44 protein-coding genes (1 of these 44 only partly in view) are annotated in these 48,093 nt (G+C 68.6%); 28 read left to right on the forward strand and 16 right to left on the reverse strand.

Going from position 1 to position 48,093, the window contains the following annotated elements; translation table 11 throughout:
- Window positions 1–267, reverse strand: partial view of a LysR family transcriptional regulator gene (locus WFQ67_RS20130; protein ID WP_213625200.1) — the 5' portion only. The gene continues 624 nt to the left of window position 1, outside the view; only the first 267 of its 891 coding nucleotides appear in the window; its start codon is at window positions 265–267; the stop codon falls past the left edge of the window.
- 128 nt (window positions 268–395) lie between these two features.
- On the opposite strand from WFQ67_RS20130, the gene WFQ67_RS20135 reads away from it, so the two are divergent.
- On the forward strand, window positions 396–1,802 hold the full coding sequence (locus tag WFQ67_RS20135; protein ID WP_337057996.1) for an MFS transporter: 1,407 nt from the start codon (window positions 396–398) through the stop codon (window positions 1,800–1,802).
- A 12-nt stretch (window positions 1,803–1,814) separates the two neighbouring features.
- On the opposite strand, the gene WFQ67_RS20140 is transcribed toward WFQ67_RS20135, so the two are convergent.
- A complete protein-coding gene (locus tag WFQ67_RS20140; protein WP_337057997.1) occupies window positions 1,815–2,432 on the reverse strand; it encodes a TetR/AcrR family transcriptional regulator in 618 nt (205 codons plus the stop codon).
- Window positions 2,433–2,527: 95 nt separating this feature from the next.
- Here WFQ67_RS20140 and WFQ67_RS20145 point away from each other — a divergent pair, with 95 nt between their 5' ends.
- Together WFQ67_RS20145 and WFQ67_RS20150 are read left to right on the forward strand one after the other, a co-directional pair.
- The gene (locus WFQ67_RS20145) at window positions 2,528–3,145 is read left to right on the forward strand and encodes an NAD(P)H-dependent oxidoreductase (protein WP_337057998.1); all 618 of its coding nucleotides are present in this window, start codon (window positions 2,528–2,530) and stop codon (window positions 3,143–3,145) included.
- 342 nt (window positions 3,146–3,487) lie between these two features.
- Entirely contained in the window at window positions 3,488–4,933 is a 1,446-nt protein-coding gene (locus WFQ67_RS20150; RefSeq protein WP_337057999.1) for a SulP family inorganic anion transporter, read from the forward strand.
- 197 nt (window positions 4,934–5,130) lie between these two features.
- Here the strand turns inward: WFQ67_RS20150 and WFQ67_RS20155 are convergent, their stop codons facing one another.
- Together WFQ67_RS20155 and WFQ67_RS20160 are read right to left on the reverse strand one after the other, a co-directional pair.
- Window positions 5,131–6,183: an NAD(P)-dependent alcohol dehydrogenase gene (locus WFQ67_RS20155; RefSeq protein ID WP_173177348.1), complete on the reverse strand. Its 1,053-nt coding sequence runs from the start codon at window positions 6,181–6,183 to the stop codon at window positions 5,131–5,133.
- A 24-nt stretch (window positions 6,184–6,207) separates the two neighbouring features.
- The gene (locus WFQ67_RS20160; protein WP_280527433.1) at window positions 6,208–6,330 is read right to left on the reverse strand and encodes a hypothetical protein; all 123 of its coding nucleotides are present in this window, start codon (window positions 6,328–6,330) and stop codon (window positions 6,208–6,210) included.
- A 906-nt stretch (window positions 6,331–7,236) separates the two neighbouring features.
- On the opposite strand from WFQ67_RS20160, the gene WFQ67_RS20165 reads away from it, so the two are divergent.
- Window positions 7,237–8,493: an OprD family porin gene (locus WFQ67_RS20165; protein WP_337058000.1), complete on the forward strand. Its 1,257-nt coding sequence runs from the start codon at window positions 7,237–7,239 to the stop codon at window positions 8,491–8,493.
- 574 nt (window positions 8,494–9,067) lie between these two features.
- Here the strand turns inward: WFQ67_RS20165 and WFQ67_RS20170 are convergent.
- The 3 genes from WFQ67_RS20170 to WFQ67_RS20180 all read right to left on the reverse strand — a co-directional run bounded on the left by WFQ67_RS20170 (window position 9,068) and on the right by WFQ67_RS20180 (window position 11,485).
- Window positions 9,068–10,261 carry a GGDEF domain-containing protein gene (locus WFQ67_RS20170; protein WP_337058001.1) on the reverse strand — a complete coding sequence of 398 codons (1,194 nt, stop codon included), beginning with the start codon at window positions 10,259–10,261 and terminating at the stop codon, window positions 9,068–9,070.
- Between the two features lie 120 nt (window positions 10,262–10,381).
- Window positions 10,382–11,293: a DUF2855 family protein gene (locus WFQ67_RS20175; protein ID WP_337058002.1), complete on the reverse strand. Its 912-nt coding sequence runs from the start codon at window positions 11,291–11,293 to the stop codon at window positions 10,382–10,384.
- A gap of 15 nt (window positions 11,294–11,308) precedes the next feature.
- Window positions 11,309–11,485, reverse strand: a complete 177-nt coding sequence (locus WFQ67_RS20180; RefSeq protein WP_337058003.1) for a hypothetical protein — start codon at window positions 11,483–11,485, stop codon at window positions 11,309–11,311.
- Between the two features lie 195 nt (window positions 11,486–11,680).
- Here WFQ67_RS20180 and WFQ67_RS20185 point away from each other — a divergent pair, with 195 nt between their 5' ends.
- Both WFQ67_RS20185 and WFQ67_RS20190 read left to right on the forward strand, forming a co-directional pair.
- Window positions 11,681–12,412 carry a carbon-nitrogen hydrolase family protein gene (locus WFQ67_RS20185; protein ID WP_337058004.1) on the forward strand — a complete coding sequence of 244 codons (732 nt, stop codon included), beginning with the start codon at window positions 11,681–11,683 and terminating at the stop codon, window positions 12,410–12,412.
- Window positions 12,413–12,463: 51 nt separating this feature from the next.
- A complete protein-coding gene (locus WFQ67_RS20190; RefSeq protein ID WP_337058005.1) occupies window positions 12,464–13,114 on the forward strand; it encodes a tetratricopeptide repeat protein in 651 nt (216 codons plus the stop codon).
- Between the two features lie 82 nt (window positions 13,115–13,196).
- On the opposite strand, the gene WFQ67_RS20195 is transcribed toward WFQ67_RS20190, so the two are convergent.
- Entirely contained in the window at window positions 13,197–13,547 is a 351-nt protein-coding gene (locus WFQ67_RS20195; protein WP_337058006.1) for a hypothetical protein, read from the reverse strand.
- A gap of 58 nt (window positions 13,548–13,605) precedes the next feature.
- On the reverse strand, window positions 13,606–14,826 hold the full coding sequence (locus tag WFQ67_RS20200; protein WP_213625211.1) for a sugar transporter: 1,221 nt from the start codon (window positions 14,824–14,826) through the stop codon (window positions 13,606–13,608).
- Between the two features lie 698 nt (window positions 14,827–15,524).
- On the opposite strand from WFQ67_RS20200, the gene ppnN reads away from it, so the two are divergent.
- The gene (ppnN, locus tag WFQ67_RS20205) at window positions 15,525–16,922 is read left to right on the forward strand and encodes a nucleotide 5'-monophosphate nucleosidase PpnN (protein WP_213625212.1); all 1,398 of its coding nucleotides are present in this window, start codon (window positions 15,525–15,527) and stop codon (window positions 16,920–16,922) included.
- 114 nt (window positions 16,923–17,036) lie between these two features.
- Here the strand turns inward: ppnN and WFQ67_RS20210 are convergent, their stop codons facing one another.
- Entirely contained in the window at window positions 17,037–17,975 is a 939-nt protein-coding gene (locus WFQ67_RS20210) for a class I SAM-dependent methyltransferase (protein WP_337058007.1), read from the reverse strand.
- A gap of 140 nt (window positions 17,976–18,115) precedes the next feature.
- Here WFQ67_RS20210 and WFQ67_RS20215 point away from each other — a divergent pair, with 140 nt between their 5' ends.
- The 4 genes from WFQ67_RS20215 (at window position 18,116) to WFQ67_RS20230 (ending at window position 23,015) form a co-directional block, all read left to right on the forward strand.
- On the forward strand, window positions 18,116–19,654 hold the full coding sequence (locus WFQ67_RS20215) for a sensor domain-containing diguanylate cyclase (RefSeq protein WP_337058008.1): 1,539 nt from the start codon (window positions 18,116–18,118) through the stop codon (window positions 19,652–19,654).
- A gap of 186 nt (window positions 19,655–19,840) precedes the next feature.
- Window positions 19,841–21,466 (forward strand): methyl-accepting chemotaxis protein, encoded by a 1,626-nt coding sequence (locus tag WFQ67_RS20220; protein WP_337058009.1) that lies wholly within the window; start codon window positions 19,841–19,843, stop codon window positions 21,464–21,466.
- Between the two features lie 133 nt (window positions 21,467–21,599).
- Window positions 21,600–22,511: a LysR family transcriptional regulator gene (locus WFQ67_RS20225; RefSeq protein WP_213625216.1), complete on the forward strand. Its 912-nt coding sequence runs from the start codon at window positions 21,600–21,602 to the stop codon at window positions 22,509–22,511.
- 108 nt (window positions 22,512–22,619) lie between these two features.
- Window positions 22,620–23,015, forward strand: coding sequence for an AraC family transcriptional regulator (locus WFQ67_RS20230; RefSeq protein WP_337058010.1), 396 nt, complete (start codon window positions 22,620–22,622; stop codon window positions 23,013–23,015).
- A gap of 665 nt (window positions 23,016–23,680) precedes the next feature.
- Here the strand turns inward: WFQ67_RS20230 and WFQ67_RS20235 are convergent.
- Entirely contained in the window at window positions 23,681–25,177 is a 1,497-nt protein-coding gene (locus WFQ67_RS20235; RefSeq protein WP_337058011.1) for an ATP-binding protein, read from the reverse strand.
- Window positions 25,178–25,359: 182 nt separating this feature from the next.
- Window positions 25,360–26,310 (reverse strand): GlxA family transcriptional regulator, encoded by a 951-nt coding sequence (locus WFQ67_RS20240; protein WP_213625219.1) that lies wholly within the window; start codon window positions 26,308–26,310, stop codon window positions 25,360–25,362.
- A gap of 242 nt (window positions 26,311–26,552) precedes the next feature.
- Here WFQ67_RS20240 and WFQ67_RS20245 point away from each other — a divergent pair, with 242 nt between their 5' ends.
- Both WFQ67_RS20245 and WFQ67_RS20250 read left to right on the forward strand, forming a co-directional pair.
- Window positions 26,553–27,305, forward strand: a complete 753-nt coding sequence (locus WFQ67_RS20245; RefSeq protein ID WP_213630610.1) for a TerC family protein — start codon at window positions 26,553–26,555, stop codon at window positions 27,303–27,305.
- 822 nt (window positions 27,306–28,127) lie between these two features.
- A complete protein-coding gene (locus tag WFQ67_RS20250) occupies window positions 28,128–28,415 on the forward strand; it encodes a hypothetical protein (RefSeq protein WP_173177385.1) in 288 nt (95 codons plus the stop codon).
- Window positions 28,416–28,455: 40 nt separating this feature from the next.
- On the opposite strand, the gene WFQ67_RS20255 is transcribed toward WFQ67_RS20250, so the two are convergent.
- Complete coding sequence (locus tag WFQ67_RS20255; RefSeq protein WP_213625220.1) at window positions 28,456–30,222, reverse strand: putative bifunctional diguanylate cyclase/phosphodiesterase; 1,767 nt, start codon at window positions 30,220–30,222, stop codon at window positions 28,456–28,458.
- Between the two features lie 291 nt (window positions 30,223–30,513).
- On the opposite strand from WFQ67_RS20255, the gene gbpA reads away from it, so the two are divergent.
- The 13 genes from gbpA (at window position 30,514) to WFQ67_RS20320 (ending at window position 42,358) form a co-directional block, all read left to right on the forward strand.
- Window positions 30,514–32,055 (forward strand): N-acetylglucosamine-binding protein GbpA, encoded by a 1,542-nt coding sequence (gbpA, locus tag WFQ67_RS20260; RefSeq protein ID WP_337058012.1) that lies wholly within the window; start codon window positions 30,514–30,516, stop codon window positions 32,053–32,055.
- Window positions 32,056–32,160: 105 nt separating this feature from the next.
- On the forward strand, window positions 32,161–32,682 hold the full coding sequence (locus WFQ67_RS20265; RefSeq protein ID WP_337058013.1) for a type II secretion system protein N: 522 nt from the start codon (window positions 32,161–32,163) through the stop codon (window positions 32,680–32,682).
- A complete protein-coding gene (gene gspD, locus WFQ67_RS20270; RefSeq protein ID WP_337058014.1) occupies window positions 32,679–34,577 on the forward strand; it encodes a type II secretion system secretin GspD in 1,899 nt (632 codons plus the stop codon). Before WFQ67_RS20265 ends, gspD begins: the two co-directional genes overlap by 4 nt.
- Entirely contained in the window at window positions 34,574–36,043 is a 1,470-nt protein-coding gene (gene gspE / locus WFQ67_RS20275) for a type II secretion system ATPase GspE (RefSeq protein WP_337058015.1), read from the forward strand. Before gspD ends, gspE begins: the two co-directional genes overlap by 4 nt.
- 2 nt (window positions 36,044–36,045) lie before the next feature.
- On the forward strand, window positions 36,046–37,254 hold the full coding sequence (gspF, locus tag WFQ67_RS20280; protein WP_213625225.1) for a type II secretion system inner membrane protein GspF: 1,209 nt from the start codon (window positions 36,046–36,048) through the stop codon (window positions 37,252–37,254).
- Window positions 37,255–37,269: 15 nt separating this feature from the next.
- Window positions 37,270–37,701, forward strand: a complete 432-nt coding sequence (gene gspG, locus WFQ67_RS20285; RefSeq protein WP_111261278.1) for a type II secretion system major pseudopilin GspG — start codon at window positions 37,270–37,272, stop codon at window positions 37,699–37,701.
- A 150-nt stretch (window positions 37,702–37,851) separates the two neighbouring features.
- Entirely contained in the window at window positions 37,852–38,328 is a 477-nt protein-coding gene (gspH, locus tag WFQ67_RS20290) for a type II secretion system minor pseudopilin GspH (protein WP_213625226.1), read from the forward strand.
- Window positions 38,315–38,683: a type II secretion system minor pseudopilin GspI gene (gene gspI / locus WFQ67_RS20295; RefSeq protein WP_173177401.1), complete on the forward strand. Its 369-nt coding sequence runs from the start codon at window positions 38,315–38,317 to the stop codon at window positions 38,681–38,683. Before gspH ends, gspI begins: the two co-directional genes overlap by 14 nt.
- Window positions 38,680–39,264 carry a type II secretion system minor pseudopilin GspJ gene (gene gspJ / locus WFQ67_RS20300; RefSeq protein ID WP_173177403.1) on the forward strand — a complete coding sequence of 195 codons (585 nt, stop codon included), beginning with the start codon at window positions 38,680–38,682 and terminating at the stop codon, window positions 39,262–39,264. The genes gspI and gspJ overlap by 4 nt, the downstream gene beginning before the upstream one ends.
- On the forward strand, window positions 39,257–40,120 hold the full coding sequence (gene gspK, locus WFQ67_RS20305; RefSeq protein ID WP_337058016.1) for a type II secretion system minor pseudopilin GspK: 864 nt from the start codon (window positions 39,257–39,259) through the stop codon (window positions 40,118–40,120). Before gspJ ends, gspK begins: the two co-directional genes overlap by 8 nt.
- A gap of 12 nt (window positions 40,121–40,132) precedes the next feature.
- Window positions 40,133–41,206, forward strand: coding sequence for a type II secretion system protein GspL (gspL, locus tag WFQ67_RS20310; RefSeq protein ID WP_337058017.1), 1,074 nt, complete (start codon window positions 40,133–40,135; stop codon window positions 41,204–41,206).
- 29 nt (window positions 41,207–41,235) lie between these two features.
- Window positions 41,236–41,700, forward strand: a complete 465-nt coding sequence (gene gspM / locus WFQ67_RS20315) for a type II secretion system protein GspM (RefSeq protein ID WP_337058018.1) — start codon at window positions 41,236–41,238, stop codon at window positions 41,698–41,700.
- Between the two features lie 214 nt (window positions 41,701–41,914).
- Window positions 41,915–42,358, forward strand: coding sequence for an SRPBCC family protein (locus WFQ67_RS20320; protein ID WP_173177422.1), 444 nt, complete (start codon window positions 41,915–41,917; stop codon window positions 42,356–42,358).
- A 12-nt stretch (window positions 42,359–42,370) separates the two neighbouring features.
- Here the strand turns inward: WFQ67_RS20320 and WFQ67_RS20325 are convergent, their stop codons facing one another.
- Together WFQ67_RS20325 and WFQ67_RS20330 are read right to left on the reverse strand one after the other, a co-directional pair.
- Window positions 42,371–43,510, reverse strand: coding sequence for an AAA family ATPase (locus WFQ67_RS20325; RefSeq protein ID WP_337058019.1), 1,140 nt, complete (start codon window positions 43,508–43,510; stop codon window positions 42,371–42,373).
- Window positions 43,507–44,379, reverse strand: coding sequence for an RNA ligase family protein (locus WFQ67_RS20330; RefSeq protein ID WP_213625233.1), 873 nt, complete (start codon window positions 44,377–44,379; stop codon window positions 43,507–43,509). Before WFQ67_RS20330 ends, WFQ67_RS20325 begins: the two co-directional genes overlap by 4 nt.
- Before the next feature lie 298 nt (window positions 44,380–44,677).
- Here WFQ67_RS20330 and WFQ67_RS20335 point away from each other — a divergent pair, with 298 nt between their 5' ends.
- On the forward strand, window positions 44,678–45,478 hold the full coding sequence (locus WFQ67_RS20335) for a PH domain-containing protein (RefSeq protein ID WP_337058020.1): 801 nt from the start codon (window positions 44,678–44,680) through the stop codon (window positions 45,476–45,478).
- Between the two features lie 112 nt (window positions 45,479–45,590).
- On the forward strand, window positions 45,591–47,096 hold the full coding sequence (locus tag WFQ67_RS20340; protein ID WP_337058021.1) for an MFS transporter: 1,506 nt from the start codon (window positions 45,591–45,593) through the stop codon (window positions 47,094–47,096).
- Here WFQ67_RS20340 and WFQ67_RS20345 read toward each other — a convergent pair whose 3' ends face one another.
- Window positions 47,097–47,585 carry a GFA family protein gene (locus WFQ67_RS20345; protein ID WP_337058022.1) on the reverse strand — a complete coding sequence of 163 codons (489 nt, stop codon included), beginning with the start codon at window positions 47,583–47,585 and terminating at the stop codon, window positions 47,097–47,099. It lies immediately after the preceding gene.
- Between the last annotated feature and the right edge of the window lie 508 nt (window positions 47,586–48,093).

Here is a 48,093-nt window from a genome sequence, read left to right on the forward strand (position 1 = left end):
GTCGAGGTGCTCCACGGGGCGCAGCACGCTCTCGACGCCGAGCACCAGCTGGCTGACCTGCTCGCGCAGCTCCAGCGCCCGGGGCGTGGGCACCAGGCCACGGCCGGCGCGGACCAGCAGCGGGTCACCCAGGGTCTCCCGCAGCCGCGCCAGGGCCCGGCTCATGGCCGAGGGGCTGAGGTGCAGGCGCTTGGCCGCACGCGCGACGCTGCCCTCGGCGAGCAGCACGTCCAGGGTGATCAGCAGGTTGAAATCGGGATGGGTCATGGGCGGAAAAACTAGCACGCCGCCGCCGGGATAGGGCGCCCGATGCATGAATAAAGTGCAAATGCTGCGCCTTCCGCCATATCAGCGAGGCGAACACACTGCGGGCGACCTACTACAGGAAGAGCGCCATGCACTCCACCACGGCAACATCCGCCCCCTCCGAACGAACCACCGGCTCGAAATGGGCGCTGGCCAGCCTCGCCCTGGCCACCCTGCTCGCCTCGCTCGGCACCAGCATCGCCAACGTCGGCCTGCCGACCCTTGTCGACGCCTTCGGTGCCCGCTTCCAGGACGTGCAATGGGTGGTGCTCGCCTACCTGCTGGCCATCACCACGCTGAGCGTGGGCGCGGGCCGCCTGGGCGACCTGCTGGGGCGCCGCCGCCTGTTGCTGGCGGGCTTGCTGGTGTTCAGCGGCGCCTCGGCCTTGTGCGGCCTGGCCCCTTCCCTCGGTTGGCTGATCGGCGCCCGCGTGCTGCAGGGCCTGGGCGCCGCCACGATGATGACCCTGGCGATGGCGCTGATCGGCGAAACGGTGCCGCGCGAGAAAACCGGCAGTGCCATGGGCCTGCTCGGCACCCTCTCGGCCATCGGCACCGCGCTGGGGCCGTCACTCGGCGGATTGCTGCTGGCCGGACCCGGCTGGCGGGCGCTGTTCCTGGTCAACCTGCCCCTGGGCCTGCTGGCCTTCGCCCTCGCCTGGCGCCATCTGCCGCGCCAGCCCCGTAACGCCGATGCTGCCGCTCACTTCGACAGCCCCGGCACCCTGCTGCTGGCCCTGACGCTGACGGCCTATGCACTGGCCATGACCCTGGGCAGGGGGCATTTCGGCGCGCTCAACGGCGGCCTGCTGCTGGCCGCGTGCCTGGGCGGGTCGCTGTTCATCCAGTTCGAGAAACGTACCGCTTCACCGCTGCTGCGCCTGGCGATGTTCCGCGACCCGCTGCTGCGCACCGGGCTGGCCACCGGGGCGCTGGTGACCACGGTGCTGATGGCGACGCTGGTGGTCGGGCCCTTCTACCTCGCTGGCGCCTTGCAACTGACGCCGGCCCGGGTGGGGCTGGCCATGGCCTGCGGGCCGCTGGTGACGGCGCTGATGGGCGTTCCCGCCGGGAGCCTGGTAGACCGCCTGGGCGCGGCGCCCATGGTGCGCGTCGGGTTGATGGGCATGGCGCTGGCAATCACGGCCCTGCTGCTGATGCCGCTGAGCCTGGGCGTGCTGGGCTACATCCTGCCGCTGACGGGCCTCACCGCCGGCTATGCACTGTTCCAGGCGGCCAACAACACGGCGGTGATGGCCGGGGTGGAGGCCACGCAACGCGGCGTGGCCTCCGGCCTGCTCAACCTGTCGCGCAACCTGGGGCTGGTCACCGGTGCAGCGGCCCTGGGCGCGGTGTTCGCCTTCGCCACGGCGAGCGACGACATCAGCCGCGCCGCGCCAGAGGCCATCGCCGCCGGCATGCGCGGCACCTTCCTCGTCGCCCTGGGGTTGATCCTCCTCGCCCTGGTGATCGCGCTGGCCGGGCGCCGGCGCTGACCCCGGCCCCGATCAGCGCGTGCTGCGCTGCACCAGGCCGATGAGGGTGGCGAAGAGTTCGTCCTCGGCCTGGGCTGGGGTGATCTCCTCGGCCGCGGCGGCATGGGACAGCGCCTCGGCCGCCCCGAGCATCGCGCGCAACCCGGCGGCGCCGATGGTGCCCTGGCCGATGAAGGGCGTGAGCACGGCGCGGCACTTGTCGAGGAAGATCACCTCGTACTCGCGCTTGATCCGCTCCAGCTCCGGCGAGCCGGCCAGGGCGGCGGCGACGCCGGGGATCTCGCGCCCCTGCTGCAGCACACAGGCGACGTAGGACGAGGCGATGACCCGGGCGATGCCCTCGAGCGTCGGCTCGGCGACGTCCAGCGCGGCATCCATGACTGCGGTCTGGCGCGCGTCGTAATCCTGGTAGAGCACCGCCAGCAGCCCCTGCCGGGTGCCGAAGTGGTCGTAGACCACGGGCTTGGTGACGCCCGCCAGTTCGGCCAGGCGACCCAGGGTCAGCGCATCGCTGCCCTCCTCCCGCACCAGGCGCCAGGCCACGTCCAGCAGCTGTTTCTGACGCTCCTCGCGGGACAGCCGACGGCGCGGCTGCGCGGCGGAGTCCTGTTCCTTCTCATCGCTTGACATGAATAACCTACCAAAAGTAACTTACTAATCGTAACTTACTGAAAGTATATAAGCGCTTTCAGCCACCCCGCAATCGAGCCCCGGGAGGTTCCGCCATGCAAGCCCTGATCGTCGTCGCCCACCATGACCCCGAATCCCTGACCCACGCCATCGCCGCCGAGGTCGCACGGGGCGTGGCCGAATCCGCGCCCGGCAACGGCAGCGAGATCGCCGACCTGTTCCGCGAAGGTTTCGACCCCCGCTTCAACCCCGCCGACCACGCCGTGCACCGCCACCGGGCGACGCCGCCGGCGGATGTGCTCGCCGAGCAGGCACGCATCGACGGCGCCGATGCCCTGGTGCTGGTCTACCCCGTCTACTGGTGGTCGATGCCCGGTTTGCTCAAGGGCTGGATCGACCGCGTGTTCAGCAACGGCTGGGCCTTCGACTTCGTCCTCGACCAGCGCTTCGATAAGAAGCTGCAGCACCTGAAGGTGCATCTGCTGGGCATCGGCGGTGCGGATGCCGGCACCTTCGAACGCCACGGCTACCGGGCGGCGATGAAGGCACAGATCGACCACGGCATCTTCGATTATTGCGGAGCGCAGGTGGTCAGCTCCGAGCTGCTGCTGGAATCGGAAAGCCGCGACCCGACCGAGTACCTGCGGGCAGCACGCCGCCTCGGCCAGTCGCTGTTCGCCCAGGCGCCGGCGGCGCGCCCCGTGGAGGCCTGAGGCTCAAAGGCGGCCCCCACCTGCCGGGGGGACTTGTAGGGGCGACTTCAGTCGCCCAGCAGTCCGCAGGACTGCCCCAACTCCGGGCTTCCATATGGCTCCGCTGGTGGATGAAAAGAGCGTCATCCCCCCTACCCACCGGTCAACTGTGGGAGCGGCTTCAGCCGCGAAGGACTCGCCGCCGGCACCTGGCTGCGAATCGTCGGATGCTCCATCGCGAATGGATTCGCTCCCACGGCATGGGCGGCGGTGTGGAGACCCGGGCCGAGGCAACTGGCCCGGGCGCGGGAGTTTCCGTAGAATCCGCCGCCCTCCTCCTGTCCCGCACTCCCCCGGTAGCCCATGAAAGCAGCCCGCATCCGCGCCGACGTCCTGGCCGGCCTGACGACGTCCTTCGCCCTGGTGCCCGAGTGCATCGCCTTCGCCCTGGTGGCGCACCTCAACCCGCTGATGGGCCTGTATGGCGCGATCATCATCTGCACGCTGACGGCGCTGTTCGGCGGCCGGCCGGGCATGGTGTCCGGGGCCGCCGGCTCCATGGCCGTGGTGATCGTCGCGCTGGTGGTGCAGCACGGCGTGCAGTATCTGCTGGCCACGGTGCTGCTGGGCGGGGTGATCATGATGGCCTTCGGGCTGCTGCGCCTGGGCAAGCTGGTGCGCATGGTGCCGCACCCGGTGATGCTCGGCTTCGTCAATGGCCTGGCGATCGTCATCGCGCTGGCCCAGCTGGAGCATTTCAAGACGGGCGAGGCCTGGCTGTCGGGCAAGCCGCTGGCGACCATGCTCGGCCTGGTGGCGCTGACCATGGCCATCGTCTACCTGCTGCCGCGCCTGACCCGCGCCATACCGCCGGCCCTGGCGGCGATCCTCGGCATCGGCCTGCTGGCCCACTTCACGGGCCTGTCGACGCGCACCCTCGGCGACATGGCGCACATCGCCGGCGGCCTGCCGACGTTCGCCCTGCCCGAGGTGCCGTGGAGCCTGGAGACGCTGCGCATCGTCGCCCCCTATGCATTGCTGATGGCGATGGTCGGCCTGCTGGAAACCCTGCTGACCCTCAACCTCACCGACGAGATCACCGAGAGCCGCGGCTACCCGGACCGCGAGTGCGTGGCACTGGGCGCGGCCAACATGGCCTCGGGCCTGTTCGGCGGCATGGGTGGCTGCGCGATGATCGGCCAGACGGCGATCAACCTCGGCTCGGGCGGCCGTGGCCGGCTCTCCGGCGTGGTGGCCGGCGGCATGATCCTGCTCTTCGTCCTGTTCCTCTCGCCGCTGATCGAGCGCATCCCGCTGGCCGCGCTGGTGGGCGTGATGTTCGTGGTGTCGCAGCAGACCTTCGCCTGGGCCTCGCTGCGGGTGCTGCACAAGGTGCCGGTCAACGACATGCTGGTGATCATCGCGGTGACGGTGATCACCGTGCTCACCGACCTGGCCGCCGCCGTGATGCTGGGCATCGTCATCGCCGCCATCAACTTCGCCTGGCAGCACGCCCGCGAGCTTTATGCCGACAGCCACCTGGAGGCGGACGGCAGCAAGCGCTACCAGGTTCACGGCACGCTGTTCTTCGCCTCCACCACCCCCTTCCTCAATCAGTTCGACCCGGCGGGCGACCCGGCCCAGGTGACCCTGGACTGCCGCCACCTGAGCTTCGTCGATTACTCGGCCATCGCTGCGCTGATGACCCTGCGCGAGCGCTATGGCAAAGCCGGCAAGCACCTGCGCGTCGTGCACCTCTCCGAGCGCTGCAAGCAACTGCTCAAGCGCGCGGGTGTGCAGCACGGGTGAACCCTTCGCGAGCAGAGCTCGCTCCTGCGGTGGAAAGGCGTCTGCCGGGAAGTCGGCGCACGCCCTTGGCACGGATGTAGGAGCGAGCTCTGCTCGCGAAAGTGACCCAAAGCGAAATGAAAATGCCCGGCCACCGTTGATGCGATGGCCGGGCATTTTTCTGTGCCTGGGCCTTGCGGCTCAGGCTGGTGCGTCGGTCAACCCGCCTCGGACAGCGAGGCCATGTCGATCACGAAGCGGTAGCGCACATCGGATTTCTCCATGCGCTCGAAGGCTTCGTTGATCTGGTCCATGCGGATCATTTCGCAGTCCGGGAGGATGTTCTTGCGGGCGCAGAAGTCGAGCATCTCCTGGGTCTCGGCGATGCCGCCGATGGGCGAGCCGGCGAGGCGGCGGCGACCGAGGACGAAGGGGATGGTCAGCTGTTCGTCGATGGGGCCGATCTGCCCGACTATCACCAGGGTGCCGTCGATGTCCAGCAGCGCCATGTAGGGCGAGACGTCATGGCGCGAGGGCACGGTGTCGATGATCAGGTCGAAGCTGGACTGGGCGGCGCTCATGGCCTTCCTGTCGGTGGACACCAGCAGGCGGTCGGCGCCCAGGGCCCTGGCATCGTCGGCCTTGTCGGCGCTGCGGCTGAGCACGGTGACTTCGGCACCGAGGCCGACGGCGAGCTTGACCGCCATGTGGCCGAGACCGCCGAGGCCGATCACGCCCACGCGGCTGCCGGGGCCGACGTTCCAGGTGCGCAGCGGCGAGTAGCTGGTGATGCCGGCGCACAGCAACGGCGCCGCCTTGGCCAGGTCGAGGCCTTCCGGCACGCGCAGGACGAACTCCTCGCGCACCACCAGGTGCTTGGAGTAGCCGCCGAAGGTGACTTCCTTGGTGATGCGGTCACGGCTGTTGTAGGTCTGGGTGTTGCGCTCGCGGCACAGCTGCTCCTCGCCCTTGCGGCACTGGTCGCACTGCATGCAGGAATCCACCATGCAGCCCACCGCCACGTTGTCGCCGACCTTGTAGCGCGTCACCGCCGGGCCCACCTCGATCACCCGGCCGATGATCTCGTGGCCGGGGACGATGGGGTACAGGCTGAAGCCCCAGTCGTTGCGCGCCTGGTGCAGGTCGGAATGGCAGACGCCGCAGTAGAGGATTTCCATCGCCACGTCGTTGGGGCGCAGTTCGCGGCGCTCGAACTTGAAGGGTGCGAGCGGTGCAGCGGCGGTCTGCGCGGCATAACCGATTGTGAACATGAGCAGTACTCCAGGGGTTGAGGATCAGCCGACGCGTCGGCCTTCGATGGGATAGGCGGGATCGGAATAGCCGGGGGTCGAGGCGTGCCCGGTGGCCACCAGGCTTGAGACTTTGAGGGCGCTGCGCCCCAGGTTGTGGTAATCCATGGGAGTCTCCATCCGGACCAGGCTGGAAAGGGTAGATCAGCGGAGGGTGCGATCAATGCGATGGGGCCCGGAATCGGGCCAGGAGCGAAGATTAAGCGTCGTCGGGGCCTGTCCGGTAGTCGACTACTCCGGCGTGATTGCCCATTCCTGCTATTCGTCGAAAGCCCTGTAAGGTGCATTCCAGAGCGCTCCCCGCCTTGCCTGATACTGCTAGGGGCACCCTGGGCATTCGCCGTGTCGATGATGGGGCATCAGCCCGGCGGGGTATCCGCTGCAATCTGGCGCGACGCTGCCCCAGGCACCTAGGGTGGAGTCGATCCGCCCTGCCCCGCCAGGCAGCGAAAAACCTGGCCATGCGGTTAGCTTGTGCGGCGCCCTGCCGCATGCCGGAACGCCGATCCGCAATCGGGAAGCCGCCGTTTATATGGGCCGTATACCGGACACTTATTGCGCGCCAAGAGGCACTTTTGCAATTGCCCGATACTGCGCTCTTTAAACTTCCAGACGCAGGCAATCACAGTTTGGACTGTATAAATCGCGAACAAAAAAAAGCCGCTTCAAGAGAAGCGGCAAATAAACCAAAGGATGATGAACTGGAGCAAGGCGCCACTCCGACAACCTGCTGGAGCTGCACCCTGGGGAATTCATCGGCGCCAGAATACTCGCCGCGTACAATCGCAAATTATTAATTTCATTGATAATAATCATCAGCTCCAACAGTTACGAATTGCTTGCGCGCGCGTGTTAACTGTCGCCCGACTACCTGTTCCGCGAACATTCGAATTCATAATGAGTTCGCACGGTCGTCAGCGGGAAACTACAGTTCCCGCACGGACGTCAATGGACCAAGTGGTTTCTTCCTGCCGACTCCAAGCACTCCAAAAAAACCAATATCTGGGAGCATCCATGCATAACCGAAACTATATAGCCGCCGCCTGCACGCTGCTGTCCCTGGGTATCGCCCAGGCCCATGCCAGCGAGCAATCCGACGCCAAGGGCTTCGTCGAGGACGCCAGCCTGAAGGTCCTGCTGCGCAACGCCTATTTCAACCGTGACTACAAGGACAAGACCAACGACGCCAAGGTCTGGGGCCAGGGCTTCATCGGTACCTTCGAGTCCGGCTTCACCCAGGGCACCGTCGGCTTCGGCGTGGACGCCTACGGCCTGCTGGGCATCAAGCTCGACAGCGGCCGTGGTCGCAACTACAGCGCCTTCTTCGACACCGACAGCGACGGCCACCCGGTGGATGACCTCTCCGAGGCGGGCGGCGTGATCAAGCTGCGCGTTTCCAACACCGTGCTCAAGTACGGCAACCAGTTCCCGTCCCTGCCCGTGCTCGCCTATGACGACAGCCGCCTGCTGCCGCAGGCCTTCACCGGCACCCTGGTGACCAGCAAGGAAATCGAAGGCCTGGAACTGAACGTCGGCCGCTTCACCGCCGACAGCCCCATGGGCGACCCGGCGCGCGACCCCAATCGCCTGAAGAGCATCGACGTGATCGGCGGCAGCTACGTGATCAACGATGCGCTGTCGGTGGCCCTGTACCACTCCGATGTCGAAGACACCTTCAAGAAGTACTACGGCAACGTGAACTACACGATTCCGTTCAACGCGGAACAGGCCCTGAACGTCGACTTCAACATCTATCGCACCGACTACGACGACAACTCCGATGCCGCGCTGGACTTCGGCGGTGACGGCGACAACGACAAGAACACCCTGTGGAGCCTGGCCGCCAAGTACAGCGTCGGTGCCCACGCGTTCATCATCGCCCACCAGCGCAACACCGGTGATGCCGGCTATGCGTACGACTACGGCGACGGCGGCAGCACCATCTACGTGGCCAACTCCTACTACTCCGACTTCAACCTGAAGAACGAGCGCTCCTGGCAGGCGAGCTACGAGCTGGACTTCGCCACCTATGGCGTGCCCGGCCTGAGCTACAAGGTCGCCTACGTGCGCGGCAGCAACATCGAGGCCGGCGGCGAGAGCGACGGCACCGAGCGCGAGCTGTTCAACCAGTTCAAGTACGTGGTGCAGGACGGCCCGGCCAAGGACCTGTCGTTCAAGCTGCGCAACTCCATCTACCGTGCCGACAACAACGTGGGCCCGGACCTGAACGAAGTCCGCGCCTTCGTCGAGTACCCGATCAGCATCCTCTGATCGCCAGCACGCGCGCCGGGCAACCCGGCGCGCGCCCCCTCGCCCAGGCACTCCCTGCAGGAGCGGCTTCAGCCGCGAAAGACCCGCCGCCAGCACAAGGCTGCGAGTGGCCGGATATTTCCTCGCGAATGAATTCGCTCCCACAGAATCCAGCAAGCGCTTCGCGAGCAGAGCTCGCTCCTACGTGGCGTGCGTTGGCGCCACGCCGTAGGTTGGCGCCGAGCGCAGCGAGGCCCAACACAACAATGTTCGGCCGTGGCAGGTGCTCCTTGTGGGAGCGGCTTCAGCCGCGAAAGCCTCTCCGCCAGCACAAGGCTACGAGTGGCCGGATATTCCCTCGCGAATGAATTCGCTCCCACGAGATGGGCAGGGACCTGTAGGGGCGACTTCAGTCGCCAAGCAGGCCGCAGGACTGCCCCAGCTCCGAGTATCCATGCGACTCCGCTGGTGGATGAAAAGAGCGCCATCCACCCTACACACCGGTTGGTACCGTGGGTTCGAATTGGGCACGGCGCCGTAGGTTGGCGCCGAGCGCAGCGAGGCTTAACGCAGCGATGTAGCGACCGCCTGAGCCTCAGCAGAGCGTCATGGCCGCCAGGCAGGCACGGTTGCGGCCTTCCTGCTTGGCCCGGTAGAGCAGCTTGTCACAGCGCTCCACCAGGTCGTGGGCACGTTGCAGGCCCGCGCCACTGGAGAGCGAGGCGCCCAGGCTGATGGTGTGGTGGCGCACGCCATCCGGGCGATTGAGGTGCTCCATGTCCAGCCCCGCCACCTGCACCCGCAGGCGCTCGGTGATGGTTTCCAGCTCGGCCTGGCTGCTGACCTGCAGCAGGACGACGAACTCCTCCCCGCCGTAGCGGAAGACCTTCGCCTGGCCGTCGCGCAGGGTGTGCACCAGGCTGTCGACGACCTCGCGCAGGCAGCGGTCGCCGGCCAGGTGGCCGTAGTGGTCGTTGTACGGCTTGAAGTAGTCGATGTCCGCCAGCAGCAGCGCGAAGGGCCGGCCGTGCAGACTCATCTGCTGCCAATACTCCTCCAGCACGCGATCGAAGGCACGACGGTTGCCGACTCCGGTGAGCGCGTCGGTGCTGGCCAGCTCGTGCAGGCGGCCGTTGAGTGTGGCCAGCTCGGCGCGTTGGCGGCGCGCTTCCTCATCGGCGAGAAAGGCCTGGCGCACGCCACGGATGGTGGTCCAGCTGATGAACAGGCTGAAGATCGCCACCGGCAGGTAGACCAGGGTGAAGATCAGCAGCGCCTTGGTGTCACCCGGGTGGATCAGCGCGACGTTGTAGAGGATCACCCCGGAGATCACCAGCGAGCAGGCCAGGATGCCCTTGAACGAATAGCGCACCCCCAGGTTGCCCAGCACGATGAACACCACCGAGGCATAGAGGAAGGTCGCGACGTCGGGCGAATCACTGCGCTTGAGCAGCTCGAACCAGGCGACGGTGGAAACGATGTCATGCAGCGGCATGAGCATGTCCATCAACAGCACGCTGCGGCTGTAGCGGAACACCAGGAAGATGTTCAAGAGCCCCACCAGGCTCAGCAGGCCCCGGGTGACCAGCGACTCCATGGCCATGTCCGGGATCAGCAGCGCGTCGGCCAGCACGTAGGAGTCGTAGGCGATCATCGCGATGAAGTTGATCGCCAGCAGAAAGCCCCGGTAGTGCGTGAGCACAAAGGCCTTGTAGGCCGGCTCGAGCACGGCGGGGATGCGCCCGCGCAGGGGCCGGATCGGGACTGTCGGGGTCGCGGGAAGTGTCATGGGGCACTGAGCCTGGGCTGACGCCGGGACGGCGGTCATGGCAGTTGGCCAGTCTAGGGAGGCGCAGGACCGCCGTCTACTGGGGCGAGAATCGTTCCGCCCATGCCCGCACCCCGCCCCTTACTCCAGCAAGGACAGCACCACCCCGACCTGCGGCTCCAGCTGGCCCCGCAACGCCGCCAGGTAACGCTCGCGCACCACCGGGGCGCCGTGGCCGTACTCGAAGATCAGCCACGAGCGGGCGAAGCCGTTGAAGGCCTGCCAGCGCTCGGCGAGCGTGCGGGCGAATGCCGCCGCCCCCCACAGCTGGTGCAGGCGCTTGCCCTCGTTGGGGGCGAAGAAGAACACCGGCTTCGGCCCCGGCAGCCCAACCGGCAGCGCCTGGCGCTGGTCCCAGTGGGAGGCACCGACCTGGCAGCTGTAGCGCAGCCCCGCCTGCAGGTGAGTGTGCAGGCGAGCGAGCAACGGGCTGTTGCCCGCCAGGTCGATGACCATCGACGGTACCTCGCCGGGCAGCGACTCCACCTCGCCATACTCCAGCACCCGGTCATAGCAGCCCAGCCCGGCGGCGAAGGCGCGGTTGGCCGTCGAGGACAGGCCGATCACCTCGTAGTCCTGGCCCCGCTCTCCACGCAGCCGGCTGAGCAGGTAGGCCAGGCTGATGGCGGTCTTCGACGAGGCGCTGGTGATGATCACCTGCTTCGCCCCGAAGGCCTGGTTGCCGGCGACGAACTCGTCGAGCAGGAAGGCCGTGGTGAACAACGGCCGCAAGAGCATCTGCGGGGCCTCGCTGTCGTCGCTGTAGAGCGGGTCGGTGGCGCAGTTCAGGTAATGGTTGTAGATGGCCGGCAGGCCCTGGCGATGGGCGATGACATCGGTGAAACCCTGGGCATCGACCCGCCCAGGCTCCATCACCACATGGCTGGCCATGGGGTAGTAGCCGTAGAAGCGCTCGCCCTGGGCGACGCCTTCGCAGCGCGATCGCAGCACCACCGCGAACCCCCAGACCGGGATCAGCCCATGGCCTTCCACCGTGGGGAAGAAGCGCTAGTAACCCATGGCATCGCCCAGCGCCGCATAGCTGACGTTGTTGGCGGTGAAGGCGAAGCGCTCGACGCCCAGCAGCACCTGCCCCGCGTCCAGCTCGACGGCCAGTTCGCGGCGGTGGGACTGGCAATCATCCAGCTGCGTGCGGTTGATCCGCAGTTCCTGATAGGTGCTCATGGGCGGTTCCTCGTGGGGGTGGGCGACCAGCGGATGGCCAGTCTAGAAAGGCCCCCGGAGCGCGTCCAGCCGCTGCCCCGGATCAATCAGCCGCTGAATGACGTGCACGCGAGGCGGCCGCATGTCCCTGGAAAAACTCTGGTGGCGGCCACGGCCAGCCTCTAGCATGGCTGCTTCATCCGCAGGAGCACTCCCATGAAGCTTTGCGCCGCACAACTCTCGTCGATCACGGGCGACATCGAAGGGAACATCGGCAGGCATGCCGCCTTCATCCGCCAGGCGGTGGCACAGGGCGCGGCGTTGATCGTGTTTCCCGAACTCTCGCTGACCGGCTACGCCCCGTCCCTGGCGCGGGAGCTGGCGACCACGCCGGACGATCCGCGCCTGGATGCTCTGCAATGGCTCAGCGACGAGCACGACCTGGTCATCTGCGCGGGGCTGCCGGTCACCGGGGCGCAACTGCCGCGCATCGGCATGGTGATCTTCCGGCCCCGGCAGGCGCGCAGCCTCTACTGCAAGCAGCGCCTGCACGCCGACGAGCTGCCCTGGTTCAGCCCCGGCGAGGGCCAGGCGCTGATCCACCTGGGCGAGCACCGCCTGGCGCCGGCCATCTGCTACGAATCCATGCTCCCCGAGCACGCCGACGAGGCCGTCGCGGTGGGCGCCGACTGCTACCTGGTCAGCGTCGCCAAGTCCGCTGCCGGCATCGCCGCCGGGCAGCAGCACTACCCCGAAGTGGCTCGCCGCCACGCCATGCCGGTGCTGATGAGCAACTGCATCGGCACGGTGGAAGACTTCGTCACCGCCGGCCAATCCGCCGCCTGGAACCGCCAGGGCGAGTGCCTGGGCACCCTCGTCGATGGGCAGGAAGGCCTGGTGCTGCTGGAGCTGGAACGCGAACGCGTCGAGATCGTTACCGGCCTCTGATGCTCCCGCTGCGGAGCGTGCAACAACCCTCTTTCAAACAAGGGCATTCCCATGTTCATCAGGAAGCTGATGCTTCTCGTCGCCGTTTCACTGTCGCTGCCGCAAACCGCCGTGGCCGGGGAGTACACGCCCATCATCGAGCGCATCGACGCCGAGGTCCGCGCCAATGCGCAATGGTCCCAGGAGGCCGAACAATGCCCGGCCGACCTGATGCCCGGGCACCGGGCACTGGAAATCGACGCCCGTGACTGCAATACCGCCGACCAGCTGGATGGCTGCCTCGCCCGCTGCACCGCCGGGGACGCCTACTCCTGCCTGCGCACGGCCGTAACCCTGCAGCAACTCGGCGGCGACCCCGCCGGCTTCGAACCCCTGTACCAGCGCGCCTGCAAGCTGGGCGCGCCCTCCGGCTGCACCAACCACGCCGCCGGGCTGTACCGCGCCGACATGCAGAACGAGCGCGTGCAAGCCTGTGCCGCCCGCAGCTTCACCAAAGCCTGCGACCAGGACGACCCCTGGGCCTGCACCATGCTCGGCATGTACCTGGCTCGCGGCATCGGCGTGGAGCAGGACCTGCCAAAGGCCCTGGAGGTGCTGAAGAAATCCTGCAAGTACGGCGAGGAAGACCCCGCCTGCAGCAACGCCCTGCAGCTCGGCGCGAGCATCAGGAAGACGCTGGATGAGGCCAGGACGACCGAATGACGCTGTCTTTCGTCTGCCCACAACAGCATGGGTTTCGCTTCGCTCCACGCCATCCTGCGGGGGTGGCGCAGGTAGCTCGCACTCACTCGCTGGGCAGTTGCCGGCCATGCTTGGCGCCGAGCGTGGTGACGTAGTCCACATCCTCCTCGCACAGCTGGTAGCCGGCCATGTAGGCGTCCCGGTCGATGTCCGCGCCTTCGCCGGCGGCGTAGCGGGCCTCGTCATAGGCGGGCAGTTGGTAATGGGCGAGGAACTCGGTGATCAGCGCCTCGCGCCGGGCATCGCCAACGTCATAGCCGCCGTCGTAGAACAGCCGGTCGATGCAGGACGCGGCGCCCTGGTAGCGCGACTGGGCCGCGTCGAGGGTGGCCGCCGACACGAAGGCGGGCAGCAACAAGAGGCCGATCGACAGCAACGAGGAGCGCAGCGCCATGGGGGAGTCCTTTCAGTGAGGGTGATGAAGGCGGCACCCTAGCAGGCGCCGCAGGAACTCACCGTGAAACCGGTCCCCTTCCCTTCAGCGCCTCGGCGAACTTCCAGCAGGCGAACGCCGCCAGCAGCAGGCCGACCACGGCGAGCACCGCACCGGCATTGCCCACCTGGCGCAGGGCGATGTGCTGGCTGACCAGGCTGCCCAGCAGCGCGCCGCCGCCGATACCGACGTTGTACAGGCCGGAGAACAGCGCCATGGCCACGTCCGTGGCATCCGAGGCCAGACGCAGCACGCTGGATTGCTGGGCCAGGCCGAAGCACATGATCGCCATGCCCCAGAGCAGGCTCATGCCCAGCAGCCAGCCATGGTGCTGGGCCAGCGGCAGGAGCAGCAGCAAGCTCGCCGCCAGGATGCCCACCGCCACGAGCAGCAGGCCCCGGGGGAAGCGGTCGCTGTAGCGGCTGAAGAGGATCGAGCCGAAGACACCCGCCCCGCCGGAGAGCAACAGCAGCACGGTGGTCATCTGCCCGCTCATGCCCGCCACGTCGCGGGAGAAGGGCTCGATGTAGCTGTAGGCGGTGAACTGTGCGGTGATCACCAGCACGGTGAGCACGTAGAGCGCCACCAGCGGCGGGCGCTTGAGCAGCATGGGCAGGCTGCGCAGGGAGCCGGAGTTCTGGCTCGGCAGCAGCGGCAGGGTGCGCGCCAGGCACAACGCCGTGAGCACCGCCAGGCCGGCGATGGCCAGGAAGGTGGTGCGCCAGCCCAGGGCCTCGCCCACCACGCGGCCGAGGGGGATGCCCAGGACCATCGCCATGATGGTGCCGGTGGCCAGCAACCCCAGCGCCTTGGCCTGCTTGCCCGGCGGCGCCACGCGCACCGCCAGCGAGGCGGTGATCGACCAGAACACCGCATGGGCGAAGGCGATGCCGATGCGGCTGAGCATCAGCACGCCGAAGCTCCAGGCCACGCTGGACAGCAGGTGGCTGGCGATGAACAGCACGAAGACGAACACCAGCAGCTTGCGCCGCTCGATGTTGCGGGTCAGCAGCATCAGCGGCAGCGAGGCCAGGGTCACCACCCAGGCGTAGAGCGTCAGCATCAGGCCGACCTGGGCGGTGGGCATCTCGAAGCTGCGGCCGATGTCGCTGAGCAGCCCCACCGGGACGAACTCGGTGGTGTTGAAGATGAAGGCGGCCAGGGCCAGGGCGATCACGCTCAGCCAGCTGCCGGCGCGGGGTTCGGGGGATGGGTCGAGAGCGGGACGTTCAGGGCTCAAGGGCTGTTCCGGGGCTGTGGCTGGAGTCGGGACAGGGTCGATGCGCCTCCACCGCGCATGCCAGTGACCACCCGGGAAGCAAGGCAAGGGGCGGACGGCTGCGGCGGGGTTTGTTGTTGGAATGGGAGGGGGTACGGCCTGGAAGCGGCGATTCTACGCCTCCAGCGGCCCTGGCACCACGGCGGATGACCGATGGGTCGCCGGAGTGGACCGGCGAGTGGTGGGAGCGGTTTCAACCGCGATGCCTGGCACGGCATCTTTCGCGAATGAATTCGCTCCCACGGTGAAGTCGCCTGCGGCACGGAGTGGCGAGCAGACCGCGCCATGCCACCGCACGGGCATGACCGTTGTGCAGGGTGGAGGTCGCTCTTTACCTCCACCAGGCGGAGTCGAACCCGGCACGCCGGTGTGCATGGGCGCGCGCTTCGATGGGTTTCGCTTGCGCGCGGAACACCGCCGACCGGCCCTGCGAAAGCCGATGACCACGGAGCAGATCGCATAAAACGCTTGTCAGAGCTCCTGGGTTCCCGCTATTACGCGAATCCACCTTTTTGCGGAGCGCCGGGCGGCCGTGCCGACGGCACACCCCCGACGCGCCACACGACCGCCGGAGCCACGACGCGTTCAGCGCCCGGCGCTCATCACCCCGATGCGGGGGCCGAGCGGCCCGCCCGACATCGCTTTTCATGGAATAGAGAATGCCCCCGAGACACGTAGTCAACGCCGAAGTCAGCCCCAAGGGCAGCCTGGAAACCCTCTCACAGCGCGAAGTGCAGCAACTGAGCGAAGCCGGTTCCGGCAGCATCTACACGCTGTTCCGCCAGTGCGCCCTGGCCATCCTCAACACCGGCGCACAGATCGACAACGCCAAGACCATCCTCGATGCCTACAAGGACTTCGAGGTGCGCATCCACCAGCAGGACCGCGGTGTGCGCCTGGAACTGCTCAACGCCCCGGCCGATGCCTTCGTCGACGGCGAGATGATCGCCAGCACCCGCGAGATGCTCTTCAGCGCCCTGCGCGACATCGTCTACGCGGCCAGCGAACTGGACAGCCTGCGCATCGACCTGGAGAGCTCCCAGGGCATCACCGACTACGTCTTCCACCTGCTGCGCAACGCGCGCACGCTGCGCCCAGGCGTGGAGCCGAAGATCGTCGTGTGCTGGGGCGGCCACTCCATCAGCACCGAGGAATACAAGTACACCAAGCGCGTCGGCCACGAGCTGGGCCTGCGCAGCCTCGACATCTGCACCGGCTGCGGCCCGGGCGTGATGAAGGGCCCGATGAAGGGCGCCACCATCAGCCACGCCAAGCAGCGCATCGTCGGCGGCCGCTACCTGGGCCTGACCGAGCCGGGGATCATCGCCGCCGAGGCGCCCAACCCCATCGTCAACGAACTGGTGATCCTGCCGGACATCGAGAAGCGCCTGGAGGCCTTCGTCCGCGTCGGCCACGGCATCATCATCTTCCCCGGCGGCGTGGGCACGGCGGAGGAGTTCCTCTACCTGCTGGGCATCCTCATGCACCCGGACAACCGCGAGCTGCCCTTCCCCGTCATCCTCACCGGCCCGCGCAGCGCCGAGCCCTACCTGCAGCAGCTGCACGCCTTCGTCGGCGCCACCCTGGGCGAGGATGCGCAGAAGCGCTACCAGATCATCATCAACGACCCGGCCGAAGTGGCGCGGCAGATGGCCCAGGGGCTGAAGGACGTGAAGCGTTTCCGCCGCGAGCGCAACGACGCCTTCCACTTCAACTGGCTGCTGAAGATCGACGAAGGCTTCCAGCGCCCCTTCGACCCGACCCACGAGAACATGGCCGCCCTGCAGCTCAGCCGCTCGCTGCCGCCCCACGAACTGGCCGCCAACCTGCGCCGCGCGTTTTCCGGCATCGTCGCCGGCAACGTCAAGGACAAGGGCATCCGCCTGATCGAGGAACACGGCCCCTACGAGATCCACGGCGATGCGCAAGTGATGCAGCCGCTGGACCGCCTGCTCCAGGCCTTCGTCGAACAGCACCGCATGAAGCTTCCCGGCGGCGCGGCCTACGTGCCCTGCTACCGGGTGGTGGAAAGCTCGCCCACGCGGACGAACGCGTAGCCCGTTCAGGGGTTCCCCGCGTTCGCGGGGATGACGGCTTGCCTGGGGCTTCCCCTCACCTCGTCACCCTCGCGAACGCGGGGGTCCACTTGGCGTCCGGAACGGGGCGGCGGCTCAGCCCTGGACGAACACCAGGGCCTTGAGCCCGCCTTCCGGGTCCACGTCCGCAAATTCCGGCGGATTGGCCAGGCGCTCGCGGAAGCGCAGAGCGGGCGCCTCCTCGGCCATGGTGCGGACGATGAAGTCGGCCCCGGTAGCCGGGTCGTTGACGCAGGCGAGCACCTGGCCGCCCTCGGCCAGCAGCTCAGGCAGGCGGCGGAGGATCTTGCGGTAGTCGCGGTCCAGCTCGAAGCTGCCCTTCTGGAAGGACGGCGGGTCGATGATCACCAGGTCGTACGGCCCGCACTTCTTGACCTTGCCCCAGGACTTGAACAGCTCGTGGCCGAGGAACATGACCCGGCTCGTGTCGTGGCCGTTCAGGCGGTGGTTGTTGCGGCCCCGGCTCAGGGCCGCGCGGGCCATGTCCAGGTTGACCACCGCCTCGGCACCGCCGGCGAGAGCCGCCACGGAAAAACCGCAGGTGTAGGCGAAGAGGTTCAGCACGCGCTTGCCGGCGGCCTGCTCGCGGACCCAGCGGCGCCCGTAACGCATGTCGAGGAACAGGCCGATGTTCTGGTTGCGCATCAGGTCCAGGCGGTAGGCCAGCCCGTCCTCGTGCATGGTCCACTGCTCCACCGCCTCGCCCCAGAGCAGCTCGGTGTCGCTGCCCGGCAGGTAGCGCAACTGCAACAGCAGGCTGCGCACCGGTGCGGCGCGCCAGGCTTCGCTGGCCACCAGTCCGGCGAGCATCGCCTTGAGGTTGTCCAGCGCCCCGGCTTCCGGCTCGCGGAACAGTGCCACCTGGACCACGCCCTCCAGCCAGTCCACCACCAGGTGCTCCAACCCCGGCCAGCGGCGGCCTCGCCCATGGAACAGGCGGCGCGTCTCGGCGGGCAGATCGCCCAGGGCGGCGGTCAGCTGGAGGCGAAGGGTTTCGATGGCGTCGGGGGTCATGGCGGTGCGGGTCCTGGTTCCGGGGCGCGGCATTCTAACCGCAGCGCTGCTAGGCTGCCTGTGTCCCGACTCTGCGGAGGTTTTCTCGCGCCCATGGTCACAACCATGACGTTCCCGTGTCATCGTCGAGCCCGACAAGCATGAACAGGCCGCCTCCCGTGGACAGCAACCAGGGCCATATCCAGGCGCGGCGCCTGGCGTTCGGCTTCACCGCGCTGGTGATACTGGCGATCATCGCCATGGAGACCTGGCAGGTCTGGAAGGCCCACGAGCAGGAATACCGTCGCGCCGAAGTCAACGCCACCAACGTCACCAGCGCCGCCGCCCAGCATGCCCGCGATGCCGTGCGCCAGGCCGACGCGTTGCTGGTCGGGCTGATCGAACGGGTCGAGTGGGATGGCATCGACAAGCTGCAGGTGGATCGCATGCGCAGCCTGATGAAACGCCAGCAGCGCTTCCTGCCCCAGTTGCACGGCCTGTTCATCTACGACAAGGACGGCAACTGGCTGGTGACCGACAAGGACAGCATCCCCGCCGGCGCCAACAACGCCGACCGCGAGTACTTCATCCACCACCGCGAGCGAGCGGACAACGACCTGTACATCGGCAAGGCCATCTACAGCCGCTCGACCGGCGACCTGGTGATCCCCGTCTCGCGACGCATCGACAACCCCGACGGCAGCTTCGGCGGCGTCGCCCTGGCGACCCTGCGGGTGAGCTACTTCGTGCGGTTCTACGAGAGCTTCGATGTCGGCGACGCCGGCATCATCATCCTCGCCCTGCAGGACGGCACGCTGCTGGTACGACGCCCGTTCCTGCCCGACGCCATCGGCGCCAGCCTGGCCAAGGGCCTGGTGTTCAGCGAACTGCTACGCCAGGCCCCGGCCGGCACGGCGATCTTCCATGGCCAGGTGGACGGCATGGAGCGGCTGTTCAGCTACCGCCAGTTGGCCGACTACCCGCTGGTGGTGGAAACCGGCATCTCCACCCGCTCCATCACCGCGCCCTGGCTCGACCAGGTCGCGCGCTCGGCCATGGTGGTGGTGGCGATGATCGTTGGCCTGGTGCTGTTCGCCCAGGCCCTGATCCGCCGCATCGAATCCGGCGCCCTGGCCGAAGAGGAACTGCGCCTGGCCCACGATGCCCTGGAGCAACTGGCGATGGTCGACGGCCTCACCGGGCTGGCCAACCGCCGCCGCCTCGACGCCGTGCTGCCCATAGAGGCGAGCCGTGCCCGCCGCCAGGGCACGCCGCTGGGCATCGTCATGTTCGATATCGATCACTTCAAGCGCTACAACGACCGCTACGGCCACCCCGCCGGCGACCAGTGCATCAAGGCCGTGGCCCAGGTGGTGGCCGCCTTCGCCCGCCGCCCCGGCGACCTGGCGGCCCGCTACGGCGGCGAGGAAATGACCTTGTTGCTGCCCAACAGCAACGAGGCCAACACCCGCGCCATCGCCGAACAGGTGTGCCTCGCCGTGCGCGAACTCGGCATCCGCCACGAAGGCAGCGAGCTGGGCCTGGTGACCCTCAGTGCCGGCATCCATGCCTACGACCCCAGCCCCAACGACGGCACCCCGGACGGCCACCTGCTGCGCGCCGCCGACGAAGCCCTCTACAGCGCGAAGGCCGCCGGCCGCGACCGCGTGCACCCACCGGAAACCCAGCCCGCGGCCTGACCCCGGCCGAGACCGTCGGCCACGTACCATCGTCCAGGGGGCCGGATGCGACCGCCTCAAGGCGCCCCCTTCAGCTTTTCCCGCTCCCCGCCGATAATCATCCAGCCGCTACGCTTGATCCCATGAAGGGCGCGGTTGCCCACCTGGCACCCCAGAACGAACCATAACGAACCGGGAGTCGTCCCCATGCTTCTACGCCGCATGAAGATCGCGCCGCGCGCCATCCTCAGCTTCTCCCTCGTCACCCTGCTGGTGATCCTGCTCGGGCTCTTCGCCCTGCACCAGATGAAAGGCATCCGCGCCTCCACCGTGATGCTCAATGAAGACAGCATGCCCAGCTACGCGGCACTGGGCACGATCAACGAGAAGATGCTGCGCCTGCGCATCGTCTCCTTCCGCATCCTGGTGGACCGCGAGCCCGAGCTGCTGCGCGCCACCAGCCAACGCGAGGCAGAACTCACCAGCCAGCTGCACCAGGCCCAGGAGGTGTACGAGAAGCTGGTGGACGATGGCGAGGAAGCGGCCCAGTACGCCCGATTCAAACGGGTGCTGGCGGACTACTACCGGGTCAACGACAAGCTGATGCAGCTCTCCGAGGCCGGCCAGCTCGAGGAGCTGCGCGCGCTGCTGGGTGGCGAATACAAGAAGCTCTCCGACGAGCTGGGCGTGCAGCTGGAAACCCTGATGAAGATCAACCAGCGCAACGCCGCCGAGACGGAGCAGCACGCCATCGACCAGTACGACAACGCGGTGCTGGTAGTCAGCGCGGTGATGATCCTCGCCGCACTGCTCACCGGCATCCTCGCCCTGGTGCTCACCCGCAGCATCGTCACGCCGCTGGACGAGGCCATGAAGGCCGCCGAGACCGTCGCCACCGGCAACCTCACCGAACGCATCGAGGTCCACGGCAGCGACGAGCCGGCACTGTTGCTCGGCTCCCTGCGCACCATGCAGCAGAGCCTGAAGAGCACCATCGAGCACATCGCCCGCTCCTCCGACCAGCTGGCCTCCGCCGCCGAGGAACTCAACGCGGTGACCGAGGACTCCAGCCGCGGCCTGCACCAGCAGAACCAGGAAATCGAGCAGGCCGCCACCGCCGTCAACCAGATGACCACCGCCGTGGACGAGGTCGCCCGCAACGCCGTAGCCACCTCCGAGGCCTCGCGCGACTCCGACCGCACCGCGCGCGGCGGCCAGGACCAGGTCAACCGCACCGTCGACTCCATCAGCGACCTGGTCCGCGATGTCGGCGAGACCTCCGGCCAGGTCGAGGAACTGGCCGGCAAGGTGCAGGGCATCAGCAAGGTGCTCGACGTGATCCGCGCCATCGCCGAACAGACCAACCTGCTGGCGCTCAACGCCGCCATCGAGGCCGCCCGTGCCGGCGATGCCGGGCGCGGTTTCGCCGTGGTGGCCGACGAGGTGCGCGCCCTCGCCCATCGCACCCAGCAGTCGACCCAGGAAATCGAGCAGATGATCGGCGGCATCCAGCAGGGCACCAACCAGGCGGTCGACGCCATGCAGCACAGCAGCCAGCGCGCCCGCGCCACCCTGGAGATGGCCCGCGCCGCCGGCCAGGCGCTGGACACCATCACCGAAGCCATCAGCCACATCAGCGAACGCAACCTGGTGATCGCCAGCGCGTCCGAGGAACAGGCCCAGGTGGCCCGGGAAGTGGACCGTAACCTGGTCAACATCCGCGACCTGGCCCAGCAGACCGCCGCCGGCGCCCACCAGACCAGCGCCGCGAGCCAGGAACTCTCGCGCCTGGCCGTGGACCTCAATGGCCTGGTCTCGCGCTTTCGCGTATGACTCCCGGCGCCTGCGCGAGCCCATCGCGCAGGCGTTCCATTACCGCGCATGCGTACAAGCCGCCCGCCCGCCGACCTGCAAGGCTGGCGGGCCACAACTGCTCCCCCGCCGCTTCGATTGAGGAATTCCGTGCATGAACCGCAGCGAAATGCGCCGCGTGGACCTGAACATGCTGATCGTCTTCGAGACGCTGATGCACGAGCGCAACCTGACCCGCACCGCCGAGAAACTATTCCTCGGCCAGCCGGCGATCAGCGCCGCCCTGTCGCGCCTGCGCGACTATTTCAATGACCCCCTGTTCGTACGCAGTGGCCGCGCCATGGAGCCCACCACCCGCGCGGTGGAAATCCTCCAGCAGCTGCGCCCGGCGCTGGACGCCATGTCCAACGCCCTGAGCCATGCCCATGAATTCGACCCGGCCACCAGCAACATGGTGTTCCGCATCGGCCTTTCCGACGACGTCGAGTGCGGCCTGCTGCCGCCGCTGCTCAACCACCTGCGCGAGGTGGCGCCGAACATCGTGCTGGTGGTGCGCCGCGCCAACTTCCTGTTGATGCCGAGCCTGCTCGCCTCGGGCGAGATCTCCGTCGGCGTCAGCTACACCACCGAACTGCCGGCCAACGCCAAGTGCCGCACCCTGCGGCGCATCCAGACCATGGTGCTACGCGCCGACAAGCGCCCCGAGCCGCTGACCCTGGACGACTACTGCAGCCGCCCCCACGCGCTGATCTCCTTCTCGGGCGATCTGTGCGGCAACATCGACCAGGACCTGGCGCGCATCGGCCGCTCCCGTCGCGTGGTGCTCGCCGTGCCGCAGTTCAACGGCCTGCGTGCCCTGCTGGCCAACTCCGAGGTGATCGCCACCGTGCCCGACTACGCCGCCAGCGAACTGGTGGCCGGCGGCGGCCTGCGTGCCGAGCCGCCGCCCTTCGAGATCGTCCCCGCCAAACTGACCATGGCCTGGCGCGGTGCCCAGGACAACGACTCCGCCGAGCGCTGGCTGCGCACCCAGATCGTGCGCTTCATGAGCGAAGACGGGCTCTGAAGCGAATTAACAACGTTTAACTCGCCCACCGCCCTGGCCTCCCGAACAATCCGCTGACCTCCCGTGCCCATCCGGCCACGGGATCGAACGCGGATCGGGATGATCGCCATGGCCAGTACTCACCAAGACAGCACCTGCGGATACGACCAGCCCGAGGCCGGCTCCGGCGCCTCGGGCGGCCTCGCCCCCTGGCGCGAGCGCCTGGCCAAGCAGATGATCCTCACCCACCTCGCCGAGGGCATCCCGGTCGCCCGCCTGGCCGAAGCCTGCGCCCTCTCCCGCAGCCACTTCGCCCGCGCCTTCAAATGCACCACCGGCATGACGCCCCAGGACTGGCTGCGCCGGCAACGCCTGGCCCGCGCCAAGGAACTGATCCGCAACTCCGACCTCAGCCTAACCCGCATCAGCCTCGAATGTGGCTTCTACGACCAGGCCCACTTCTCCCGCCTGTTCACCCGCGCCGAAGGCGTCAACCCGATGAGCTGGCGGCTGATCGGCGAGTGACGGGCTTTCCCCGTGGGAGCGGCTTCAGCCGCGAGAGACCCGCAGCAGGCACCCGGCAGCGAGTGGCCAGATGATCTGTCGCGAATGAATTGGCTCTGTCTGCGTTAAGTGTTGCTAGAGGATTTGAGCCTGGCTGATTGCCGAGTTTTGCTGATAGTTCCTGTTTCGCCTTGCCGGGCGAGTTCCTTTTAACAATCGCCTTAAAAGGAACCAAAAGCGCTTGCCCCATCATCCGGCCCGACTGCGTCGGGTGCCCTCACTCCATCGCCGCTCCGGGGGCCGGCGCGAAGGGCCATCCATGGCCAGTCGCGCCTCTCGTGGCATCCATGCCACTCGTCCCCCTGCGCAACGACTCCGTTCGGCCTCCTGGAGGGGCGTTGGCGGCTGCTCCAACTTTCCTCCTCCAACGCATCACGACGTGGTGCGCACGGACTTTCGTAGGATGGGTCGGGCGGCGTTCCGCGAGCGAAGCGAAACCCATGCGGTGGCGGTGGCAGAAACCCTTGGACACCCGGAAAGCACCGCGTTTGAGCGCTTGCTTTAAAACCACAACAGCTAACGCCGACAGAGCCAATGAATTCGCCCCCGCGAGACCATGCAACGGTGCGAGGTTCAGCCCTGCTGCGTTGGGCTTCGTACCTCGTCCCAACCTACGGGCCATGAGTTCAATGGGGCATGCCTTGCACCGGCGCGCCGCGCCAGAGGCTCGGGAGGGGCATCGCCAGGCGCCACTCCAGGGCACGCTGGGGGTGCTCGCCGCCATTGCGCAGCTTGTCCAGCGCGTAGGCCCGGGTAGTTTCCAGCAAGCGGTAGCGCACCTGCCCGTACTCCGGCTCCGCCAGCAACAGGGACTTGGCCACCAGGTGGCTGATGGCCTCGTACAGCCGCGTATCGCTGATGCGCTCGCAGCCGATGACCCGCACGGCGCCGTCGAAGGTGAAGGCCTGCTTGAACAGGGCCAGGCGCTGCAGCACGACGCGCTCCAGCGCAGTCAGCAGGTCATGGCTCCAATCCAGGCTGGCACTCAGGCTCTGGTGCCGGGGCACCGCCGTACGCCGCGCATGGGCGAGCAACTGGAGGTGGATGGGGTTGTCCAGCAGCGCCCCAAGGCCGGCCAACCCCAGGCTGTCCACCTGGGCTGCGGCCAGTTCGATGGCCAGCGGCAGGCCGTCGAGGCGGCGGCAGATCTCGCTCACCAGCGGCACGTCACCCGGGCGCAGGCAGAAGCCATCCTGGCGGGCACGGGCTCGGCTGACGAACAGGCGGATGGCGGCGCAGCCCAGGGCTTCCTCCACGGAGCAGTCGGCCGGCGCGGGCGGCACCGGCAGGCCCGCCAGGCGCTGGACGAACTCGCCTTCGGCCAGCAGCGGCTCCCGGCTGGTGGCCAGGATCGACAGGCGCGGCGCACGGCGCAGCAGCCCTTCGGCCAGCAGCGCCGAGGCATCCAGGAGGTGCTCGCAATTGTCCAGCACCAGCAACGCATGACGGCCACGCAGTTGACGGCCGATGTCGGCGACAGGGTCCGATCCCGGGGGCGGGAGGCCGAGTACCGAGGCCAGGCGGCCGGCCACGCCGTTCGGCCCGCAATCGGCCAGGTCGATGAGGTGCACACCGTCCGCGTAGTGCTCCAGCAGCAACTCGGCGACGCGCAGCGCCACGGTGGTCTTGCCCACGCCCCCGGGGCCGGCCAGGGTGAAGAAGCGCCGCTGCGTCAACTCGCGCACCAGGCCCCCCACCAGCCCATCGCGCCCCTCGATGCGGGTCAGTCGCACCGGCAGGTTGTGCGCCGGCCACGCACCCGGCGCCACAACCGGCGCCACGCCTTCGCAGCTCACTTCGGCGACGAAGCTGTAGCCGCGCTGCGGCACGTTGGCAATGAAGCGGCGTCCGTCACGCCCGTCGCCCAGGGCGCGACGCAAGGCGGCGATATGCACCCGCAGGTTGGTTTCCTCCACCACGGTGGTGGGCCAGACGCGGGCGATGATGCAGTCCTTGCCGACCAGTTGGCCGGCGTTCTCCAGCAGCAGCTGGAGGATGTCCAGGGCGCGGCTGCCCAGGTGCAGCGGACGCTCGCCCTCGAGCAGGAGCCGGCGCTGGACGTGGAACCGGAACGTGCCGAAGCACAGGACGGGGTCATCCGGGAAGATGGTGGGGTTGTTCATGTCGCTGTCGTGCCGACGCCGAATGGCCTCGCCCTGCGAACTGCCTGCAGGGCCCCGATCCGGGCCCGTGCACCCTCCTTACGAGAATGCTTCCCATCATCCCAGCCTGGTGTGAAGGAACAATCGCGGCGAGGGGAACGAGACGGCCAAGGCGGTGCCCAGGACGGACACGCGACGGACTGCTAGCTGAACTGCCGGCGGTACTGCGCGGGGCTGAGCCCGAGCTTCTCGGCGAACAGCACGCGCATGTGCCGCACGCTGCCGAAGCCGCTGCGGTAGGCCACGGTCTTCAAGGGCAGGTCACAGGTTTCCAGCAGGCTGCGGGCACGGTCCAGGCGCGCGCCCTGGAGAAACTCCATGGGCGTCATCTTCACCTCGCGGGCGAACACGCGGGAGAAATGCCGGGGGCTCATCGCCGCCAGGGTGGCCATGCGCTCGACGCTGAAGGGCTCCTCCAGATGCTCCAGCACATGGTTCTGCACCCGGGCGATCGGCGAGTCGTCGCCCACCACGCCGGCCGCCAGCGGGCTGAACTGCGCCTGCCCGCCCTGGCGCTGCATCACCACCAGCAGCACCTTGGCCACATCCAGCGCCAGCTTGCGGCCATGGTCCTCGGCGACCACGCCCAGAGCCAGGTCGATGCCGGCGGTGACGCCACCGGAGGTGAGCAGCTTGCCGTCGCGGATATAGATGTGGTCGGTCTCGATCGCCGCTCCCGGACAGCGCCGTGCCAGGCGCTCGATGTAGTGCCAGTGGGTGGTGACCCGACGGCCATCGAGCAGACCGGCCTCGGCGAGGATGAAGGCACCGGTGCAGATCGAGCCATAGCGCCGCGAAGCCTGCGCCGCGCGATTGAGCCAGGGCACCAGGGCACCGTGGCTGTCGTTGTAGGCACCGGGGCCGCCGGGCACCAGCAGCAGGTCGAATTCGGGCTCCACCTCCTCCACCAGCTGGTCGGCCTGCATCGCCAGGCCATTGGAAGCCCGCACGCTACGTTCTCCGCTGGCAAGGGTGACGATGCGGTAGGCCTGCTCCGGCGGCAGGTAGCGGTTGGCGATGGAAAAGACGTCCATGGGGCCTGCGACATCGAGCATCAGCAGGTCGGGGAACAGGAGGATGGCAACGGTCTTCATGCAGCGGCAGGGGGCGTCCGGCGTTTGGAAACGCGCAGTATGAACAGGCGCCGGGAGGCTGTCTGCGAACAATTTCCGGTGGCGCGAGTACGCAGCCGGAGGCTCCACCCTGCCGCCCGTCGGAAGCAACGACTGATGAACGCTGCCGTGGCCAAGCTGAAAAGACTTGTTGCTATTCCCACATCGCCGCCATTCATCCGAATCTCCAGAATGGCGCCTCCCTGAATCTTCGGATGACCGACGTGGATTATCTCCTGCAACTGGTATCGAGCCCCACCGCCTGGATCGCCCTGGCCACACTGGTGGTGATGGAAGTGGTGCTCGGTATCGACAACCTGATCTTCATCTCGATCCTCACCAACAAGCTGCCCGAGCACCAGCGTACCAAGGCCCGCCGCCTGGGCATCGGCATGGCGCTGATCCTGCGCCTGGGCCTGCTCGGCACGGTGGCCTGGATCGTCCAGCTGGTGCATCCGGTGTTCGAGGTGTTCGACCATGCGTTCTCCTGGAAGGACATGATCCTCATCGCCGGCGGCCTGTTCCTGTTGTGGAAGGCCACCACGGAGATCCGCCATTCCGTGGACCCGGCTCCCGAAGGCGACATGTTCGTCGGCAAGCAGGTCGCCGCCATCGGCTTCAGCTCGGCGATCGTGCAGATACTGCTGCTGGACCTGGTGTTCTCCGTCGACAGCATCATCACCGCCGTGGGCATGACCGAGCACGTGCCGATCATGGTCATCGCCGTGGTCGCCGCCGTCACCGTGATGCTGCTGGCCGCCGACCCGCTGGCGCGCTTCATCAACGACAACCCCACCGTGGTGATGCTGGCCCTGGGCTTTTTGATCATGATCGGCATGACGCTGATCGCCGAAGGCTTCGGCGCCCATGTGCCCAAGGGCTACATCTACGCCGCCATGGCCTTCTCCGCTGCCATCGAAGCGCTAAACATGCTCTCCCGCCGCGCCGCCCGCCGCAAGGCGCAGCGGCAGGCGTGACGCACCGTCCCTCTCTCGCGGGAGAGGGGCGCTGCCAGTTGCCTGCGTCCCCCTTCGCGAGGTCGGTATTCATCCTGTAGGCAAGGACTCATTGGCTCTGTCTGCGTTAAGTGTTGCTGGAAAGCTTCGAGTTGAGTTGATTGCCGAGCTTTGCTGATGTTTCTGGTTTCGCCCCCCCCCGGGCGAGTTTCTTTTGGCAGTCGTCGGGGTGCCGAACCACCCAAAAGAAACCAAAAGGGCTTGCCCCTCCATACGGGTCTGGCTGAAGCCAGACTTCCCTCGCTCCATCATCGTTCCAGGGGCACGCCTCGAAGGGCCATCCCTGGCCCATCGAGGCTCTCGCGACATCCATGTCGCTCAACCCCTGAAACGACGATTGCGCTCGGCCTCCTGAAAGGGGCGTTTGGCCGCTGCTCCAACGCCTTCGCTCAATACACATTGATGTGCGCATCACCACCGGGTGGACGCCGCGGCTGGCGGCTTTCGTAGGATGGTGTAGAGCGAAGCGAAACCCATGCGGTGGGTGTGCCAGGAATCCAGAATCGTCCTGAAATCGCCGTTCTTGAGCCTTTTCGTTGAATCCAAAACAGCTAGCACCGGCACAGCCCATTCATTCGCGATTGCCCCTTTTCGCGGTTGAAACTGCTCCTACGTAACCCGCCCGGTACAAGGCACCCCGGGGATTGACCCCGGGCCGGACGAGGGCCGATGAAAAATCCGCGAACCTGACCTGAACCCTTCATATGAATATGAGATCAACATCGTATCGATGCGCCAGGTGGCGATCGAAGCGCCATATCGTTACGAAGGAGTCGAACTTCGATGAACATTTCCCCCGAACTGGCCCTCAGCCAAGCCCGTGAACGGCTGCAACACATGCGCAACGCCGCGGACGGGCGCACCCTCGCCTACCGTTTCGGCGTAGCCCAGGGCTACATCAACGCCCTGCGCGACTTCGCCGGGCTGGATGCGGAAACCTGGCGTCACCTGCTGGACGAAGCCGAGGCCGTGCGCCACGAGACCGATGCCGCGCTGCACCCGCTGGTTCCCCAGGCCTTCATCCTCGCCCAGGCCGGCCCGGCCAGCGAAGGCCAGCCCGCCCTGTCCTGAACGCCCCGCCCCAGCCTGCCCGGGCCCGTGCCGGCCCGGTTCAGCTGCGGGAGCGGTGCCACGCCTCCAACTGCTCCGGCGACATCGGCCGCGCCACGTAGTAGCCCTGCACCTCGTCGCAGCCCCACCACTGCATCAGGCGGTACAGCTCCTCGGTCTCCACGCCCTCGGCCACCACCCGGTAGCCGAGTTGCCGGGCGAGCTGGATCACCGCACCCACCACCCGCTGGTCGCGCACCTCGGTCTGCACGTTGCGCATGAAGGATTGATCCAGTTTCACTGCGCTTGCCGGCAGGTCGCGCAGGTAGGACCAGTTGCTGTAGCCGGTGCCGAAGTCGTCGATGGCAAGCTCCATGCCCTCCGCACGCAGGCGCAGCAGGTTGCGCCGTACCTCCTCGGGGTTCTTCATCAGCACGCTCTCGGTGAACTCCAGCTCCAGGCCCGCCGGGTCGATCCGGTGGCTGCGTACCAGGGCGATGATGCGGTCAACGAAATCGGCATCGTCCATGTCGCTGGCCGAGACGTTGATCGACACCTTCCAGTCCCAGCCCTGCCGCTGCCATTGGGAAGCCTGCACGATGGCCCGCTCGGCCACCCACAGGCTCAGCGGACGGATCAGCGCGGTGCGCTCGGCCAGGGGGATGAATTCCGCCGGGCTGATGCCGCCCAGTTGCGGATGGCGCCAGCGCAGCAGCCCCTCGACCCCGACCAGGCGCCCGCTGTTCAGCTCGACGCGGGGCTGGTACTCCAGGCGCAACTGGTCCTCGGCATGCACCGCCTTGGACAGCGACGACAACAGCAGGAAGGCACGCTGCTGGGCATGGTCCAGGGCGGCTTCGTAGTAGCGCCAGCGCACCCCGGTCTCGCGGGCGTTGTCGGCCGAGCTCACCAGCAGGCGCAGCCAGTCGCGGTTCTCCATTCCCGGATCAAGGTCGAGGATGCCGGCGCCGAAACGGATCTGCAGCGGGATACCCTCGCACTCGATAGGCGCCGAGAAGACGTCGGCGAGGCCGTGGGAGAGCCTCTCCACGGCATCGCGCCGGGCACCGTGGATGATGAAGCCGAAGCGCGTCGGGCTGATCTTGTACAACTGCTGCCCCTCCGGCAGCGCCTGCTGCAGGCGGGTCTTGATCAGCAGCATCAACGACGCCGAGAAGGGGTAGCCGAGCACCTTGACGATGTCGTTGAGAAAGGCCGGCGCGATCATGTCCGCCGCCACCACGGTGATGCGCTGGCCGGCGCGCAACGCCCCCTCCACGTCCTCTTCCAGGCGCAGGCGGTTGTACAGGCCGGTGGGCGGGTCGATGAAGGTAGCCTCGCGGATGTGGCGCAGGCGCAGCATCGCCAGCTGCGCGAGGGATTCCAGCATCGCCGCGTCGCGCGGCGACAACGGCGGGCGCGGCTCGCTGTCGATGATGCAGAAGCTCCCCAGGGCCAGGCCGTCCTCGGTGAGCAGCGGCATGCTGGCGTAGAAGCGGATGCCCGGCTCGCCGGTGACCAGCGGGTTGTCGCAGAAGCGTTCGTCCTGGCGTGCATCGCAGACCTGGAACAGCGCCTCGGACACTACCGCATGGGCGCAAAAGGCGTCACCCCGGGACGTTTCGCTCACGCCGAGGCCCACCTTGGCGCAGAACCACTGGCGGTTGTCATCGATGATCGAGACCAGCGCGACGGGCACCTCGAAATACGCGGTGGCCAGTTGCACCAGCCTCTCGAAGACCTCGTCCTCCGTGTGCTCCAGGGGCCGCAGCGCGAGGACCTGGCGCTGGCGTTCGGCTTCATTGGTGGGAAGAGGCGTTGCGTCCATATGTCCTCCCGGCAACTGGACATTTGCTCTGACATTCCTCGACGACCTTTGATTCAAGCAGCTCGATCGCCTTCGCGCCCCCCCGGTATCGACTTCGCCACCCCGTCCCCGCGTCGCCGCCCCCGCGCATTCACAAAGCCATTCTCGGACTCGTCCGATGGGACAGGAACCTCCCCGGAGGCATCCTGAATCCGCTCCAGATAGCGCCGCCAACCTGTCGCGGCGGGCCTGCTCGCAACAGGCGGCGGTATCGGAGCGCCCATTTTTCGACCCTCTCAGAAAGGTACTTCGATGAGCATTTCCAAGCGCTCCCTGCGCAAGCTGCCCCTGGCCCTCGCGGTCGGGCTCGCCACCCTGGCATCCCAGCAAGCCTTCTCCCACGGCTACATCGAGAGCCCGAAATCCCGCTCGCTGATGTGCAGCATGAGCGGCGGCAACCTCAACGCCAACTGCGGCTCCATCCAGTGGGAACCGCAGAGCGTGGAATACCGCCCCGACGCGCAGAACCACTTCGGTGGCAAGTGGTGCGGCGGCACCTTCCGTGAATGCGGCCCGGCCGATGGCACCATCGCCGCCGGCGGCCACAACTCCTACAGCCAGCTGAACGAGCAGACCGCCACCCGCTGGCACAAGACCACCATCAAGCCCGGCATGCAGGAATTCCGCTGGAAGTACACCGCCGGCCACGCCACCGCCTACTGGCAGTTCTACATCACCAAGAAGGACTGGAACCCCAACAAGCCGCTGACCCGCGCCTCCTTCGAAGCTGCCCCGCTGCTGCATGAGGACTTCGCCACCAGCGGTCATGCCAAGCCGGTGTCCCAGGGCTCCAGCACCCACCGCCTGAACATCCCCACTGACCGCAGCGGCTACCACGTGATCCTTGCCACCTGGCGCATCGGCGACACCGACGCCACCTTCTACCAGGCCGTCGACGTCAACATCGACAACGAGGGCGCCGGCAACGGTGGCACCACCCCGCCGGCACCGGAATGGAACCAGATCGGCGCCGTGCAGCCCGAGCCCCTGAGCGTCGGCGACACCGTGACCCTGCGTGCCTTCGCCAAGACCGGGCAGCTCAACAGCATTTCGCTGAAGATCGAAAACGCCAACCAGGCCCAGGCCAACAACTGGCCCTTCCTGCTGGCGCAGAAGGTCAACGCCGCCGACCTCGGCTACAAGCTGGGCGAGCTGAACACCACCGGCGACGTCGTGCCCAACTACGGCCGCAACGGCATCCATGTTAAGGCCGACAGCAAGGTGGTACGCGTCGAGGTGCAGAAGGACCAGCCGAGCATTCCGGGCTCCCTGGGCCTGACCGGCCTGCAGGACAGCTACCAGATCAAGGACGGCAAGGCCGACCTGCACTTCAACGCCATCGCCCAGGGCGGCGAGTACCAGGTCAAGGCCACGGTGCTCAACGCCAAGGGCGAGACCGTCGCCCACCAGGAAGCCGCACCGGGTAATACCCCGCACTTCCACATCCCGCTGCTGAAGGCCGAAGCCGGCAAGCATGACCTGGTGGTGGTGGCCACGCCGAAGAAGGGCGAGCTGCTGCAGCAGACCCACAGCTTCAGCCTGATCGCCGAGCCGGGTAACGGTGGCGAGAACCCGGGCGAAGGCGAAAACCCGGGCAATGCCAAGTACGACTTCGTCTTCCCGGACGGCCTGGCCGGCTACAAGGCCGGCACCACCGTGCTGGCCAAGGACGGCAACGTCTACGAGTGCAAGCCCTTCCCCGCCAGCGGCTACTGCAAGCAGTGGACCCCGGGTTCGAGCCAGTTCGAGCCGGGCAAGGGCTCCCACTCCAGCATGGCCTGGGACCGCAAGTAACCCGACCGGGGGCCGGGCCAAGGCCCGAGCCCCCTCCCCAACGAACCGGAACGCCCGACGGCCAGGAGCCGCCGGGCCGTTCCCGTCCCCGACGGAACCGCCGCCATGACGCTCGTCCCCACCCTGCCGCGCGCGCTGCCGCCCCGGGCCCTGCACGCCCTGGCCGCGCTGCTGCTGTGCGCCTGGCTGGCCTGGCTGGGCCTGGCCAGCGGTGACTACCGCCAGGCCCTGCGGACCCAGGCCCAGGCGCAGCCGACCAGGCCGCCGCTGCCGACGGCCCTGCCAGCGCCGCCCCTGGATGCCACCGCCGTCGCCCTGATGTTCGGCGCCATGCCTCCGCAGCCGGACGCTCACGAGGAAGACCCCGGCATGCCCCTGACCCTGCTCGCCAGCCTGCGTGCCGAGCACCCCGACGACTCCCGCGCGCTGATCGCCTCCCCCGGCGGCAGCGCCTTCCACCGCCCCGGCGAACGCCTGCCCGGCGGCGCCTTGCTGCGCAGCGTGGAGACCGACCACGTACTCATCCTGCGCAATGGCCGCGAACAACGCCTGGGCTTCGCCCGCCCCGCCGAAACCCTGCTGGTGCCCATGGTCACGCCAGCGCACTCGCCCGAGACGACGCCATGAATCTCATCCGCACCACCCGCGCCCTGCTGATGCTCGGCACCCTGCTCTGCCCTCTCGTCGCCCAAGCCACCAAGGACGAGGAGCGCCAATGGACCCTCAACATGAAGGACGCCGACCTGCGCGACCTGGTCAGCGAAGTCGGTGCGATCACCGGCAAGACCATGGTCCTGGACCCACGCATGAGCGGCAAGGTCACCGTGCAATCGGCTGCCGCCCTCGATCAGGCCGGCATCTACGCCCTCTTCCTCAGCGTGCTGCGCAGCCAGGGCTTCGCCGCGCTGGAACAGGGCGACCGCGTGCTCATCGTCCCGGTCGCCGATGCCAAGACCCGCGCCAGCGAACACGACGGCAGCGGCGGCGAGGCGGTGGTGACCCAGGTGCTGTCATTGCGCAACGCCAGCGCCGCCGAAGTGGCCGCCGTGGTCCGCCCGCTGGTGGCCACCGATGCCTACATCGCGCCCTCCACCACGGCCAACGCCCTGGTGGTGACCGACAGCGCCAGCAACGTCGAGCGCATACGCCAGGTGGTCGCCGAGCTGGACGCCTCCGGCCAGCGCGCCTTCAGCACCCTGCCCCTGCGCCACGCCTGGGCCAGCGACCTGGCCGCCACCCTCAGCGAAAGCGTCGGTCAGGCCGGTTCCGGCGCGCCCTCGGCCAAGGCCGTGGCGGACGCCCGCAGCAACCGCCTGATCCTCATCGGCCCGGAGCCCGCCCGGGCACAGATGGCGAGCCTGGCGCGGGCCCTTGATGTGCCCGGCGACGCCAGCGACGGTACCCGCGTGCTGCGCCTGCACCACAGCGACGCCAAGCTCATGGCAGAGCTGCTCAGCGGCATCGGCAAGCGCCTCGAAGTCGGTCGCGGCGGCAAGGAAGGCCAGGCCGGCTCCATCCTCATCAGCGCCGACGAGAGCCAGAACGCCCTGGTGCTGATGGCCGAGCCCGCCCAACTGGCCATGCTCGACGGCATCATCGCCCAGCTCGACCGCCCACGCGCCCAGGTGCTGGTGGAGGCGGCGATCGTCGAAGTCAGCGGCGACATCAACCAGGCCCTTGGCGTGCAGTGGGCCGGGCGCGGCGGCGATATCGCCGGCGCCGTGCAGTTCGGCGGCAGCGGCCTGGCCATCGGTTCGGTGATCGCCGGGGCCGAGGGCGGCAAGCGCCCGGCCCTGCCCGACGGCACCCTGATCGGCATCGGCAGCCGCGACTTCGGCGCGTTGATCAACGCGCTCTCCAGCGACTCCAACAACAACCTGCTCTCCACCCCCAGCCTGCTGACCCTGGACAACGAGGCGGCGGAGATCCTCGTCGGCCAGAACGTGCCCTTCCAGACCGGCTCCTACACCACCGACAGCGCCGGCGCCTCCAACCCCTTCACCACGGTGGAGCGCCGCGACATCGGCATCACCCTCAAGGTCACCCCGCACATCAACGAGGGCGACACCCTGCGCCTGAAGGTGGAGCAGGAGAGCTCCGAGCTGGCCGCCGCGCCGGCGGGCATCGCCACCAGCGACGTGATCACCAACAAGCGCTCGGTGAAGAGCACCATCCTCGCCGACGACGGCCAGATCATCGTCATCGGTGGCCTGATCAAGGACAACGCCAGGGTCCAGGTCAGCAAGGTGCCGCTGCTGGGCGACATCCCGCTGCTGGGCGCGCTGTTCCGCTCCTCCAAGGAAGTGGTGGAGAAGACCAACCTGATGGTCTTCCTGCGCCCCACCCTGCTGCGCAACAGCGCCTCCGCCGAGGACCTGGGCCAGCGCCGCTACGACGGCCTGCGCCGGCTGCGCGCCAGCGACCCGGCCGCCAACCGGTTGCTGCTGCCCAGCGAGCCGCGCCAGCTGTTCGAGATCGACGCCGAGCCGGCGCTCGACCTGCGCCGGGGCGGCAGCCGATGAGCAGCGCGCGCCTGCCCTTCGCCTACGCCCGTCGCCACGGCGTGCTGCTGGACGCCGGGCAGTTGCTGTGCCGCGCCGATGCGGCACTGGTGATCGTCGCCGAAGTGCGTCGCCAGCATGGCGAGCCCACCCTTTGCCAGGTGCTGGACGCCGACGCCTTCGCCGAGCGCCTGGCGCTCTGCTACCAGGACGGCCAGGGCGATGCCCAGCAGGTGGCCGAGGGCCTGGACGAGCAGATGGCCGGGCACGACGACCTGGCCAGCCTCGCCGACCAGCTGCCGCAGACCACCGACCTGATGGAGCAGGAGGACGACGCCCCGATCATCCGCCTGATCAACGCCATCCTCGGCGAGGCGGTGAAGGCCCGCGCCTCGGACGTCCACCTGGAGACCTTCGAGCGGCACCTGTCCGTGCGCATGCGGGTGGACGGCCTGCTGCGCGAGATCCTCCGCCCGCGCCGCGAACTGGCGGGCCTGCTGGTGTCGCGGATCAAGGTCATGGCGCGCCTGGACATCGCCGAGAAACGCATCCCCCAGGACGGCCGCATCGCCCTGCGCCTCGCCGGACACGAGGTGGACGTGCGTGTCTCCACCCTGCCCTCCGCCCACGGCGAGCGCGTGGTGATGCGCCTGCTGGATAAGCAGGCCGGGCGCCTCGACCTCGCCCGCCTGGGCATGGACGACGACACCCGTACCCGCCTGGAAGGCGCCCTGGCCCGGCCCCACGGCATCCTCCTGGTCACCGGCCCCACCGGCTCGGGCAAGACCACCACGCTCTACGCCGGGCTCGCCAGCCTCGACAGCGCCAGCCGCAACGTCCTCACCATCGAGGACCCGGTGGAATACCACCTGCCCGGCATCGGCCAGACCCAGGTCAACACCAAGGTCGACATGACCTTCGCCCGGGGCCTGCGCGCCATCCTGCGCCAGGACCCGGACGTGGTGATGGTCGGCGAGATCCGCGACCGCGAGACCGCCGAGATCGCCGTGCAGGCCTCCCTCACCGGCCACCTGGTGCTCTCCACCCTGCACACCAACAGCGCGGTGGGCGCGGTCACGCGCCTGGTGGACATGGGCGTCGAGCCCTTCCTGCTCTGCACCTCGCTGGTCGGCGTGCTGGCCCAGCGCCTGGTGCGCGTGCTCTGCCCGCACTGCAAGGCGCAGCACCCGGCCGATGCCGCCGCCTGCACCCACCTGGGGCTGGACGCGGCCGCGCCGCCCCCGCTGTGGCACGCGGTGGGTTGCCCCGCCTGCCAGCACAGCGGCTACCGCGGCCGCCAGGGGCTCTACGAACTGGTGCTGCTGGACGAGGCGCTGCGCCAGCTGATCCACCAGGGCGCCGGCGAAGCCGAGCTGACCCGCCACGCCCGCCGCCATGGCCCGAGCCTGTTCATGGATGGTCGCGACAAGGTGCTGGCCGGCGTTACCAGCCTCGATGAGCTGCTGCGCGTGACCCGGGAGGACTGAGCATGGCCGCCTACGAATACCTCGCCATGGACGCCAGCGGCGCCCGCCAGCGCGGCGTGCAGGAAGCCGACAGCGAACGCCAGGCCCGCCAGCTGCTGCGCGACCGCCAGTTGGTGCCCTTGCGCCTGCGCGCAGCCCGGGGTGGCCGCGTACCCGGGACGCGGGCATCGGCCCGGGGGCTCAACGCCGCCGCCCTGGCCCTGCTCACCCGCCAACTGGCGACCCTGGTGCAGGCCGCGCTGCCCCTGGAAGAGGTGCTGGCCGCCGTCGCCGCACAGTCGGAAAAACGCAGCCAGCAGGCCATGGTCCTGGCCATCCGCGCGCGGGTGCTGGAGGGACACGGCCTGGCCCGCGCCATGGCCGACTTCCCCCGCGCCTTCCCGCCGCTGTACCGCGCCACCGTCGCCGCCGGCGAGCGTGCCGGGCACCTGGGCCAGGTGCTGCTGCAACTGGCCGACTACACCGAGTCGCGCCAGGCCGCGCGCCAGCAGGTGCAACTGGCGCTGCTCTACCCGAGCATCCTGCTGCTGGCGGCCTTCGGCATCGTCGGTTTCCTGCTCGGTTTCGTGGTGCCGGACGTGGTCAAGGTGTTTATCGACAGCGGCCAGGAACTGCCCGTCCTGACCCGCGGCCTGATAGCCACCAGCGAGGCGCTGCAGCGCCATGGCCTGGCGGGCCTGATCATCATCGCCGCCCTCGCCTTCGGTCTGCGCCTGGCCCTGCGCCTGCCGGGCGCGCGGCTCACCTGGCACCGCTTGCAACTGCGCCTGCCGCTGTTCGGCCGCCTGCTGCGGGCCAGCGACTGCACGCGCTTCACCAGCACCCTGGCGATCCTCGGGCGCAGCGGGGTGCCGCTGGTGGACGCGCTGGAAATCGCCGCGGAGGTGGTGGCCAACGGGCAGATTCGGACCGGTCTGAAAGACGTCGCCCGCGCCGTGCGCGAAGGTGGCGCCCTGACCCGGGCCCTGGAACGCAGTGCGCTGTTCCCGCCGATGATGCTCTACATGATCGCCAGCGGTGAACGCTCCGGCGAGCTGGACTCCATGCTCGACCGCGCCGCGCGCCAGCAGGAAACCCAGCTCGCCAACCGCATCGCCATGCTCGTCGGCCTGTTCGAGCCGGCGATGCTGGTGTTCATGGGCGCCAGCGTCCTGGTGATCGTGCTGGCGATCCTCATGCCCATCCTCAGCCTCAACCAACTCATCGCCTGAACGGCAGGAACCCCCATGCACAACCGACGCAGAGAACAGGGCTTCACCCTCATCGAGATCATGGTCGTGGTCGTCATCCTCGGCGTGCTCGCCGCCCTCGTGGTGCCGCAGATCATGAGCCGCCCGGACCAGGCCAAGGTCACCGCCGCCCGCGCCGACATCAACGCCATCGCCATGGCGCTGGACATCTACAAGCTCGACAACCACGGCTACCCCAGCACCCAGCAAGGGCTCGACGCCCTGGTCACCCGGCCCGCCGGCAGCCCGCCCGCGCGCAACTGGAACCCCGATGGCTACCTCAAGCGCCTGCCCGTCGACCCCTGGGGCAACCCCTACCAGTTCATCGTCCCCGGCAGCCGCGGCGCCTATGACCTGTTCTCCTTCGGTGCCGACGGCCGCGCCGGCGGCGAGGGCCTCAACGCCGACATCGGCAACTGGGATCGCTGAGATGCCCCCGCGCAAGCACCCATTCCGCAGGCTGGGTGGAGCCCTGCGAAACCCATCACCTGGGCAGCATGGGTTTCGCTCAGCTCTACCCATCCTACGAAGCAAGCTGCCCCTCTGTGGGAGCGAATTCATTCGCGATGGAGTGTGGCCATGACCCGCGCGCGGGCACGGGGATTCACCCTGCTGGAGATCCTCGTGGTCATCCTCCTGGTGGGGCTGGTGGCGGGGCTCGCCGGGCTGGCCCAGGGTGACAACGGTGGCCAGCAGGCGCGACGCGAGGCCGAGCGGCTGGGTGCACTGATCGCGCTGCTGCGCGAGGACGCTGTGCTCGGCCACAGCCAGTTCGGCCTGCGCATCGACACCGATGGCTACAGCGTGCAACGCCTGGAGGCTGACGGCCGCTGGCGGCCCGCGCCCGGCTACCGCCCGCAGCAACTGGCGCCGTCGCTGCGCCTGCGGTTGCAGCGTGACGAGCATGCCCCGGTGGCCACGGCTGGCGGCCCGCAGTTGCTGGTGCTCTCCAGCGACGAGATCTCCCCCTTCACCCTGCTCCTGGAGCTGCGCGGCAAGCCGCAGCTGACCCTCGCCAGCGACGGCCTGGAGGAGGTGCGCATTGAGGCGCCCTGACGGCTTCACCCTGCTGGAGGTGATGGTGGCCCTGGCCATCTTCGCCACCCTGTCCGTTGCCCTGTACAGCGCCGCCGGGCATATCGCCGGCAACAGCGCCGGGCTCACCGAGCGCAGCCTCGCCCAGTGGCTGGCCGACAACCGCCTCAACGAGCTGCGCGCCGGCATGCGCGCGCCCGAGCCCGGCCTGCGCCAGGAGCGCATCGCCTTCGCCGGGCGCCAGTGGCTGCTGTTCAGCGAGGTCGGCCAGGCCACCAGCGCCGGGTTGCGCCGGGTCACCCTGGAAGTGGCCGAGCCGGGCACGCCGCCCCGGGTCCGCGCCCGCCTCAGCGGCCTGATCGAGGCGGCGCCATGACGCAGCGCGGCTTCACCCTGCTCGAAGTGCTCATCGCCATGGCCCTGTTCAGCCTGCTCGGCCTGGCCAGCTACCAGTTGCTGGAGCGCGTGCTGCACAGCGAGCGGCGCATCCAGCAGCACGAGCGCGAACTGCGCCAGCTGCAACGGGCGCTGGACGTGCTGCAACGCGACCTGTGGCAGGCCATGCCCCACCCGCTCGCCGACGACCCCAGCCGGCGACAGGCGCTGATCGGCCACGGCCATGAGCTGCGCCTGGTGCGCGGCGGCTGGGCCAACCCGCTGCAGGAGCGCCGCAGCGAGGTGCTGCAGGCCGCCCACCGCTGGGACCAGGGTCGCTGGCTGCGCGACTACCAGGACCTGGACGGCGGCACCCTGCGCAGCCAGCGCCTGCTGGACGGCGTCACCCTGACCCGCCTGCGCTACATCGACGCCAGCGGCCAGGCGCGGGACGCCTGGCCCGCCGCCGATGGGGCGCTGGCCCTGCCGCGTGCGCTGGAGATCGAGCTGGACGCCCCTGGTTTCCCGGACATCCGCAGGGTCATCCCGCTGCCCGGCAGCCCGGGGCAACGGCATGAGTGAGCACGCCCGGCAACGGGGCGTTGCGCTGATCAGCGTGCTGCTGATCACCGCCCTGGTGACCCTGATCATCAGCGACATGCTCGCCCGCCAACGCCTGAGCCTGGCCAGCAGCGCCAACCAGCTGCACCAGCAGCAGCTCTGGCAACTGGCCCTGAGCGGCGAGGCCCTGGCACGCCAGCGCCTGCACGAGGAGCTCGGCGAGCGCGAGGAGCCGCTGCGCGTGCACCTGGGCCAGGGCTGGGCACGCGACCAGGCGCTCGAACTCGACGGCGGGCTCGTGCGCATCCGCGTGGAAGACCTCGCCGGGCGCTTCGACCTCGACACCCTGCGCAGCAGCAACGGCCCGGCCCGCGCCCGCTACCAGCGCCTGCTGAAGCTGCTCGACCTGCCCCCCCACGACCCGGCGCGGCTGCCCTCGCGCCCGGGCCACGACGGCAAGCCCCAGCCCCTGGCCGACAGCAGCGAACTGCTGCGCCTGGAGCCCCTGGGCGGCGCCGACCTGCAACGCCTGCGCCCCTTCGTCGCCACCCTGGGCGGCAGCGCCCTCAACCTCAACACCGCCAGCGCCGAGCAACTGGCCGCCCTCGAAGGCCTCGACCCGGGCATCGCCCGCACCCTGGTGCAGGGCCGCCCCGCCCAGGGCTACGCCAGCGTGCAGGCCTTCGTCGAGCTGCCGCTGCTGCACGGCCGCGAATTGAACAGCCGTGGCCTGGCCGTGGACAGCCGCCACTTCCGCGTGCACCTCGCCGCCGAACTGGGCGAACGACGCCTGTATCTGGCCAGCGACCTGCGCCTGGAAGCGGACGGCACCCTCGCCGTGCTGCGCCGGCAGCTGCTGGCCCCCACCCAACCCTGAAGGATCGAACCCGTGCACGCCTGGCTCCACCTCGCTTCCCCCACTGACCCCGACACGGCCACCTGGTGGCTGGAGAACGGCGAGCCCGAACAGGGCGACCTGCACCAGGCCGCCGCACGCCTCGCCGGCCTGCGCCTGACCCTGCTGCTGCCGGCCGAGGCGGCCAGCCTGCATCGGGTGCAGGTGCCCTCGCGCAGTGGCCGCTGGCTGCGCCAGGCGCTGGACTCCGCGCTGGAAGAGGTCCTGCTGGAGGAGCTCGACGCCCTGCACCTGGCACGCGGCGCCCTGGTCGACCGCCAGTGCCGGGTGATCGCCGTCGACCGGCAATGGCTGCGCGAGCTGCTGGCCCGCCTGGCCGGGTTCGGGCTGGTGCCGGCACGCATCCATGTCGACGCCGACTGCCTGCCGCCGGAGGAGCCCTGCGCCCTGCCCTGCGCCGGCCGCTGTCTGCTCGGCGGCGACCCCGCCCTGTTCGGCGCGCTGCAGGAGGCCCGCCTGGGGGAACTCGCCGCGCTGCTGCCCGACGGCCTGCGGCGCCTGGAGCAGGCGCCCTGGCCGCTGCTGGCGGACGGCTCGCGCCGGGCCATCGACCTGCGCCAGGGCGAGTTCGCCAAGCGGGGCGGCCAGCGTCCCGGCTGGGCGCTGGCAGCGGGGCTGCTGGTGGTCGCCTGCGCCGCGCAAGGGGTCCAGGACCGCCTGCACCGCCACTGGCTGGAACGCGACACCGCAGAGTTCCAGCAGGCCAACCAGGCCGAGTGGCAGCAGCGCTTTCCCGGCGAGCCGCTGGTCGATCTCGGCCGGCAATTGCAGGCCCGACAGGCCAGCTCCGGCCGCTCCGCGAAAGGTGTAGGGCAGGAGCTGCACGAACTGGCCGCCACCTGGAGCGCCAGCGGCGGCAGCCTGGCCCAGGTGCGCCAGCTCGACTACCGGGCCGACGAGGGCTGGACGCTGCGGGTGGAGGCCGGCTCCTTCGCCGATATCGAACGCCTGCGCGAAGGGCTGCTCGCCCAGGGGCTGAACGTCCAGGCCGACTCCAGCACGCGCAGCGGCGAAGGCGTCAGCACCCGCCTGCGGATCACCCGATGAAACCGGCCAGCCACGACAGGAGAGCCACCATGAACCCCTTTCCCGCCCTGCAATCACGCTGGCGCCAGTTGCCCGCTCGCGAGCGCCGCGCACTGCTCCTGCTCGCCCTGTTCCTCGGCCCGGTGCTGCTCTGGAGCGCACTGCTGCAGCCCCAGCGCGAGGCGCTGCACCATGCCGAGGAGGACTACCAACGGGCGCTGTTAGAGCAGGTCGGGCTGGCCGCGCTGCCACAGGCCACGCCCCGGCCGACGCTGGCCAGCGACGCCCTGCCCGGCCTGCTGGCGCGCACCAGCGCCGAGTCGCGGCTGGCCATCGAGCGCATGGATCACGAGGGCGGCGGACGCATCGACCTGGGCCTGGAAGGCGCCCTCGACGACCTGCTCGCCTGGCTGCAGGCGCTGGAGCGGGCGGGTGCCGAGGTGAACAGCCTGGCCCTGGAAGTCAGCCCCGAGGGCCGCGCACGCGTGCGCCTGCTGGTGGGGCCTTCCGCCTGACGCGGGCACCCCGGCCCGGGCAGCAGCCAGGGCCCTTGGGGAAGGCCCCTGCAACAGCCGGCGCAGCCAACGCCCCGGGGTCGTCCTGGCCGTGGTGGCACTCGCAGGCGACAGGGGGCAACTGCTAGGCTTCGGCAGTTCGTCGCCGACACCGCCGGCACCCGGAGCGCGTGAGGCGGTCCAACACGACAACCCCAGGTCCAGGAGCCACCCGATGACCGAAGCGGCCCCCACCACCATCAGCGTCACGCGGCGCTTCCGCCAGAGCGCCGAGCAGGTGTTCGACGCCTGGCTCGACCCGGCGATCGCCTCGCGCTTCCTGTTCGCCACCGCGGATGGCGAGATGCGCGTGGTGGACATCGACGCCCGGGTGGCGGGCAGCTACTGCATCATCGAACGGCGTGGCGGGGAGGACGCCGAGCACCTGGGCGAGTACCTGGAGATCGAGCGGCCGACACGCCTGGTGTTCACCTTCGGCATCGACCGCAACGACCCTTCCCGCGACCGCATCAGCCTCGCCTTCACCCCGCTGGCCGAAGGCTGCGAACTGCTGCTGGAGCACGCGATGCGGCCCGCCTGGGCGCACTACGCCAGCGCCACCCGCGACGGCTGGAACATGATCCTCGGCCACCTGGCCCGCGCCCTCGACACCCCCTGACGCGGCGCCACCTCAGCCGGGGTAGATCACCTCCTCGGCCTCGGTGGGCAGCGGCACCTCCCACTTGAACAGCATCCGCGCGATGTCCTGGTTGCGCAGGCTGCTGTCGCGCCGGGTGTTGCGCCGGCGTATCTCCGCTTCGCTGGCCTCCAGGTACACCAGCTGCACGCGGGCGTCGTAGGCGTAGAGCAGGTCGAGGGTCTTCTTGCGCATCTGCGCCGACAGGTGCGTGGCGTTCCACACGAAGGGCCGGCGCTCGCGCAGCAGCGCCTTGGCCTGGTCGATGGCGAAGTGCGCGGCGGCGCCCTCGTCCTGCCCATGACGCAGGCCCAGCGCCTCGCGCGCGTCGTCGTAGGAGATCACCGGCAGGTCCGGCTTGTGTTTCGCCTGCCAGGAGTTCTTGCCGCTGGCCGGCAGCCCGGACAGGACGATCACCTCGGAGCCCTGGACCTCGCGGTGCAGGGGATAGTCCGGCAGCACCCGCGCCCCCCGGAAATAGCGCACCCGCGTGTGCGCGTCGACGAAAGCCCTGGGCCCGCGCAGGCAACCCTCTTCCTCGGCCAGTTGCTCGACCAGTTCGATATCGTCCAGCAGCGCCTGCTTGCCGACATAGTCGCGGCCCTGCATGTCGGCCCGCGCCACGGCGCAGAGCATCCACACCGGCAGCTCCCAGGACAGCTTGTGCAGGATGAACTCCGCCGAGCGCCCGCTCTTGTCCCCCGCCAGGGCGAAGAACGGCAGCTGGTGCACGGCGATGATCCGGCAGATGCGCTCGCGCAGGGCGAAGGGCACGCCGGCGCGCCACAGCAGGATGCGCGCGTCGATGGCCCCGCGCCGCGAATGGCCGGGCTGGCCGATCTTGCCGGTGGCCTCGTCTATCACCGTGGTCGCCGGCTTGGCGAGGTCGTGCAGCAGGGCGGCGAAGAACAGCACGAAGCGTTCGTCGGCGTCCGCCGTGGCATAGGCGCCCTGCTCCAGCAGCGCCTCGACCACCATCCTGGTGTGGGTCCAGACATCGCCTTCGGCGTGGTAAACCGGGTCCTGCGGGGTGCAGGCCAACTCGCCCAGCGCCGGGATCAGCGCCAGGCAGGCATCGAAGTCCGCCGCGCTGCCGGGGGCGGGCACCAGGGCCCGCAGTCGTTCCATGTTCATTCGTGTCGTCCTTGTGTGGCAGCCAGGTCGGCCCAGGTCACCACCGGCTCGGGGGCGTAGAGATCGACGCCCGGAGCCAGCAGGTTGGGGATGAACGGCTGCTGGGAATGGTGGATGCCGGAATCGAGGATGGCCTGGACGAAGTCCGGGCGTACCCACTTGACCCGGCCCAGGGTGTGTTCGGGGCTCTCGATCTTCAGGTACAGCCCTTCCATCAGCTCGGAGCGATCGCTGTTGGCCTGGGCGCGGGCCAGGTCCAGCCCCTCGCGCCGCACGGTGTCGACGAACGCGTCGCGCCAGCCGGCGGAGCGCGCCAGGGACGGCCGCACCAGCTTCAGCAGGTCCGCCAGGCGAGGCGGCGGCGGGCCCTCGTGGAGCACCGGCACCGACAGCACCGGGCTGCCGGCCAGCAACGCGCGCCGCGCCCGGGTGGAGAGGAAGGCCCGCTGCTGGCGGTCCCAGATGTCGAACTCGAGGAACAGGTGCGGCAGCCGGTCGTAGAACACCGAATGCAGCTTGCTGCACACCTCGCCGAACAGCACGTAGCGGTCCTCCAGCCGCTCCAGCAGCCGGTGCTCGTGGGCCCGGGCCCACTGCTTGAACTGGCTGAACTGGCGCTCGCGGCCGCCACCGATCAGGTAGTGGCCGCGGGACTGCAGCAGCAGCTCGCCACCGGCCGAGAAGCTGATGGCGGCGTTGGCGCCGTCGAGCTTCTCCTCCACCACCAGGTGGCAGCCGGCGAGCTCGCGGTAGGCCAGCTGGTCGGCGTCACTGTCACCGATCTGCAGGCGCGAGGATTCGAGGTGCGGGGTCCTCGGGTATTTGAACAGCTCGAGATTGTGCGCATGGGCGCAGGAATGATCCGTCATGGTCTTCTCCTGTGAAAAAGGGAAAACCGACGACGTGCATCGCGGGGAATCAGTGGAAGCCACCCAGGGGCGGCCAGCAACAGGGCTCGATGAACCGTCGTCGGTGTCAGGCGTGTTGGCTGGCGCGGGGCATTGGCTTCACCACTTGGATGGAGGGGTGGATCGGAAAGGCGCGCATTGAAAACCCGCAGCACCCGCGCTGTCAACACGGCCGTGTGAAGTGTGTCGCAGGGTGCTTGCCCGGCGCTTCGGCAGCTGGCACTCTGCCGCCACCCCACTGCCCCAGGAATGCATGCCCATGGACCGGATCGAGGCCGCCCTCACGACCCTCAAATCCCTGCTGCTCGGCGACGAGACCATCGTCCAGAGCTCGCACCAGCTGCGCCTGAAGGCCTTGAAGCACCGCCGGGAGATCGTGGTCGCCACCAACATGCGCCTGGTGATCTTCATCCGCCGCACGTTCGGCGGCTACCGCATGCACGACATCCGCTGGCAGGACCTGCAGGACGCCGCCATCGACGAGAACCTGCTGCCGGGCCTGTTCGGCGCCGTGCTGAGCCTGCGCCTGTACAACGGCACCCTGGTGCGCATCGACGGCCTGGAGCCGGTAAGCGCCCGCGCCCTGTACGTCTACTGCCAGCAGCAGGAACAGGAATGGCGGGAGAAGAACCGCGTCCGCGGCATGGAGGAGCGCTCGGGGCTCGGCTTCATCGGCCTGCCGGGTAGCACGGGCGGCCCGGCTGCCCCGGGGGCTGCGGCCATCCCGGGCGCCGCGATGCCGGGAACCCCGGCCTTCGACGCGCTCTTTTCCGCGGCCTTCTCCGGCGCGACGCCCGGCACGGTGAGCCGCACGACCGTCGGCTCACCGCGCACCACCGTCGAGACCACAGTGGATGAAGGCGACTCCTTCTCCTTCCAGGGCAAGGGGGATCTCGGCGCACTGGCCGGCATGGCCAAGCTGATGAACCCGGCGACCGCCTCCGCCAGCGCCGACAAGCTGGCCAAGGGCATGGCCGAGGCGAAGAAGCAGTTCGACGCGGGCAAGCTTTCTGCCGCCGAGTACGAAAGCGCGAAAGCCAAGGTCCTCAGCAGCCTGTAACCAACCGCCCCGCGCCGGCCGGCAAACAACCTGAACTCCCCGCCAACCCCGGCGCTCTCTTGATCAATGGCCAGGCCCACGGCCTGCAACAACAAGATCAAGGGAGCCTGCGATGAACTCGACCACCCTGCCCGCCGATGCCGCCCGGGAACGCGCGGCCACAGGCGATGACCCGCGCTGCTACGAGACCGACCTGCCCGCGCGCCTGGACCGCCTGCCTTGGGGCCGCTTCCACACGCTGCTGGTGATGGCGCTGGGCATCACCTGGCTGCTCGACGGCCTGGAGGTGACCCTCGCCGGCTCCGTGGCTGGCGCGCTCAAGGACAGCCCGGCGCTGCACCTGACCAATGCCGAGGTGGGCCTGGCCGGCGGCATGTACATCGCCGGCGCGGTGCTCGGCGCACTGTTCTTCGGCTGGCTCACCGACCGCATCGGCCGGCGCAAGATGTTCTTCCTCACCCTGGCCGTGTACATCAGCGCCACCGCCGCCACCGCCTTCGCCTGGAACATGTGGAGCTTCATGCTGTTCCGCTTCCTCACCGGGGCCGGCATCGGCGGCGAGTACTCGGCCATCAATTCGACCATCCAGGAGTTCACCCCGGCGCGCTTCCGGGGCTGGGTGGACCTGGGCATCAACGGCACCTTCTGGGTCGGCGCGGCCCTGGGCGCGGTGGGCTCGGTCATCCTGCTGGACCCGGACATCCTCGGCGGCGACATGGGCTGGCGGCTGTGCTTCGGCATCGGCGCGGCGCTGGGCCTGGTGATCCTGCTGATGCGCCTGTGGCTGCCGGAAAGCCCGCGCTGGCTGATGATCCACAACCGGCCGCAGGAGGCCCTGGCGATCATCGACGACATCGAGGCGCGCTTCCGCCGCGAGGGCCACGCGCTTTCCAGCATCGATCACTTGCCGAAGATGCGCCTGCGCGGCCGCGACCACACGCCCCTGAGCGAGGTGTTCCATACGCTGTTCAACGTGCACCGGCGCCGCGCCATCGTGGGCCTGAGCCTGCTCACCAGCCAGGCGTTCTTCTACAACGCCATCTTCTTCACCTACGCCCTGGTGCTGACCGATTTCTACGAGGTGCCCAGCGAGAACGTGGGCTGGTACATCCTGCCCTTCGCCCTCGGCAACTTCTGCGGGCCGCTGCTGCTCGGCCGGCTGTTCGACCACGTTGGGCGGCGGGTGATGATCAGCGGCACCTACGTCATCTCCGGCGTGCTGCTGACGCTCAGCGGCTACCTGTTCCAGCAGGAGATGCTCGACGCCACCCAGCAGACCCTCGCCTGGATGGTGATCTTCTTCTTCGCCTCGGCGGCGGCAAGCTCGGCCTACCTGACGGTGGCGGAGACCTTCCCGCTGGAGATCCGCGCCCTGGCCATCGCCGTGTTCTATGCCTTCGGCACCGGCCTGGGCGGCATCATCGGCCCGCTGCTGTTCGGCCAGCTGATCGAAAGCGCGGAGCGCAGCAACGTGTTCATCGGCTACCTGATCGGCGCCGCCCTGATGATCGGCGCCGGCCTGGTGCAGGCCTTCTGGGGCGTGGCGGCGGAACGCCAGCCGCTGGAAAGCGTGGCGGCGCCACTGTCGCAGGTGGACGCCGAGCCGCGCACGGCCTGATCAGCGCTCCAGGCCCAGGCGCTGGTGCCACTGGGCGATGGATTCCTGCGGGTAGACATCGAAGCGCTGGTCCCTGGCGCCGGCCTCCACCTCCACCCAGTCGGCTTTCGAGCCGAGCATCAGGTGGGTGTGCTCCGGCGGCACCGGCAAGGGCGTGTCGATGGCCGAGGCGAAGGGATGGATCAACTCCGGCCACTCTGGGCTGAACAGCCACAGCCCGGAGCCGCACAGCGTGCAGAAATGTCGCTCGGCGGTGCTGGCGTGAGCCCGTGCGTCGCCCTCTTCCTTGAGCCGCGCGTGATAGACGCCGATGTGCTTGCGTCCGGTGACCCTGAGGCTCTTCGCGTCAGCGGACAGGTTGATGGCATAGCCGCCCCCGCCCTGGGTCTTGCGGCAGATGGAGCAATAGCAGCGCTGGTAGGGATAGGGATGGGCGCTGTCGAGGCTGAAGGCCACGGCTTGGCAGTGGCAGGAACCTTCCAGGTGCATGACGACCTCCCGGGTCGAATGGGTTCAGGGCATCTGGACAGGCGTATCGCGGTTTTGCACGGGGCAGTTCGTCGGGTGAGCCGTCGGGTTGCACCCGACCTACAGCGGCTACGTACCCTGTAGGGGCGACTTCAGTCGCCAAGGAGCGCGCAGCGCTCCCGGCCAGGCAAAGCGCCGATCGTAGGAGCGAATTCATTGGCGAAATGGTGAAGCGTAGCGAGACCCACCCTCACAGCCCGGGCGCACCGCCATTGGTGGATGAAAGAAGCGCCATCCACCCTACGCCCCGGTTGGCGCGGTGGCTCGGGACTGGGCTCATGTGTAGGGTGGACCACGCTTCACCGGTCCACCTTGCGTGCTTCCCGGCAGCACCGCCTGGTGGATGAAAAGAGCGTCTTCCACCCTTGTATCTCGACTAAATACCTCCACAGGGGTAATAGTCCCCGACTGATCATCGGGGGAGGGGCTGGAAGTCGTGTCCACCCTTAGGCCTCGAGCCTGCAACGTA

Source organism: Pseudomonas sp. USHLN015 (genome assembly GCF_037153275.1).
Taxonomy (GTDB): Bacteria; Pseudomonadota; Gammaproteobacteria; order Pseudomonadales; family Pseudomonadaceae; genus Metapseudomonas; species Metapseudomonas tohonis.

Excerpts from the sequence above, each read along its gene's own strand:
- WFQ67_RS20250 (WP_173177385.1), top strand. The coding sequence starts at position 28,128 with ATGAACATTTCCCCCGAACTGGCCCTCAGCCAAGCCCGTGAACGGCTG.
- WFQ67_RS20185 (WP_337058004.1), top strand. The coding sequence starts at position 11,681 with ATGAAGCTTTGCGCCGCACAACTCTCGTCGATCACGGGCGACATCGAA.
- WFQ67_RS20230 (WP_337058010.1), top strand. The coding sequence starts at position 22,620 with ATGGCCAGTACTCACCAAGACAGCACCTGCGGATACGACCAGCCCGAG.
- gspF (WP_213625225.1), top strand. The coding sequence starts at position 36,046 with ATGGCCGCCTACGAATACCTCGCCATGGACGCCAGCGGCGCCCGCCAG.
- WFQ67_RS20155 (WP_173177348.1), bottom strand. The coding sequence starts at position 6,183 with ATGTTCACAATCGGTTATGCCGCGCAGACCGCCGCTGCACCGCTCGCA.
- WFQ67_RS20140 (WP_337057997.1), bottom strand. The coding sequence starts at position 2,432 with ATGTCAAGCGATGAGAAGGAACAGGACTCCGCCGCGCAGCCGCGCCGT.
- gspD (WP_337058014.1), top strand. The coding sequence starts at position 32,679 with ATGAATCTCATCCGCACCACCCGCGCCCTGCTGATGCTCGGCACCCTG.
- WFQ67_RS20320 (WP_173177422.1), top strand. The coding sequence starts at position 41,915 with ATGACCGAAGCGGCCCCCACCACCATCAGCGTCACGCGGCGCTTCCGC.
- WFQ67_RS20160 (WP_280527433.1), bottom strand. The coding sequence starts at position 6,330 with ATGGATTACCACAACCTGGGGCGCAGCGCCCTCAAAGTCTCAAGCCTG.
- gspK (WP_337058016.1), top strand. The coding sequence starts at position 39,257 with ATGAGTGAGCACGCCCGGCAACGGGGCGTTGCGCTGATCAGCGTGCTG.
- WFQ67_RS20330 (WP_213625233.1), bottom strand. The coding sequence starts at position 44,379 with ATGACGGATCATTCCTGCGCCCATGCGCACAATCTCGAGCTGTTCAAA.
- gbpA (WP_337058012.1), top strand. The coding sequence starts at position 30,514 with ATGAGCATTTCCAAGCGCTCCCTGCGCAAGCTGCCCCTGGCCCTCGCG.
- WFQ67_RS20345 (WP_337058022.1), bottom strand. The coding sequence starts at position 47,585 with ATGCACCTGGAAGGTTCCTGCCACTGCCAAGCCGTGGCCTTCAGCCTC.
- WFQ67_RS20240 (WP_213625219.1), bottom strand. The coding sequence starts at position 26,310 with ATGAAGACCGTTGCCATCCTCCTGTTCCCCGACCTGCTGATGCTCGAT.
- WFQ67_RS20325 (WP_337058019.1), bottom strand. The coding sequence starts at position 43,510 with ATGAACATGGAACGACTGCGGGCCCTGGTGCCCGCCCCCGGCAGCGCG.
- gspE (WP_337058015.1), top strand. The coding sequence starts at position 34,574 with ATGAGCAGCGCGCGCCTGCCCTTCGCCTACGCCCGTCGCCACGGCGTG.
- WFQ67_RS20340 (WP_337058021.1), top strand. The coding sequence starts at position 45,591 with ATGAACTCGACCACCCTGCCCGCCGATGCCGCCCGGGAACGCGCGGCC.
- gspJ (WP_173177403.1), top strand. The coding sequence starts at position 38,680 with ATGACGCAGCGCGGCTTCACCCTGCTCGAAGTGCTCATCGCCATGGCC.
- WFQ67_RS20220 (WP_337058009.1), top strand. The coding sequence starts at position 19,841 with ATGCTTCTACGCCGCATGAAGATCGCGCCGCGCGCCATCCTCAGCTTC.
- gspG (WP_111261278.1), top strand. The coding sequence starts at position 37,270 with ATGCACAACCGACGCAGAGAACAGGGCTTCACCCTCATCGAGATCATG.
- gspH (WP_213625226.1), top strand. The coding sequence starts at position 37,852 with ATGACCCGCGCGCGGGCACGGGGATTCACCCTGCTGGAGATCCTCGTG.
- ppnN (WP_213625212.1), top strand. The coding sequence starts at position 15,525 with ATGCCCCCGAGACACGTAGTCAACGCCGAAGTCAGCCCCAAGGGCAGC.
- WFQ67_RS20165 (WP_337058000.1), top strand. The coding sequence starts at position 7,237 with ATGCATAACCGAAACTATATAGCCGCCGCCTGCACGCTGCTGTCCCTG.
- WFQ67_RS20265 (WP_337058013.1), top strand. The coding sequence starts at position 32,161 with ATGACGCTCGTCCCCACCCTGCCGCGCGCGCTGCCGCCCCGGGCCCTG.
- WFQ67_RS20215 (WP_337058008.1), top strand. The coding sequence starts at position 18,116 with ATGAACAGGCCGCCTCCCGTGGACAGCAACCAGGGCCATATCCAGGCG.
- WFQ67_RS20190 (WP_337058005.1), top strand. The coding sequence starts at position 12,464 with ATGTTCATCAGGAAGCTGATGCTTCTCGTCGCCGTTTCACTGTCGCTG.
- WFQ67_RS20210 (WP_337058007.1), bottom strand. The coding sequence starts at position 17,975 with ATGACCCCCGACGCCATCGAAACCCTTCGCCTCCAGCTGACCGCCGCC.
- WFQ67_RS20180 (WP_337058003.1), bottom strand. The coding sequence starts at position 11,485 with ATGAGCACCTATCAGGAACTGCGGATCAACCGCACGCAGCTGGATGAT.
- WFQ67_RS20255 (WP_213625220.1), bottom strand. The coding sequence starts at position 30,222 with ATGGACGCAACGCCTCTTCCCACCAATGAAGCCGAACGCCAGCGCCAG.
- WFQ67_RS20135 (WP_337057996.1), top strand. The coding sequence starts at position 396 with ATGCACTCCACCACGGCAACATCCGCCCCCTCCGAACGAACCACCGGC.
- WFQ67_RS20225 (WP_213625216.1), top strand. The coding sequence starts at position 21,600 with ATGAACCGCAGCGAAATGCGCCGCGTGGACCTGAACATGCTGATCGTC.
- WFQ67_RS20235 (WP_337058011.1), bottom strand. The coding sequence starts at position 25,177 with ATGAACAACCCCACCATCTTCCCGGATGACCCCGTCCTGTGCTTCGGC.
- WFQ67_RS20170 (WP_337058001.1), bottom strand. The coding sequence starts at position 10,261 with ATGACACTTCCCGCGACCCCGACAGTCCCGATCCGGCCCCTGCGCGGG.
- gspM (WP_337058018.1), top strand. The coding sequence starts at position 41,236 with ATGAACCCCTTTCCCGCCCTGCAATCACGCTGGCGCCAGTTGCCCGCT.
- WFQ67_RS20145 (WP_337057998.1), top strand. The coding sequence starts at position 2,528 with ATGCAAGCCCTGATCGTCGTCGCCCACCATGACCCCGAATCCCTGACC.
- WFQ67_RS20195 (WP_337058006.1), bottom strand. The coding sequence starts at position 13,547 with ATGGCGCTGCGCTCCTCGTTGCTGTCGATCGGCCTCTTGTTGCTGCCC.
- WFQ67_RS20150 (WP_337057999.1), top strand. The coding sequence starts at position 3,488 with ATGAAAGCAGCCCGCATCCGCGCCGACGTCCTGGCCGGCCTGACGACG.
- WFQ67_RS20335 (WP_337058020.1), top strand. The coding sequence starts at position 44,678 with ATGGACCGGATCGAGGCCGCCCTCACGACCCTCAAATCCCTGCTGCTC.